The 57,671-nt window shown below is 42.0% G+C and carries 50 protein-coding genes, 2 tRNA genes and 1 pseudogene (1 of these 53 running past the window's edge); 41 read left to right on the forward strand and 12 right to left on the reverse strand.

Features of this window, described 5'->3' with window-relative positions; genetic code table 11:
- The first annotated feature begins 352 nt into the window (after positions 1 to 352).
- From Q5866_RS12495 to Q5866_RS12535, 9 genes are all read left to right on the forward strand, one after another.
- Positions 353 to 1,510 carry a FecR family protein gene (locus Q5866_RS12495; protein ID WP_186975693.1) on the forward strand — a complete coding sequence of 386 codons (1,158 nt, stop codon included), beginning with the start codon at positions 353 to 355 and terminating at the stop codon, positions 1,508 to 1,510.
- A 78-nt stretch (positions 1,511 to 1,588) separates the two neighbouring features.
- Entirely contained in the window at positions 1,589 to 5,230 is a 3,642-nt protein-coding gene (locus Q5866_RS12500; protein ID WP_303180560.1) for a SusC/RagA family TonB-linked outer membrane protein, read from the forward strand.
- 12 nt (positions 5,231 to 5,242) lie between these two features.
- The gene (locus Q5866_RS12505) at positions 5,243 to 6,793 is read left to right on the forward strand and encodes a RagB/SusD family nutrient uptake outer membrane protein (protein ID WP_186975692.1); all 1,551 of its coding nucleotides are present in this window, start codon (positions 5,243 to 5,245) and stop codon (positions 6,791 to 6,793) included.
- A gap of 21 nt (positions 6,794 to 6,814) precedes the next feature.
- Positions 6,815 to 7,957 carry a hypothetical protein gene (locus Q5866_RS12510; RefSeq protein WP_186975691.1) on the forward strand — a complete coding sequence of 381 codons (1,143 nt, stop codon included), beginning with the start codon at positions 6,815 to 6,817 and terminating at the stop codon, positions 7,955 to 7,957.
- Positions 7,958 to 8,030: 73 nt separating this feature from the next.
- Positions 8,031 to 9,137: a TlpA disulfide reductase family protein gene (locus Q5866_RS12515; RefSeq protein ID WP_303180563.1), complete on the forward strand. Its 1,107-nt coding sequence runs from the start codon at positions 8,031 to 8,033 to the stop codon at positions 9,135 to 9,137.
- A 5-nt stretch (positions 9,138 to 9,142) separates the two neighbouring features.
- Positions 9,143 to 10,258, forward strand: coding sequence for a TlpA disulfide reductase family protein (locus tag Q5866_RS12520; RefSeq protein WP_186975689.1), 1,116 nt, complete (start codon positions 9,143 to 9,145; stop codon positions 10,256 to 10,258).
- Positions 10,259 to 10,611: 353 nt separating this feature from the next.
- The gene (locus Q5866_RS12525) at positions 10,612 to 11,448 is read left to right on the forward strand and encodes a helix-turn-helix domain-containing protein (RefSeq protein WP_186975688.1); all 837 of its coding nucleotides are present in this window, start codon (positions 10,612 to 10,614) and stop codon (positions 11,446 to 11,448) included.
- Positions 11,449 to 11,539: 91 nt separating this feature from the next.
- The gene (locus tag Q5866_RS12530) at positions 11,540 to 12,127 is read left to right on the forward strand and encodes a DUF417 family protein (protein ID WP_186975687.1); all 588 of its coding nucleotides are present in this window, start codon (positions 11,540 to 11,542) and stop codon (positions 12,125 to 12,127) included.
- 6 nt (positions 12,128 to 12,133) lie between these two features.
- Entirely contained in the window at positions 12,134 to 13,504 is a 1,371-nt protein-coding gene (locus tag Q5866_RS12535) for an FAD-dependent oxidoreductase (RefSeq protein WP_186975686.1), read from the forward strand.
- Between the two features lie 44 nt (positions 13,505 to 13,548).
- Here Q5866_RS12535 and Q5866_RS12540 read toward each other — a convergent pair.
- Positions 13,549 to 13,622 (reverse strand) — tRNA-Asp (locus Q5866_RS12540).
- A 356-nt stretch (positions 13,623 to 13,978) separates the two neighbouring features.
- Here Q5866_RS12540 and Q5866_RS12545 point away from each other — a divergent pair.
- From Q5866_RS12545 to Q5866_RS12595, 11 genes are all read left to right on the forward strand, one after another.
- Positions 13,979 to 15,151: an OmpA family protein gene (locus tag Q5866_RS12545; RefSeq protein ID WP_227214931.1), complete on the forward strand. Its 1,173-nt coding sequence runs from the start codon at positions 13,979 to 13,981 to the stop codon at positions 15,149 to 15,151.
- Positions 15,152 to 15,284: 133 nt separating this feature from the next.
- Entirely contained in the window at positions 15,285 to 15,830 is a 546-nt protein-coding gene (locus Q5866_RS12550) for a peptidylprolyl isomerase (protein WP_099292802.1), read from the forward strand.
- Between the two features lie 165 nt (positions 15,831 to 15,995).
- Positions 15,996 to 17,063 (forward strand): chorismate synthase, encoded by a 1,068-nt coding sequence (aroC, locus tag Q5866_RS12555; RefSeq protein WP_099292800.1) that lies wholly within the window; start codon positions 15,996 to 15,998, stop codon positions 17,061 to 17,063.
- A 247-nt stretch (positions 17,064 to 17,310) separates the two neighbouring features.
- Positions 17,311 to 17,601, forward strand: coding sequence for a hypothetical protein (locus Q5866_RS12560; protein ID WP_099292798.1), 291 nt, complete (start codon positions 17,311 to 17,313; stop codon positions 17,599 to 17,601).
- A gap of 66 nt (positions 17,602 to 17,667) precedes the next feature.
- A complete protein-coding gene (locus Q5866_RS12565; protein ID WP_255469476.1) occupies positions 17,668 to 18,381 on the forward strand; it encodes a M48 family metallopeptidase in 714 nt (237 codons plus the stop codon).
- Positions 18,382 to 18,393: 12 nt separating this feature from the next.
- Positions 18,394 to 18,930 carry an NUDIX hydrolase gene (locus Q5866_RS12570; RefSeq protein ID WP_303180568.1) on the forward strand — a complete coding sequence of 179 codons (537 nt, stop codon included), beginning with the start codon at positions 18,394 to 18,396 and terminating at the stop codon, positions 18,928 to 18,930.
- 4 nt (positions 18,931 to 18,934) lie between these two features.
- Positions 18,935 to 19,450: an O-acetyl-ADP-ribose deacetylase gene (locus tag Q5866_RS12575; RefSeq protein ID WP_099292794.1), complete on the forward strand. Its 516-nt coding sequence runs from the start codon at positions 18,935 to 18,937 to the stop codon at positions 19,448 to 19,450.
- A 26-nt stretch (positions 19,451 to 19,476) separates the two neighbouring features.
- A complete protein-coding gene (locus Q5866_RS12580) occupies positions 19,477 to 20,559 on the forward strand; it encodes an Mrp/NBP35 family ATP-binding protein (RefSeq protein WP_303180569.1) in 1,083 nt (360 codons plus the stop codon).
- 105 nt (positions 20,560 to 20,664) lie between these two features.
- A complete protein-coding gene (locus Q5866_RS12585; protein WP_303180571.1) occupies positions 20,665 to 21,687 on the forward strand; it encodes an HPP family protein in 1,023 nt (340 codons plus the stop codon).
- 409 nt (positions 21,688 to 22,096) lie between these two features.
- Positions 22,097 to 22,738: a DUF6266 family protein gene (locus tag Q5866_RS12590; protein WP_303180573.1), complete on the forward strand. Its 642-nt coding sequence runs from the start codon at positions 22,097 to 22,099 to the stop codon at positions 22,736 to 22,738.
- Between the two features lie 12 nt (positions 22,739 to 22,750).
- Entirely contained in the window at positions 22,751 to 23,377 is a 627-nt protein-coding gene (locus Q5866_RS12595) for a DUF6266 family protein (RefSeq protein ID WP_303180575.1), read from the forward strand.
- Positions 23,378 to 23,493: 116 nt separating this feature from the next.
- On the opposite strand, the gene tpiA is transcribed toward Q5866_RS12595, so the two are convergent.
- Genes tpiA through Q5866_RS12610 form a run of 3 tightly spaced genes read right to left on the reverse strand, consistent with a single transcriptional unit; the run spans position 23,494 to position 26,102 of the window.
- Positions 23,494 to 24,264, reverse strand: coding sequence for a triose-phosphate isomerase (tpiA, locus tag Q5866_RS12600; RefSeq protein ID WP_303180577.1), 771 nt, complete (start codon positions 24,262 to 24,264; stop codon positions 23,494 to 23,496).
- Positions 24,265 to 24,293: 29 nt separating this feature from the next.
- The gene (locus tag Q5866_RS12605) at positions 24,294 to 25,541 is read right to left on the reverse strand and encodes a BT_3928 family protein (protein ID WP_303180579.1); all 1,248 of its coding nucleotides are present in this window, start codon (positions 25,539 to 25,541) and stop codon (positions 24,294 to 24,296) included.
- 24 nt (positions 25,542 to 25,565) lie between these two features.
- Complete coding sequence (locus tag Q5866_RS12610) at positions 25,566 to 26,102, reverse strand: DUF1599 domain-containing protein (protein WP_099292782.1); 537 nt, start codon at positions 26,100 to 26,102, stop codon at positions 25,566 to 25,568.
- Between the two features lie 102 nt (positions 26,103 to 26,204).
- On the opposite strand from Q5866_RS12610, the gene Q5866_RS12615 reads away from it, so the two are divergent.
- The 4 genes from Q5866_RS12615 to folP all read left to right on the forward strand — a co-directional run bounded on the left by Q5866_RS12615 (position 26,205) and on the right by folP (position 29,654).
- Positions 26,205 to 26,336 carry a hypothetical protein gene (locus Q5866_RS12615; protein ID WP_255302046.1) on the forward strand — a complete coding sequence of 44 codons (132 nt, stop codon included), beginning with the start codon at positions 26,205 to 26,207 and terminating at the stop codon, positions 26,334 to 26,336.
- Between the two features lie 246 nt (positions 26,337 to 26,582).
- Entirely contained in the window at positions 26,583 to 27,971 is a 1,389-nt protein-coding gene (locus tag Q5866_RS12620) for a hypothetical protein (RefSeq protein ID WP_303180581.1), read from the forward strand.
- 5 nt (positions 27,972 to 27,976) lie between these two features.
- Positions 27,977 to 28,621: a hypothetical protein gene (locus tag Q5866_RS12625; RefSeq protein WP_303180583.1), complete on the forward strand. Its 645-nt coding sequence runs from the start codon at positions 27,977 to 27,979 to the stop codon at positions 28,619 to 28,621.
- Between the two features lie 202 nt (positions 28,622 to 28,823).
- Positions 28,824 to 29,654, forward strand: coding sequence for a dihydropteroate synthase (gene folP, locus Q5866_RS12630; RefSeq protein WP_303180585.1), 831 nt, complete (start codon positions 28,824 to 28,826; stop codon positions 29,652 to 29,654).
- On the opposite strand, the gene Q5866_RS12635 is transcribed toward folP, so the two are convergent.
- Positions 29,597 to 30,172, reverse strand: a complete 576-nt coding sequence (locus tag Q5866_RS12635; protein WP_303180587.1) for an RNA methyltransferase — start codon at positions 30,170 to 30,172, stop codon at positions 29,597 to 29,599. The two genes, folP and Q5866_RS12635, sit on opposite strands and share 58 nt — an antisense overlap.
- A 138-nt stretch (positions 30,173 to 30,310) precedes the next feature.
- Positions 30,311 to 31,642 carry a tRNA (N6-isopentenyl adenosine(37)-C2)-methylthiotransferase MiaB gene (gene miaB / locus Q5866_RS12640; RefSeq protein WP_303180589.1) on the reverse strand — a complete coding sequence of 444 codons (1,332 nt, stop codon included), beginning with the start codon at positions 31,640 to 31,642 and terminating at the stop codon, positions 30,311 to 30,313.
- A 318-nt stretch (positions 31,643 to 31,960) separates the two neighbouring features.
- On the opposite strand from miaB, the gene htpG reads away from it, so the two are divergent.
- The 10 genes from htpG to Q5866_RS12690 all read left to right on the forward strand — a co-directional run bounded on the left by htpG (position 31,961) and on the right by Q5866_RS12690 (position 47,279).
- Complete coding sequence (htpG, locus tag Q5866_RS12645) at positions 31,961 to 34,012, forward strand: molecular chaperone HtpG (RefSeq protein ID WP_303180591.1); 2,052 nt, start codon at positions 31,961 to 31,963, stop codon at positions 34,010 to 34,012.
- Positions 34,013 to 34,109: 97 nt separating this feature from the next.
- On the forward strand, positions 34,110 to 34,724 hold the full coding sequence (locus Q5866_RS12650) for an HdeD family acid-resistance protein (RefSeq protein ID WP_292269023.1): 615 nt from the start codon (positions 34,110 to 34,112) through the stop codon (positions 34,722 to 34,724).
- A gap of 115 nt (positions 34,725 to 34,839) precedes the next feature.
- Positions 34,840 to 35,496: a uracil phosphoribosyltransferase gene (upp, locus tag Q5866_RS12655; protein WP_176555087.1), complete on the forward strand. Its 657-nt coding sequence runs from the start codon at positions 34,840 to 34,842 to the stop codon at positions 35,494 to 35,496.
- Positions 35,497 to 35,562: 66 nt separating this feature from the next.
- A complete protein-coding gene (locus tag Q5866_RS12660; RefSeq protein WP_099292754.1) occupies positions 35,563 to 35,889 on the forward strand; it encodes a hypothetical protein in 327 nt (108 codons plus the stop codon).
- Positions 35,890 to 35,987: 98 nt separating this feature from the next.
- Positions 35,988 to 39,278 carry a preprotein translocase subunit SecA gene (secA, locus tag Q5866_RS12665; RefSeq protein WP_303180594.1) on the forward strand — a complete coding sequence of 1,097 codons (3,291 nt, stop codon included), beginning with the start codon at positions 35,988 to 35,990 and terminating at the stop codon, positions 39,276 to 39,278.
- Positions 39,279 to 39,351: 73 nt separating this feature from the next.
- On the forward strand, positions 39,352 to 40,188 hold the full coding sequence (gene lgt / locus Q5866_RS12670; protein ID WP_099292750.1) for a prolipoprotein diacylglyceryl transferase: 837 nt from the start codon (positions 39,352 to 39,354) through the stop codon (positions 40,186 to 40,188).
- A 17-nt stretch (positions 40,189 to 40,205) separates the two neighbouring features.
- On the forward strand, positions 40,206 to 40,679 hold the full coding sequence (locus tag Q5866_RS12675; protein WP_303180596.1) for a nucleoside deaminase: 474 nt from the start codon (positions 40,206 to 40,208) through the stop codon (positions 40,677 to 40,679).
- A 232-nt stretch (positions 40,680 to 40,911) separates the two neighbouring features.
- Positions 40,912 to 43,011 carry a KamA family radical SAM protein gene (locus tag Q5866_RS12680; RefSeq protein WP_186975671.1) on the forward strand — a complete coding sequence of 700 codons (2,100 nt, stop codon included), beginning with the start codon at positions 40,912 to 40,914 and terminating at the stop codon, positions 43,009 to 43,011.
- A 61-nt stretch (positions 43,012 to 43,072) separates the two neighbouring features.
- Entirely contained in the window at positions 43,073 to 44,707 is a 1,635-nt protein-coding gene (locus Q5866_RS12685) for a beta-N-acetylhexosaminidase (protein WP_303180598.1), read from the forward strand.
- Positions 44,700 to 47,279 (forward strand): glycoside hydrolase family 2 protein, encoded by a 2,580-nt coding sequence (locus Q5866_RS12690; RefSeq protein WP_303180599.1) that lies wholly within the window; start codon positions 44,700 to 44,702, stop codon positions 47,277 to 47,279. Before Q5866_RS12685 ends, Q5866_RS12690 begins: the two co-directional genes overlap by 8 nt.
- Before the next feature lie 45 nt (positions 47,280 to 47,324).
- Here the strand turns inward: Q5866_RS12690 and Q5866_RS12695 are convergent, their stop codons facing one another.
- Both Q5866_RS12695 and Q5866_RS12700 read right to left on the reverse strand, forming a co-directional pair.
- The gene (locus Q5866_RS12695; RefSeq protein WP_303180601.1) at positions 47,325 to 50,156 is read right to left on the reverse strand and encodes a TonB-dependent receptor; all 2,832 of its coding nucleotides are present in this window, start codon (positions 50,154 to 50,156) and stop codon (positions 47,325 to 47,327) included.
- A gap of 114 nt (positions 50,157 to 50,270) precedes the next feature.
- Positions 50,271 to 50,780 carry a phosphatase PAP2 family protein gene (locus Q5866_RS12700; protein WP_303180603.1) on the reverse strand — a complete coding sequence of 170 codons (510 nt, stop codon included), beginning with the start codon at positions 50,778 to 50,780 and terminating at the stop codon, positions 50,271 to 50,273.
- A 180-nt stretch (positions 50,781 to 50,960) separates the two neighbouring features.
- Here Q5866_RS12700 and Q5866_RS12705 point away from each other — a divergent pair.
- From Q5866_RS12705 to Q5866_RS12725, 5 genes and pseudogenes are all read left to right on the forward strand, one after another.
- Positions 50,961 to 51,033: transfer RNA gene (locus Q5866_RS12705), tRNA-Thr, on the forward strand.
- A gap of 139 nt (positions 51,034 to 51,172) precedes the next feature.
- Positions 51,173 to 52,522 carry a phage integrase SAM-like domain-containing protein gene (locus Q5866_RS12710; protein ID WP_303180604.1) on the forward strand — a complete coding sequence of 450 codons (1,350 nt, stop codon included), beginning with the start codon at positions 51,173 to 51,175 and terminating at the stop codon, positions 52,520 to 52,522.
- 89 nt (positions 52,523 to 52,611) lie between these two features.
- Complete coding sequence (locus Q5866_RS12715) at positions 52,612 to 52,872, forward strand: type II toxin-antitoxin system HicA family toxin (RefSeq protein ID WP_270593671.1); 261 nt, start codon at positions 52,612 to 52,614, stop codon at positions 52,870 to 52,872.
- 14 nt (positions 52,873 to 52,886) lie between these two features.
- Positions 52,887 to 53,231 (forward strand): type II toxin-antitoxin system HicB family antitoxin, encoded by a 345-nt coding sequence (locus tag Q5866_RS12720; RefSeq protein ID WP_303180605.1) that lies wholly within the window; start codon positions 52,887 to 52,889, stop codon positions 53,229 to 53,231.
- Positions 53,232 to 53,244: 13 nt separating this feature from the next.
- Positions 53,245 to 53,558, forward strand: a pseudogene (locus tag Q5866_RS12725) (helix-turn-helix domain-containing protein).
- A gap of 158 nt (positions 53,559 to 53,716) precedes the next feature.
- Here Q5866_RS12725 and Q5866_RS12730 read toward each other — a convergent pair.
- From Q5866_RS12730 to Q5866_RS12745, 4 genes are all read right to left on the reverse strand, one after another.
- Positions 53,717 to 54,205 (reverse strand): hypothetical protein, encoded by a 489-nt coding sequence (locus Q5866_RS12730; RefSeq protein ID WP_303180607.1) that lies wholly within the window; start codon positions 54,203 to 54,205, stop codon positions 53,717 to 53,719.
- 2 nt (positions 54,206 to 54,207) lie between these two features.
- The gene (locus tag Q5866_RS12735; protein ID WP_303180608.1) at positions 54,208 to 55,422 is read right to left on the reverse strand and encodes an ImmA/IrrE family metallo-endopeptidase; all 1,215 of its coding nucleotides are present in this window, start codon (positions 55,420 to 55,422) and stop codon (positions 54,208 to 54,210) included.
- A 155-nt stretch (positions 55,423 to 55,577) separates the two neighbouring features.
- Complete coding sequence (locus tag Q5866_RS12740) at positions 55,578 to 56,243, reverse strand: S24 family peptidase (RefSeq protein ID WP_303180609.1); 666 nt, start codon at positions 56,241 to 56,243, stop codon at positions 55,578 to 55,580.
- A gap of 120 nt (positions 56,244 to 56,363) precedes the next feature.
- Positions 56,364 to 56,756, reverse strand: a complete 393-nt coding sequence (locus Q5866_RS12745) for a hypothetical protein (protein WP_303180611.1) — start codon at positions 56,754 to 56,756, stop codon at positions 56,364 to 56,366.
- A 614-nt stretch (positions 56,757 to 57,370) separates the two neighbouring features.
- Here Q5866_RS12745 and Q5866_RS12750 point away from each other — a divergent pair.
- Together Q5866_RS12750 and Q5866_RS12755 are read left to right on the forward strand one after the other, a co-directional pair.
- Entirely contained in the window at positions 57,371 to 57,553 is a 183-nt protein-coding gene (locus tag Q5866_RS12750; RefSeq protein WP_303180612.1) for an ArsR family transcriptional regulator, read from the forward strand.
- Between the two features lie 18 nt (positions 57,554 to 57,571).
- A protein-coding gene (locus tag Q5866_RS12755; protein WP_303180614.1) for a hypothetical protein crosses the window boundary here: on the forward strand, positions 57,572 to 57,671 show its 5' portion. The gene runs 221 nt beyond the window's last position; the window shows 100 of its 321 coding nt (coding positions 1-100); the start codon lies at positions 57,572 to 57,574; the stop codon falls past the right edge of the window.

Consider the following 57,671-nt stretch of genomic DNA (forward strand, 5'->3'; position numbering starts at 1 on the left):
ATTATCAGTTTAATCCACCTCTGAAGTGTAATATGAATAAATGTTCATTTAATAATACTCTTTTCGTGCTTGAAAATCATTAGTTGAATTTTGATATCAAGTAAATGAAAGACTTTGATTATGAAATAGATCGAAAATACATTCATACACTTGTTTAGAAATAAAAAAACACTAATTTTGAATTTTATTAAATGAACGTTTTTATATATTATCTGTATGGTTTCTAGCTTATTTTATTTTTTTAGAAATCCGATCTATTGGAGTGATGTATCGCTATAATCTATGAATTTTTTGAGTTTCTTTTACCACTTTTTATCTCTTGATGTGTTTGTATTATAAAGAGAGATAAGAAATGGATAAGAATTTTGAGATTGCAGATATAATAGTTGCTTTTATCAAGAATGAGGCGACTCCTCGACAGATAAGCGTGTTAGATGATTGGATAAATGAATCGGAGGCTAATAAACGCTTGTTTATTTCATTATTGGATGAGGTGGCATTTGAACAAAGGCTGAGTAGTCCGAGTATGTTGGAAGTGGAAGATGCGTTTGGAAAGGTGCGTGCAAGAGTAAGAAAATCCAAACGCGGCTATTGGCGATATGTTGCTGTAGCGGCTTCTGTTGCAGTGGTTGTTGCTATCGGTGGCATTATGGCATATTGGGTAGGAATACCGGAGAAACAGGGTATTGTCACTCGGCAACAATCTATATCCGTGGGGAAGAGTCGGGCATTTTTAACTTTGGGTACGGGTGAAAAAGTGGCTTTGGAAAGTCAGGATACATTGTTGAGGGGAAAAGCAATGAATATCCGGATACAGGAAAACGGGGAAGTCTTTTACGAGATGGCGGATTCCATTGCACCCGCGGAGGTTGAATACAATATAATGGAAACACCGCGGGGGGCGGAATTTCAATTGGTGTTGTCCGACGGGACAAAAGTGTGGTTAAATGCCGGGACAAAATTACGTTATCCCGTGAAATTCATTGGAAAAGAGCGAAGAGTGGAGTTAACGGGAGAGGCTTATTTTGACGTGACTCGTGACGAGGATGTGCCTTTTGTCGTGGAGACTTCCCGCTCTGCTGTGACTGTTTTGGGGACGGAGTTCTGCGTAAGGGATTACGCGGGTGAGGCAAATCTGACTACTTTGGTGCAAGGGAGCGTTTCTGTCGAAGATCAGCGGGGCAATGCTTATCTGATACGTCCGGGGCAACAAGTGAATATCGGCAAGGAGGATTCTCGGGTATTGGACGTGGAAACTATTTATTTTACTTCATGGAAAGACGGGTATTTTATATTTAACGAGGCGACATTGAGCGAAATTATGAGCGAGTTGTCTAAATGGTATGATTTCGATTGTTTCTTCCTCAACCCGGATGCCGGTAATGAAAGACTAACTGCAAGACTGAAAAAATATGATGATATAAGCGTTATTCTGGATATTTTATCCCGGACAGGTAATATACAATTTACCCAAAAGGGAAGAGCTATTACGGTAAGAAGCGCTTGGTAAGAAAAACTTCGGGGAACAGGCACCACCCAAATTCCCCGTAAGTAATTATTAATTAACGTACAATTAATACGCAAATTTATGAAAAAAACGGAGAATGCGGGTAAATGCCCGCGAGAAAAATTGAAACATCTGATGAGGCTCTTGAATGTCTTGTTGCTGATGACTTTATTATGTATGCCTTCGCGAGGATTCTCGCAAGAAAAAAGGTTCACGTTTGAATTTAAACATGTGCCGGTGAGTACGGTTTACCTTCACATCGAGAAGAATAGTGATTATTCTTTCGTGTACAATACCCAAGAACTTCAACGGATCGGGTTGAAAGATTATAAATTTGAAAATGCCACGATTCAGGAAATTCTGGATTATTGTTTGAAGGGAACCGATTTGAAATACGAGATTCGGGACAAACATATTATTATCAGTCGTACGCGTGAAATTCGGGGGCCGGAGGATATGCAGCAAATTCGGGGAAGGGTGATCGGTAAGGATAGCATTGCACTGCCGGGAGTAACGGTTATGTTGAAAGGAACGACCATGGGAATCACGACTGACCAAAGAGGGTATTACTTTTTTTATATCCCGAAGCGTGATGATGCCGTGTTGGTGTTTTCTTTCGTGGGAATGAAAACACAAGAAGTTCCTTGTAAGGGGAAAAATATTATAAACGTGGTCATGGAGGAAGACGTGGCGCAAATGGAAGAGGTGGTCGTGACCGGGTATCAGACGATGCGGAAAAGTGATGTCGTGGGTTCTGTCACTACAATAAAGGCTTCGGATATCATGATGCCAGCCTATACTTCAATCGATCAGATGTTGCAGGGGCGTGTTGCCGGAATGATGGTGATGAACACGAGTTCCCGCGTGGGGACGAGTCCGAAGATTCGGGTTCGGGGAACTTCAACTATTTTAGGTAATCAAGACCCGTTGTGGGTAGTCGATGGGATTATTCAGCCGGACCCGCTTCCCATAGACCGGAGTGACGTGATGGTGGATGATTTGAAAAATATTCTGGGGAATCAAATATCATGGTTGAATCCGGCGGATATTGAAACGATCACGGTGTTGAAGGATGCTTCTGCAACAGCGATTTATGGTTCAAAGGCGGCAAACGGGGTTATCGTGATAACGACGAAACGGGGGCAACAAGACCGTATGACCGTGAATTATAGTGGTACTTTTTCTTTTAGAGCCCGTCCGAATTACGGTTTGTTCAATTTGATGAATTCCAAGGAACGAATCCAGTTTAGCCGGGAAGCGTTTGACGAGGGTGCGATTTACTCATCGACACCTATTGGTTCTATGGCTACCTACGAGGGAATTATGCGTTTGTTCTATGACAGAAGAATAACTAAAGATGAAGCCGAAGAAGCAATATTAAAATTAGAGAAAACGAATACAAATTGGTTTGAATTGTTGACTCGAAATTCTTTCAGTCACAATCATAATTTGAGTATTTCGGGTGGAAGTACGAAAGTTACTTATAACGCTTCCTTGGGATACAGCGATCAAGCCGGAATAGAATTGAATAATGATGCAAAGAATTTAAGCGGGAGAGTGAATGTCGGGGCACAATTACATCCTAAAGTTCACGTGGATGTGAATTTGATAGGTTCAATTAATAAAACGTGGGGGTACGCGGCGGAAGTAAGCCCGATGAAATACGCGACGGAAACAAGTCGTTCGGTATTGGCTTATGATGATAATGGTGATCGTTACTACCAGCAGAAACGCGGAGGATATCGATATAACTCGGACGAACACTATTTAGGCTATAATATTTTGAATGAAATAGATCATAGTTATTCAAGAAATAAGACATCCCGTTTAGACGGTTCTTTAAATTTCTCGTGGGAAGTGTTACCGTGGTTAAAATATGAATTTGTCGGGGGGGTGAGTAATAGTACCGGAACCAGAGAGTCTTATGCCGGAGAGCAAACGTATTATGTCGCAAAGAACTATCGAGGCTATGATTATGAATCTGAAATGTACGGTTCGGATAAGTATAAAGCGGCGATGTTACCATTTGGCGGGGAATTGTTGAATGGAGTAAGTGATATATTTAGTTGGAATATTCAAAATAAGGTATCTTTCTCGAAAACAATACAGGAAGATCACCGGATAAACGTATTATTGGGTACGGAGGTGATATCAACTCGAACTCAAGAACGGTCGCAAACGATATTTGGTTATGTCGCGGAGAGAGGAGAGCAAGTTGTGCAACCGACACCAATTAAGGATATTGTGCCTCTCGGACAAGGTGGAGCCGTTTATAATTGGGGTATTTTGGACAAGCTTTTTAACGGACAAGGTTGGGCGCGTAATTCTGTGGTTTCCAATCAGTTTTCGATATTCGCTACTTTGGCTTATTCTTATAAGAATCGGTACGTTTTGAATGCCAGTATGCGTAATGACGCTTCTGACCGTTTCGGGCAAGACCAGAACAAACGTTTTGATCCGACTTATTCATTCGGTCTTTCATGGAATATTGCCCAAGAGCCTTGGTTGCAGAATTTTTCAAGTATATTGAATCAATTTAATTTGCGAGCCTCTTACGGGATTCAAGGAAACGCAGTGAATTCCATTAGTCCGGAACTTATTTTAAGAAGAGATATGATAAAGCAATATTATGGCGAATACATGTCCAAGATATCCCGTTTACCGAATCCGGATTTGAGTTGGGAGCGCACGAAATCATGGAATTTTGGCGTGGATATTCAGTTGTTGCAATGGATTACCATGAATCTGGAATATTACACGAAGTCGTCCAATAATATAGTGAATCAAGCTATCGCTCTGGAATACGGACGTGATGGAATGGAAATTAACGGTGGACGGATCACAAATTCCGGGGTGGAGTACACGTTAAGCATAACTCCTATTCGTTCTAAAGATTGGGGATGGACGATCGGGTTAAATTCTTCAAAAAACTGGAATACGGCGAAAACACAGTCTATAAGTGAAATACGATTGGATGATTATTTGAGTGGTGCCACGGATAAGGTGTTGAAAAAGGGATATGCGCTGTCCAGTTTCTGGTCTTATAGTTACAAGGGAATAAATCCCGACAATGGTTCTCCGGAATTTAATTTGATTTTCGAGGAAGATGAAAACGGTAATTTCGTGAGGTCGGAAAACGGAAACCTTGTATTGAGAGAAATCTCAGAATTAACGGATATACTCGTGTATTCGGGAAAGACAGAGCCGGATTTCACGGGAGGTTTAACGACCAGATTGAGATGGAAAGGTTTGACATTCGGGGCAAATTTCTCCTTGTTATTGGGAGCGAAGAAAAGATTGCCCAATCCATATCCGTCCAATGGTAATATACCTCTTTCGGACGTGAATTTGAGTAAAGACTTAATCAAACGTTGGAAAAAGTCCGGAGATGAGAAATACACGGATATACCCGGTGTTTACTCGGGACGGATTGCTAATTATATAAATCTTCAGGATGGGATATCTCATAATTATTATGAAATGTGGGGTAGGTCGGATTTGAGGGGGGTAAGTGCCTCTTTTTTGCGTTGTCAACAGATGTCTTTAACGTGGAATGTCAACTCCGTGTGGTGCGCAAAGGTAGGTATAAAGAGTTTGTCACTGAACACGATCATAAATAATGTATTTGTTATCGCTGATAAAAAGTTTGACGGGTTTGATCCGGAATTAGGTGATAGTGTTCAGCCTAAAACTTATTCTTTTGGTGTAAATATCGGTTTTTAAAAATGAAATCTTATGAATAGAATATTGAAATATGGTTTTTGGCTTATTGTGTCGGTTTTGACTTCTTGTCATGATTTTCTTGAGCCGAAATCACAAACGGAATATGTACCTAAACTGGTGAAGTCTTTGGACGAATTACTGTTGGGAGAAGTTTACATGGGACCCGGGATAGGAGATGGGGCATTTTATAGTGTATTAGGATTGTTTGATGATGATGTTGCCATTCGGAAAGAGTGGAACGCGAACAATGAGGAAGCGGGATTGAACAATATACGCTTGACTTACACGTGGGCAAAAGATATGAAGGATAACTTTAGTAATTATAATATTTACGGGGAAGTCTATAAAAAAATCGTGGGATGTAATTCCGTGTTGGATTATATTGATGATGTGCAAGGAACGGAGATTGAAAAAAATAGAGTGATGGGACAAGCGTTAGCATTCCGGGGGTATTTTTATTTTCATCTGGTGAACTTGTACGGTCAACCTTACTCTTTTAACAAAAATGCCTTGGGAGTGCCTTTGAAATTGAACTCGAAATTGTCAACGGGAGGGATGCCCCGGAATACGGTGGAGGAAGTGTACACGCGAATAGTGAAAGACTTGCAGGAAGCAGAACGTTTATACAAAACCCTGCCGGAGGATGAACAGAACCTTCATAATAATAGAATTAATCTGCCTTGTATACAGTTGATTTTGTCCCGTGTGTATTTATACATGGAGAATTGGGAACAGGCATTAGCTTACGGGGAGAAGGTGATTAAAGACTATAATTACGAGATAATGGATTTAAACTCTTTGCCATTGCCCGAACGGTATAACGATCCGTCCTATATGAATTATTATACTTGGGAAAATCCGGAGGTGATGTTTTTGTTTGGTAATCAGGGTGATGTGTTGGCATTGCCTATGACAACGGTTCAGTACACGGAATATAGCGAATCCGGCAGACCGACTTACTACACTTATAATCTTTCTGTTGTATCCGATAGTCTGGTTAATGCATATGAATCGATAGATTTGCGAAAAAAGCATTATTTAATATGGGAGCAAGTGGGACGAGAGGAAACTCCTCACTATTATAGACCGATAAGTAAATATGAGGTCGGATCAAATTATGGGATGAGTTGGGGATGGAGTGCCGGGAACTGGGGGATTGCCTTTAAAGTGACAGAGGCGTATTTGAATGCGGCGGAAGCAGCGGCATGTTTGTATAAAGAAACCGGAAAAGGGGAATATTTAACGAGAGCCGGGGAGCTTGTGGATCAATTAAGATTGAAGAGGATTGTTGCAGGTGCTTTTCGGGATTGTTCGATAACCGATCCGGATAAATTAATCTCTTTTGTTCGGGATGAGCGTCGCCGTGAGTTGTGTTTCGAGAATCATCGTTGGTTTGATTTACGGCGTTACGGGATGAATGAATTGAAACACGTTTGGTACGATAAAACGGGAAATTCGACGGAGTACGTGTTAGAGAAGAATGATCCCGGTTTTACTTTACAGATACCTGAAGAGGCATTTGAACATAATCCCGCTATGGTACAGAATGAACCTAGAAAATAGTGTAATTTAAATTGTATTGTTATGTTGAAAACGCAAATATATTGGATATTATTGCTATCTCTACTGGGATTGGCATCGTGCGGAGATGATGACAACATCGGATTCGTGGAGAAGTTTGATTTACAACAGTTCGATTTTCCACAGGGAGATAACCCGTGGGATAAAGAAATCGAGCAAATAGCCAAGGATTGGGGTATGTATATTATATACAAGGATGTTGATAGTACTCATCTGAACAAGATGTGGACAAGTCCTATTTATTATGATCCGATCTATGTTTGCAAGACGCCGAGTGATGAAGATGTTCAGGTTTATCTGGAACTTGTAAAAACGTGGTTGTTGGGAAGTTTGGATAAAAATAAAGATTCGGATAGAAAACAATTGCCTTTTTATTTATATCTGGTAAATGATTTAAACGATGGTAATCCGCGATCGCAAACATACGGGAAAAAGCATATCCAGTTTAAAAAAGACGGGTTAGATTATTGGAGCCTCAGTTTTACCGGCGAGGAATTGGAGGCGGGCTTAACTTCCGAGATTATTCATAATGTGGCTTGTTCTTTTAGTTACCCGGGTTTGAAAGTACGTTTTTCGAGCGGTGAGTATGAAATACCGGATGAATTTGCTGTAATGTCTGACTATGAATCGAGAATCGGTATTCGCTATTACTCTTTGGAGCAATTTAAAATAGATAATCCGTGGGCTCCTGACTCTTACTACACGGAGGATGTTATGGTGCACCCGAATGAAAAAGATCCGGAGAATGCTTTTCAAAGACGAGGGTTTGCCCCGGAAATAGGAGAAGATTTTAAACCGGTGACTGTTGTTGGTTGGTCAAAGACGTATGGGGCTCCCACGTGGATGCCATGGATCGTGAAAATAATAGAAACTCCCTATGGATCTTTCGAGGACGATCGCAATCCCGGACCTGTTGCGGAAACTGTTAAAGAAAGAGTTTTACTGGATTTCATGAATATGGTTCGTTTGGCTATGACTTACCCGGAAACACAGATACGTGAAGATTTTCCCCTTGATGCGGAAGATCCCCTTGAACAAGCAGGTAATCAAATTATCAATGATAAATATGATTTGGTTGTAAAATACATGAAAGACACTTATAATGTTGATTTGCCCAAGTACGCGGATATTTTAGACGGCGAATAGTGTTAAGAAGAATGGGGCTGTCGGAAGTGAATCTGACAGCCTCATGTAAATTTAATAAATAAACAAAACAGGTATGCGACGAATTTTATTTTTAATAATTCTTATCGGAGGGATTTTGCATGGATGCAGAGCCTCTGGAGGATACACGATTAACGGTACGGTAGAGGGAATCGAGGTCGGGAAAGTGTTTATACTGAAACAAAAATTCACGAAAGAGAATTGGGATACTTTGGCGATAGGAACGGTAAAGGACGGAAAATTTGTGATAAAGGGAAAAGTACAAGAACCGACAGCCGGATACGTGGTTATGGAGGGAATGATGGGGGCTATCGTTTTTCTTGAAAATGATGCCAAGTATGATATTCATATGGCATCGAGAGAAGTGCCGGTTGTTACCGGGGGCGGACAAGAACAGAAAATATACCAAGGATACGTAGATATAAGTACCCGAATGACAGAAGAATATCATAAATTCTCTCCAGACATGATCAAAGCACTTCAAGAGAATAATGAAGAGAAAAAGCGTGAATTTGAAGAGAGAATGGGCAAGATGCGGGATGCGTTTGAAAAAGAACAGGTCGCTTATTTGAAACAGCATGGTAATTCTTTTTTCGCGTTGTTCAAATTGGCGACGAGAGCCTTGGGGATGGATGTTGCGAGCGTAAAGAAAGATTTTGATTTATGTAGCGAGGAATTGAAAAAGACGGAACCGGGACAATATATCAGTTCACTATTACCACGTTTAGCCAAAATTGCTATAGGTGCGACTGCACCTGATTTTACGGCGAAGACGCCGGATGGGGATGACGTGTCACTATATGGGACAAAGGGAAAAGTGAAATTGTTGGATTTCTGGTCATCTAACTGTGGAAAATGTCGGGAAGAGATTCGAAAATTTATTTCGATTTATAACGAATACAAGTTGCAAGGATTTGAAATTCTGGCTCTTTCCCTTGATAAAGACAGGGAAGCATGGGTGAAAGCTATAAAGGAGGATGGAGCACCTTGGGTGCAGGTGTCTGATTTGAAAGGTTCGAAGTCCCCGTTGAACGAGATTTACGGGATTTGGACGTTGCCGTCGAATCTACTCTTGGACGAAAATAATAAAGTCCTTGCCCGAAATATTAGTAGTGAACAGTTGAAAGAAATGCTCCCTGAATATTTGAATTTGAAACAATAGAAATTATGAGAAAATTATTGGTAATGATAACATTTATCGGAATATGTTTTGTTGCGAAAGCTACAACGGATGGATATAAAATAACAGGTAAAGCTTCCGGGACGAAGAAAGCGACAGCTTATTTGATCACTTTTTCGAATTATGTTGCGGATACGATTGGTCGGGCAGAAGTTACGGATGGGGTTTTCGAGTTCAAGGGAAAGGTTCACGAGATTTTACCTGCCTTGTTGTTTTTATCCAATCAGTCAATGGGAGGTGTTCCCGTTTATTTGGAGAATGAAGATTATCAAATTGAGATCGATCCTGATTATATATATTTCAGTGCTATAAAAGGTGGTGGTGAAGCGCAAAGACTATCCAACGAGTATCGGGATATAGAGATAAAAGGTCGTGAACAAACAGAAAAATATCGGGATGAATTTGTATCATTGAAACCGGGAGATGCTCGTTTTCAGGAGTTGTCGTTAAAATTTGATTCTATAAACCAGAAAATAAGATCAGACCGGGAAACTTTTATGAAAAAGCACGCGGATAGTTATCTGGCACTTGATTTCTTGGCAGCGGGAGCACAAAAAAAGGAGTTGGAAGAATTGAAAGATGAATACAGTAAATTCAGCCCGGAATTGCAAAAGAGTTTTGCCGGTAGAAATATATCCGATTGGATTGCCAAACAGGAAAAAGCGGGAATCGGGAAGAAAGCGCCGGATTTCACTGTATTTGACCCGAAGGGAGAGAAGTTTAATTTTTATTCGGTAAAAGCTAAAGTCAAATTGATTGACTTCTGGGCATCATGGTGTAGTCCTTGTCGGGCTATGGTTCCGGAGTTAAAGGAAATTTACAAGGAGTTTCATGATAAAGGATTAGAGATAGTGAGTATATCTATGGATAAAAAGAGAGATTATTGGCTGAAAGCCCTTGAAGAAGAAGCCATGCCATGGGTACATGGATGTGATTTTAAAGGTAATGAAACGATGGATATTCCTCTCATGAAAGCCTATGCTTTTTGGGGTGTTCCTTACATGGTATTGGTGGACGAACATAATCGAATTATTTCGCGTGCCAGCGGTGCAAATCAACTACCGGAAATAAGGAGCGCTCTTTTGGATATTTTGGGTAAATGATACTTTTGCCATTTTCAATTTGCAATTATTTTGATAATAAGAATAATCGTAGTATTTTTTTATAAAACGGCTGTAATAGCCTTTTTTGAGTGTTTTGAAAGCGGTTGGTTGCGTTTATCAGTGCACACATTTTATTCCATAGACATACACCTCGCCAACTGCTTTCTTTCTTTTCCTTGAAAATGTAGTTCATATCCATGTAATTCTCGTGGGAGTATTCGTGTCGGTTGTATCTAGTATCGCGTGGTAATCCTTGATTTACGCTTTTTCTCCGGTTGATTTCCCCGGAATGTGGTGGGGTATGTACAAATAAATGATTTTATTCTGTATTTTTGTTTCAAAATAGGATCGGGATGGAATATTGTCTTAATACACGATTGAACGGGAATGTCGCTATGACTTCCAATTTTCACGAGAATGAATCTTTAAAGCGAAACAAGAGCCTGTACAAGTTGATATGGGTGCAGAAAGGGTCGTTGGTGATAGAAATAGATCATGTTGCGGTGCGAATCGACGAGAATGAACTCATATCGCTGACGCCTTTGCATCATATCGAGGTGAAGGAGGTGGACGGGGAATACTTGAGTTTACTCTTTAACAGCAATTTTTATTGCATATTCGGGCATGATAGTGAAGTGTCGTGTAACGGGTTCTTGTTTAACGGTTCTTCCAATGTCTTGAAATTGAAGTTGACACCGAAGCAAGTTATCATGCTGAAGGATATTTCGGGTATATTCATGAATGAATGTGGCGTGCAGGATGACTTACAGGAGGAGATGTTACGGATTATATTGAAACGTTTCATTATCACTTGTACGCGTATCGCCAGAGAGAAGTTTTTCGTGGATCGGAAAAAGGAAAAGAGATTCGATATCGTGCGACAGTATTACGTGTTGGTGGATAAACACTTTAAAGAGAAAAAGCAAGTACAGGATTATGCCGATATGCTGTGCCGAACCCCGAAGACATTGTCCAATTTGTTTTCGGAATACGGGTTCCCGCCTCCTTTGCGGGTAATCCATGAACGTGTGGAGGCGGAGGCAAAACGGCTATTGCTCTACACGAGTAAAAGCGCGAAAGAGATCGGTAATATTCTGGGATTTGAAGATTTGGCTGCTTTCAGTCGCTTTTTCAAGAAAATGACTCAAGAAAGCATATCCGAGTACCGGAAAAGGAAAAAACAGGAATAATCGCCAACTAATACGGAAAAATCGCCATTTTTTGAAAGGGAAAAACGAACGAATTTTGTGTCATACGTATAACCCTTAAATTTAGATTAAAATGATGGCGAAATTATCTTCTTTGTTTGTTACGTTTTCGCGTGTTGCTGCTTCAAGTCAGAAATTAGGTATTAACCTGATACGGGTAGCTATTCTTGTGATTTTCATGTGGATTGGCGGACTGAAATTCTGGAATTATGAGGCGGAGGGAATAGTGCCTTTCGTGGCTAATAGTCCTTTTATGAGTTTCTTTTACACGAAGAGCACCCCGGAATATAAAGATTATAAGTTGAAAGAGGGAGAGTACAACGAGGTAAAACATCAATGGCACGTGGCAAACAACACGTACGGTTTTTCTCGCGGGTTGGGAATTTTGATTATGGCTATCGGCATCTTGACCTTCTTGGGTATTTTCTCTTCCAAGATTGGTTTGATAGGTGCCGTGCTGGCTATTATCATGACGTTAGGTACTCTCTCGTTTCTCGTGACTACTCCCGAAGTATGGGTTCCCGATTTGGGAAGCGGTGAACACGGTTTCCCGTTGTTGACGGGGGCGGGACGACTGGTTATAAAAGATACGGCTATTTTGGCGGGAGCGCTTGTCGTGCTCTCTGATAGCGCGAAAAGAGTTTTGAATCAATTAAAATAGAAGGTTATGAAAGAATTTGATGCGATTATTATCGGCTTCGGCAAAGGCGGAAAGACGCTTGCCGCTGATCTGGCAAAACGAGGATGGACTGTTGCCATGATCGAACGTTCGGATAAAATGTATGGAGGTACATGTATCAATATCGGATGCATTCCCACGAAGGCATTAGTATATCAAGCGAAATTCGCTACCCGGTTAAAGGACTCGTCTTTCGAGGAAAAAGCAGAATTTTATCGACAAGCAATCGCGATAAAGGAAGATGTTACCGGTACTCTTAGAAATAAAAATTTCCATAACTTGGCGGATGATCCGAATATCACCGTGTATACCGGAACGGGATCATTTGTATCACCCGAGGTTGTTGCCGTGCAGATGAAAAATGAAAGAATGGAATTGAAATCAAAGCATATATTTATCAATACCGGGGCGGAAACAGTTATTCCGGCGATAGAAGGAATCGAGAACAACCCGTTCGTGTATACCAGTACCTCGATAATGGAAGTTACCGGGCTCCCCCGCGAGTTGGTTATCGTCGGTGGCGGGTACGTCGGGTTGGAATTTGCATCGATCTACGCGTCCTTCGGTTCACGGGTAACTGTGCTGGAAGGCTTTCCCGAACTTATACCTCGTGAAGACAGGGATATCGCGGAAGAAGTGAAAAAAGCCTTGGAGAAGAAAGGGATTGTATTCCGCGTGGGTGCGAAGGTGCAGTCTATCGTGAACACGGGGAATAAAGCATCGGTTAAATTCATGGATACGCGAGCGAATGTGGCGTTTAGTCTGGAGGCTGATGCGGTATTATTGGCCACGGGGCGCAGACCTTACACGACAGGGCTTAATTTAGAGGCAGCCGGGGTAAAGATTGATGATCGGGGCGCTATTATTGTAGATGAACATTTACGGACTACACAACCTGCTATCCGTGCCATTGGTGACGTGAAAGGCGGATTACAATTCACGTACATATCATTGGATGACTATCGAATTATCCGAGAGGATCTATTCGGTAACAAGGAGCGTGACCAAAATGACCGTTTGCCAGTGAGCTATTCCGTGTTCATTGATCCGCCCTTGGCTCGTATCGGGATAAATGAAGACGATGCCCGTAAACAAAACCTTGACATTATCATTAAGAAATTACCCGTGGCAGCTATCCCGAGAGTGAAAATATTAGGAGAAACCAACGGTTTATTCAAAGTCATTATTGACAAGAAAACCAATAAAATTCTTGGGTGTACTTTATTCGGTCCGGAAGCAAGCGAAGTGATTAATCTGGTCGCTTTGGCGATGAAAGCGGATTTGGATTACACGTTTTTGCGGGATTTCATTTACACTCACCCCAGTATGAGCGAGTCGATGAATCAGTTACTTTCGTGAAAAGGCATAAAAAAACTTCGGAATTAATTTCCGAAGTTTTTTTGCGGTCTGGACGGGACTCGAACCCGCGACCCCATGCGTGACAGGCATGTATTCTAACCAGCTGAACTACCAGACCTAATTTTGAATGCGTGAAAACAACCTCTGTTATTTTCTTTTGCGGTTGCAAATATAATGCATGTTTTTGATTCTGCAATGGTGAGTAGAAAAAAAATGAAGATCGTGTGACTCGTGAAGTTTTCAGGATTCGTGTGGGAATATCATGTGTTATTATATGATTAATAAGTTGTTGGATTGTTTATTTTTGTTTTTGGCTTTAGGAGGTAAAGGGCATGAATATGTTAAAATATACTTTAACACAATTTTTATTTGTGTTTTGTGTAACGTTTTTACAGGAGTTACCGTATTTTGAGGTATGATAAACAAGCTATATATTAGCAAATAATCGACAAAATTATAAATAATGTAGAGAGTATGAAAAAGACATTTTTTATGCTGCTGGTAGTGGTTTTGCCTTTAATCGCTTCAGCACAACAAGTGAAAGAGACTGTTATAGTAGAAGAAGAAGCCGGTTCATGGCGAGGATTCGTTACTAATCGCTTCTGGGATAATTGGTTTATTTCGGCAGGTGCCGGGGGACAGGTTTACTTTGGGGAACGTGATCACCATAGCCGTTTTGGAAGACGTATCACTCCGGCGTTTAATATAGCCGTGGGGAAATGGTTCATGCCAACTTTCGGTGTGAGATTGCAAGCCGGGGGATTTACTTTAAAGGGATTAACGGATGATCCCAATAATATTTATGCCAAAGGTGCGCCGGATAATCGCGGGTTGTACAAACAGGAATGGGATCAATTTAACATACATGTTGACGGTATGGTGAATTTAGCCAACTGGATAGGCGGTTATCGTACGGATCGTTTTTATGAAACTGTATTTTTGGCCGGTTTTGGTATGGCGCACGCTTACACGGGAGGCGGTAGTACCAAATTTATGTTCGTGAGTGGCATTAATAATAAATTCCGTATTTCGGATGCTTTCGATTTTAACTTGGATATCAACGGGCATCTGGTGCCGCAGGAGTTTGATGGTCAGGTGGATAATCATCGGGCTGAGGGATTCGTGAGTGTGACCGTCGGGTTTACTTATAAATTCAAGGATCGTTTCTTCAGAAAAGAAAGAAAGGAAATCGTTAACACGGGTGTTTCTCCCGCGATGTTGACTGCGGCTGAATCTCGTTTGGCTGATGCTATCAGTAGAATAGGACAATTGGAGGATGAATTGGCACAAGCTCGCCGGAAAGAACAGACCCCCGTGGTAAAACAAGAGGTGGAAGCCCCCGCTTTGTATGTATTCTTTGCTATCAATAAAGCAAATATCGACAAACGTCAAATGGAGAATTTGAAATCTTACGCCGAGATCATCAAGAAATCTCCGGACAAGAAATACAAAGTATTTGGTTACGCGGATAAAGCCACGGGTTCGGCTGCATTCAATCAGGCATTGAGTGAAAAACGGGCTCGTAACGTTGCCGATATTCTCGTCAAGAAATTTGGAGTGAATGCAAACCAACTTCAGGTTGTCGGCAAAGGCGGAGTCAGCGATTTCTCGGACAAAGCAATGAACCGAGTTGTAATAGTGGATTAGTAGGGTATCGGGTAAAAACGGGCAAAAATATCGGGGTGTCTTGACATCCCGATATTTTTTTACCTGTTTTTTAACTTTCCGCTTTCGGCTTTTAATTGTATCTTTGCAACTTGAATAATTAAATAACTGAGAAATGATAACAAAAAATAAGCATGTGACCGTGAGCTATGAGTTGAGAACGGCAGCGGATGCAGAACCAATCGAGATCGCGGATGCAAGTACTCCGTTGGAATTTATTTGCGGACAAGGACAGACTCTCGAATATTTCGAGATGAACCTGTTGAACTTGAATACCGGAAATTCTTTTGATTTCAAGATTCCGGCGGCTAACGGGTACGGGGAGGTAAACGAGGACATGATTGTAGAATTGCCTAAAGATATATTTGCCGAGGTAGAGGCTGACGAATTGCAACCCGGTAACACGTTACCGATGCAGGATAGTCTGGGACGTCACTTGAACGGTACGATTGCCGAGGTGGGCGATGATTTCGTGAAAATGGACTTCAACCACCCGATGGCAGGTAAAGATTTATATTTCAAGGGTAAAGTATTAGCGGTAAGAGATGCGACCGACGAGGAACTGGAAGCCTTGCATTCACACAAATGCGGCGGGTGTCACGGTTGTGGCTCTGACGACGGCGGATGCGGTTCAGGTTGCAGTGACGGTTGCTGCCACTGATACAATTGAAAATGGAAAATTGAAAATGGAAAATTAAGATTCACGTGATCTTGATTTTCCATTTTTTTTCATACATTTGATTCCCTTATTAACCCTTGGAGATTGTATTATTGACAGTGATTCGTTCATTTTCAATTTTCAATTTTCAATTTTCAATTGCATTCAATGAACACGATCGGGAAGTTATACACGCTGACATCATTCGGGGAATCGCACGGGGAGGCGATGGGAGGTATCGTTGACGGTTGTCCGGCAGGGTATATCCTGTCGCCGGAGGAAGTGCAGCGAGAACTGGACAGGCGCAGACCCGGACAATCGGATTTGACAACGGCACGGGCGGAGCAGGACCGTGTAGAGTTTCTCTCCGGCATATTCGAGGGCAAGAGCACGGGGATGCCGATAGGGTTTATCGTGCGCAATCAAGACCAAAGAAGCCGGGATTACGAGGCGCTGAAAGAGGTGTATCGCCCTTCTCACGCGGACTATACCGTGGAGGCAAAATACGGGATTCGGGATTACCGGGGAGGAGGACGTTCTTCTGCCCGTGAACACGTGGCTCGTGTCGTGGCTGGTGCCATAGCGAAACAGGTACTGCGGACTCGCGGTATTTCGATTCAGGCTTACACCTCTCGAATCGGTAGCGTGGAAGTGAATAAACCGTACACGGAATTGGAACTGAACCGGATAGACGAGAGCGTGGTACGTTGCCCCGACGAGCGGATTGCCCGGGAGATGGAAACTTTAATACGGGAAGTGAAGGCGGACGGGGATAGCGTCGGGGGCGTGGTGAGTTGCGTGATCCGGGGACTTCCGGCGGGAGTCGGTGAACCCGTGTTTGATCGTTTTCAAGCTCGTCTGGGGTATTACATGATGGGAATAAATGCCGCTAAAGGATTCGAGTACGGGGAAGGTTTTCATGCCGCCGCGATGCGGGGAAGCGAGCATAATGACGTGTTCGTGACCGAGAACGGGCAGATTAAACCGCTGACCAATCATGCCGGGGGAATATTAGGCGGTATCACCAGCGGGGCGGACGTCTATTTCCGGGTAGCTTTCAAACCGGTAGCGACAATCGGGAAGGAACAGCAAACCGTGAACCGTTCGGGCGAGGAAATCCGGTTTTCCGCTCACGGGCGGCATGATCCTTGCGTTGTGCCTCGTGCGGTTCCGGTGGTCGAATCCATGGCGGCTATGGTGGTGCTGGATATGTTGCTGGAGGCGGGGCGGTTTTAGTTAGTTTATAAGGTTCATAAAGTTTATAAAGTTCATAAGGTTTATAGACCCTGCGGGCGCTTGGTCTACGGCAGCAAAGCTGCCGATAAATATTGTCCGAAGGACACTCGTTACTTTATGAACTTTATAAACCTTATGAACCGTGGCAAAAGCATTTTGACACTTTTGCCACGTAATTTTTAGTCGTCCGTTTGTTTGATTTGGATATAATCTTTATTACTTTTGTAGAAATTAAATATCATTTGTTATGGCAAGTATAAGAAGATTGAAGAAAGATGTTGATTACTTGACTTTCGCGGTAATCGCTGATTGTATGAACTACAATTCTACCACGGAGAAGAATGACCCTGAGGTTGTCAATATCGTGAAGGACATGGTTGAATATAGAAATGAAGTGAGAAGCAAGATTTCCGGTCGTAAGTCTTTTAACGACAAGAAAGAAGCGAAAGCATACTATAAAGGGATTTCTATCGATTTGTTGAAAACGATAGATGGCGAATTTACTCGTTTGAGCGAGCTTATCAAGAAGAATGCTTAACTAATCGGGAAGACCTTATAGACTTTAAGGACTGAAAAGAGGCTTTTAAACGGCCTCTTTTTTTAAATGATGCAGGACGAGATTATTTTACCGGGAATAGCGAAAGTGAAAGTGAGGCGGGGTATGAATATCCGTTTCCTCTCGGTGCGTATGGCACCGGGCAGAGGCGTGTGGGTGAATGTTCCTTACGGGGTGAGTGGGCGGAAAGTGGAAGAATTTGTCTTTTCGCAACAGGAATGGATCAAGACCAATCTCGCGAAGATCAAAACTTACGAGAAAGACACGGGGGTGGGACTGGGAATGGATTCCGAGGTGAAGACTAAATTCCACGTTTTGAAGGTACTCGCTTGTGACGAGCCGCATCCCCGCTATAAGATAGAAGGCACGGAAATTCGGTTGTATATTCCCCGCGATACCGATTACGCGAAAATAGCCCCTTACGTGGAGAGTTTCCTCGTGGAGGTATACCGCATGGAAAGCAAACGATATTTGCCGGGTAGGGTGAAGGAATTGGCGGAGCGCTTCGGTTTCCGGTACAGGGATTTATCTTTCCGGAACAATATATCGAACTGGGGAAGCTGTTCCGCCGAGGATAACATCAGTCTGAACGTGAAACTCATGAAGTTACCCGACGAGATTATCGATTATGTCATCCTGCACGAGCTTTGCCACACGGTGGAGAAGAATCATTCCGCCGACTTTTGGGCGTTAATGAAGAAAGTTTGTCCCGATTGCATGAAACTTCGCGGGCGGTTGAGGGAGTATAATACACGGGTATAAATGAATTTGATTATGGAAGAAAAATATTGTTATCAATATCCTCGTCCGGCGGTGACCACCGATTGCGTTATTTTCGGTTTTGACGGGCAAAAGTTGCAGGTGTTGCTTATCGAACGGGGAGGCGAACCGTTCAAGGGAAGGTGGGCTTTCCCGGGAGGCTTCCTGAACATGGACGAAACGGTTGAAGAGTGTGCTGCCCGCGAACTGGAAGAGGAAACCGGGATGAAAGATGTTTTCGCGGAACAGTTCCATGCTTTTTCGGCGATAGACAGGGATCCCCGGGGAAGAACGATCACGGTCGCTTTTTACGCTTTGGTGGATCCCCGCGGTATGAAAGTTTTGGGACAGGATGACGCGGCGGATGCCCGCTGGTATGATATCCTCGAGATGCCTTCTTTGGCTTTTGACCACGAGGATATGTTCCGGAAAGCGCTGCAACAATTGAAAGTGAAAGTTTATTTGCAATTAAGTGGTTTTGAACAACCGGACAAGCGTTTCGCCGCGTTCGATTTGAAACGGGTACAAACGTTGATTCCTGATAAAATATAATCCTATGGAGAGATTGAAAATTATAGAAGCGGATATTACCGTGTTAGACACGGACGCTATCGTGAACGCTGCCAATTCTTCGTTGTTAGGCGGTGGAGGTGTCGATGGAGCCATTCATCGGGCGGCGGGAAAAGAGTTGCTGGCTGAATGCCGGACTTTAGGCGGGTGCAAGACCGGGGAGGCGAAAATCACGAAAGGGTATAATTTGAAAGCCCGGCACGTGATTCATACCGTGGGACCGGTTTATTCGGACGGGCAACACGGGGAACCGCAACTTCTGGCTGCTTGTTATCGCAACAGTCTTGAGTTGGCGGCGAAGAACGGGTTGAAAACGATAGCATTCCCCTTGATTAGCACGGGTGTTTACGGTTACCCGATGGAGGATGCCGCCCGGATAGCACTTCGGGAAATAATGACTTTCCTGATAGCACATCCCGATTTTGAACAGGTCGTCGTGGCTTGTTACAATCATCGGGCACGTGAAATCGTGGAAAGCGCGAAAATGAACATGCAAATTTAAAATCTTACAATAACATACTGGATATTATGCAAGAACTTGTAAAAGAGATACGTGACGTGTTGGCGGAGGTGAAATACCCCGGAACGTCGAAAAGTATCGTGGCACTGGATATGGTGCAGAATATTAAGGTAGAAGACGGGCAAGTGAGCTTCCGTCTGGTATTCCAGAAAGCGAACGACCCGTTCGTGGGTGCGGTAAGCAAGAAATGCGAGGCTTTGCTGAAGGAAAAATTGAATTACACGGGGGTACGGGTTGAAACGGTTTTCGTGCATGACTTGGAGAAACCTTTAGCGTTGGAAAAAGTGAAACATATCTTGGCCGTTTCTTCCGGCAAAGGGGGAGTCGGTAAATCTACCGTCGCTTCCAATCTGGCGGTTGCTCTGGCTAAATTGGGTTATAAAGTGGGACTGGTGGACGCGGATATCTTCGGTCCTTCCATCCCGAAGATGTTCGATTGTGAAGATGCCAGTCCTTATATGGTTGAAGTCGGCGGGAAAGAGTTGATTGATCCCGTGGTTAAATACGGGGTGAAATTACTTTCTATCGGTTTCTTCGTTGACCCTAATTCCGCTACCGTGTGGAGAGGTCCGATGGCTTCCAATGCCTTGAAACAGATGGTTGAGGGTGGTTTTTGGGATGAATTGGACTTCATGTTGATAGACCTTCCCCCGGGAACGAGCGATATTCACTTGACGCTGGTACAGACGGTAGCCTTGAGCGGGGCGATCGTGGTAAGTACCCCGCAGCAAGTGGCACTGGCGGATGCCGTAAAAGGTATTAATATGTTCGAATCCCCCGGGATACAAGTTCCCGTGTTGGGAGTGGTTGAAAATATGTCGTGGTTTACTCCTGCCGAATTGCCGGATAATAAATACTATATCTTCGGTAAAGAGGGCGCGAAGAAACTGGCTGACGAGAAAGGATTGCGTCTGTTGGGACAAATTCCTATCGTGCAGAGTATCATGGAAGGGGGAGAGGCAGGTACGCCCGTCGCCTTGGACGAGAACACGGTTACCGGCGAGGCATTCCGGGATTTAGCCCGCAATGTCATGGCGGCGGTAGAGGAAACCGGGGAAACCGCTCACCGGGTTAGAGTAACTAAAGGATAAAGAATAAGAGGAATAAGGTTTATAAAGTCCCGATACCTGTATTCAGGATGTTTGGTAACTTTATAAACCTTATAAACTTTATGAACTTTATAAACTATTTCATTCATGGTAATTAGAAGTGCTGCCGGAAAACCTTTGTTTGGAGATGTTATACAGCGTAAGCGTTATTTTTATGCTATGTTGATGATATTGCTGATGATCGGTGTGGCAGAATGGTTGGGAGAGAAGGAAATTATATTTCCGGAAATGGCGGCACTGACAATCGGTATGTGGATCGTGGATAAGCGGGTATGGCAGGTGCGTCGTTTGCTTGTTGTCGTGTTAATGACGCTTGGTGCCGCGGCCGGAGTTTGTATCGTGCGTTATTCGCCGTTGCCGTTGATCGGAAACCTTGCTTTAGCGTTTTCTTGCGCGGCAATCGGGTTGACTTTGACCCGTTCCACGCTTGTCCCTTTGGTGTCTGCCTGTATGTTGCCCGTGTTGTTGGGAACGGAGAGTTGGGTGTATCCATTGGCGGTACTCGTGATGTCTTTGATCGTGATTTGCGGGCAATGGTGGATGGAAAGAAAAGAATTGAGGACAATGGTAGAGTTTGTTCCCGCGGAGAGGGGGCGGGGGGAGCGGTTGCAACGTTGGTCGCTTTTGCTTGTCAGCATGCTCGCCGTTGCTTGGTTAGCGATTTACACGACGAATCTTTACTTTATTCTTCCACCGTTGATTGTTACCTACGTGGAATTTGCCAATTCTAAAGCGGGGTTTCGCGACAGACCGGTGCAAGTGTTATTAGTTCTGTTTGTGGCGGCAATACTCGGCGTGACATTCCAGTTTATCGGGCATTATTATTTCGGTATCCCGGAATTTATAGTTGCTTTTATGATATTTGTTTGCCTGTTCACGCTTTTCGAGTTCCTTGGAAAGTTCTTTGCTCCTGCCGGAGCGGTGGCTCTGATTCCGATGATTATTCCCCGGGAGGGGCTGTTGTGGTTGCCTTTGCAGGTAATTGTAGGGGCTGCAATGTTTATCGGGTTGGCGATGATATGTTTCCAAAGATGTTTGGCTTGGCCTAGGGCACAGTTGATAGTCTGTCTGATTCCCCCGTTTATTCGGGATCTTCGGAAAAGAATATGATGATTTTATAGGTTTTATGGACTTTTGTACCGGAGAGTTTCATTGCAAACACGGGTGATATCTTTGTTTTCCCGTGCAAATTTTTAAGATGCAAAACTTTTTTTTGAAACACAACAAAGAGAAATTTTACGCTCGATTCCTAAATAGTTTCTGTTAAAATAAGCTATATGATATAAATTATATATTATTCATATTTATAGTTTCTTTATAGCATCTCCTATTCAACTCCCATTCAACTCCCATTCATCTCCTATTACAATTATAAAAATATAGTATTTTATTAGGAATTGAATAAAATTTGTTATATATTTGTTACCTGTTATTTTAAACTAGGATAATAGTATAATTGCCGTGTATCGCAGGAATACTTGAGGTGTATGGCAGCATGTTTAACGAAATAAAAGAAAGAATGGCGACATTGGATGGCTCTATTTTAGATGGTGCTTCAGGTAAACTTGATGGTTACGTGATTTACAAGGTCGGGAAGAAAACGCACGCGCGCAAGGCACCCAAGACCATAGCGAATCCCCGGACAGAGGGGCAGACGGCGCAACGCTCCAAGTTACCGGGAGCGCAGACGATGCACCGGGCGGCGAGGGGAAGCGTGTTGGAACGGGTGTACACGATCGTGGCACGGGAAGAGGAACGGCGTTCGGGCTACCATTGGTTCCTACACGCGAACATGAAAGTGTTCGGGGTGAATGATTACGTCGATTACCCCCGTCTGGTTCTGGCGGACGGTAGTTTACAATTGCCGTTCGGGCTGCGAATGGTGAAAGGGGACGCGGGGAAGGTGGAGATGGAGTGGCTGGATAATACCTCGACTGTCACGGCACAATCGACAGACCGGTTGATGGTGGCAGCCATTTTTGACAACGAGCCGTACCAACCGGTGGTGCTGGAGGACGTGACGGGATGTCGCGCTGACGGGCGGGGTGTTGCGAGTATCCCGGGAGGGGAATGGAACGAGGTTCACCTGTACTGTTTCTTCGGGGCGGCTGACGGACGGCGTTATTCCCCGTGCATGTATTTCTCTGTTTGTAAATCTTAAATCATCACGGTTATGGCTACATTCAATCCTACTATATTTCAAGATATCTCGGGTTCCGTGGGGAACGTGACGACGTACAAGTTGGGCGACAAGCACGTGGCGCGGGCGAAGGCGTTCGAGGTGAAGGACGCGAAGACGTCGGCGCAGTTGAAACAGCGTACCCGGGTGAGCGTGATCACGAAACTGCGGCGTAGTTTTAACGCCGCTTTGGAGACAGGGTATTGTTCTTCCTCGAAGAAGGTTTGCCTGAATTGTTTCATGAAGGATAATGTCGGGAAAGTCGAGGTGGACGATGATATGAACGTGACCTTGGATTTGTTGTCGCTTTCCCTGTCGGGTGGAGAACTCAACATTCCCCGGGTAGGGGCAGAAATAGAAGCGAACGAACGGCAAGTGCGGTTCCGGTGGGAACGGCAACCATTGATGCCTCGTGCTGCGAAAGACGATCGTTTGTTCGGCGTGGTGTACGAGCGGGTGTTGCAACGAAGTCGGCTCGTGGAGTTGGGAACGAGGGGAGAGAGTGGCGAATTGGCATGGATGCTGCCCGAGGAGTGGGACGCGGGGCAACTGGTCGTTTACGGGTTTGCCGCCAGCGCCAACGGGCGAAAGGCATCGGGGACGCTGGGAATATTGGGGTAATATATAAATAAGGCTTTATCAGTTGAATTTCAGTGATAAAGCCTTATTTTGGGATATCCTTATCAGGGGTTGTCAATTACTTTTTTGACAACCCTTGATTGTTTATTTAGAGGTTATTAGTGTCTTGCCCGTGCTTTGATGATTTCGAAGAAATCGGCTGCTTTCAGGGAAGCACCCCCGATTAATCCGCCGTCCACGTCAGGGTTGGAGAATATTGCGTCGGCATTGCCGGGATTGCAGCTCCCCCCGTAAAGGATAGAGGTATCGTCGGCAACGGTTTGCCCGTATTTCTCGGCTACCACGGAGCGGATGAAAGCGTGCATTTCTTGAGCTTGGTCGGGAGTTGCGGTTTTGCCGGTTCCGATAGCCCAAACGGGTTCATAAGCGATAACCACGTGAGCGAATTGTTCCGGGGTTAAGTTGAAAAGACCGTCAACGAGTTGTTGTTTTACCACTTCAAAATGTTTACCCGCTTCTCTCTCTTCCAGTACTTCACCCACGCAGAAGATGATTTCCAGTTTGCTGTCCAATGCTTGTGCTACTTTCTTCACGAGAATAGGGCTTGTTTCCCCGTAATAACTTCTTCTCTCGGAGTGTCCTAGAATCACGCATTTTGCCCCGGTGGAAGCAACCATTTCGGCTGATACTTCACCCGTGTAAGCCCCGGATTTTTCGGTTGCGCAATTTTGCGAGGAAACCATGATCGAGGGTTCCGTGATATTGTGAGCCACCTTTGCCAAATGGATGAAAGGGGTTCCAAGAACAACCAACACGCCTTCTGCACCTTCCTTGTATCTCACGTAGTCGTTCACTTCTCTTGCCAATTCGACACCTTCAGCGAAGGTTTTGTTCATTTTCCAGTTACCTGCTACAATCTTTTTTCTCATGTCTATAGATTTAAATCGTTGTGTTTTATTTAGTTTCTTCTTTTCTTTATACGGGGAAAAAGTAAATATGCTACAAAGAAAAGAAGGATAAAGGAGTAAACCAAATAATTCCGTTGCATTTCTTGTTGACTCTGCAAGCAATAGGCTGCCAAGTCCGTGTCTTTTAAATCTTTGATATCCGGGATATCTTTCCCCGTGCGTTTGTCCAGAATGGTTCCCTGACGTAAAATAATCACGCCGGGATTGGAACGGAGCATGGTTTTCAACTGTATCTCGTCTGCCGCGCAGAACTCGTACGGCACGTGATGGCGGGTTCGGTAGGCTTGGATATCCTTTCGCGAGGAAGAAGTTAAACCGTAGAACCTGTATCCTTTTTCCCGCGCCAGATTTGCCAATCGGTTCAAAGCGGGTTGTGCATCGGCGTCGCTTTTGTTGATATTATAGGCAACTGCAAGTATCGTGTAATTGTCATCTTCAAGTATTTCTTCCGTGATGTTGCCCAATTCCGGGTGTTCGATCACGAGATCGTGTATCGGGGTGATGTATCCTTTCTTTACCAAGCGTTCCGAACTACTCTCGTATTCCCAGTTCACGGTATCCTGCCAAGGGTAGTTCTCCTCGGTGAATGATTGTATTTCTCCGGTCTGCCTATTCTTGTATTTTAGAGTCACCTCGTACTGGTCGGGTTCGGCTCCCTCCGGTAGCCGCATACCCTCGGCAATATTTTTACCGATCGCGTAGGGGCGGAAGTCTATCACGGGTAAATGACGGTAACAATAGACGGACAGACACAACATTCCAGCTCCCGCGAGCACGAGCATCGAGAATTGCCCCAGCGGGGTAAGTTGGGGTTTGTACTTTTCGCGATAAACAAAGACCACGATGGCAAATAATAACAAGACGATATTCTTCCAGAACGTTTGCCAATTGGTCAGTACGAGGGCATCCCCGAAGCACCCGCAATCACTGACAGGATTCGTCAAGGCGAGCGCTAATGTCAACGGCGTGAAAAATGTCATGAATAGTAAAGCTCCCCAAGCGAGGCGGGATACCCACAGGTTGAACAGTAACGCTATCCCGATCAGGAATTCTGCCAACGAGAGGGCAAAGGAGAAAAATAGTGTCGTGGCATTCATCCAACTCATGCCGAACGCGTTGAAGTAGTCGGTGAATTTATAATCCGACCCTAGCGGATCTATCCCTTTCACGAAGCCGGAGTAGATAAATACGATACCGACCACGATCCTGCAAAGATTTTGAATGAATTTGCTTATCATGTTTACTTTTCTAGTTTTCAGTCTTTAATTCTCCACGACCAGGCGAATTAACCCGAACACGGCGTAATTCACCATGTCGAAGTAGTTCGCGTCAATACCTTCCGATATGATTGTCGCTCCTTGATGATCTTCGATCTGTTTGGTCCGGTTGATTTTCATCAGGATTAAGTCCGTGTACGAGCTGACACGCATTTCCCGCCACGCCTCGTCGTAATCGTGGTTTTTGGCGAGCATGAGTTCTTTCGCTTGCAGGAAATAGTTCTGGTAGAGATGCAATATTTCTTCTCGCGGGGTGTCGTTGCCCGGACCGAGTTGCAATTGAATCAATCCCATGATGGAGTAGTTGATGATGCCGATAAATTCGGGAACGATACCTTCTCCTACTTTCGTGACTCCTTTCTCTTCGATACTCCGGATTCGGTTCGCTTTGATATATATCTGGTCAGTGATCGACGTCGGGCGGAGTATTCTCCACGCTGTCCCGTAATCCTGCATTTTTTTCACGAAAATATCCTGACATATATCTATCACTTTATCATATTCTTGCGCTGTGTTTGGCATAATTCTATCGTTTTTTAGTAACAGAATTTGAAAAATAAGTTGTTTCTTTGAAGTGTAAAATTAGTCAAATAATTCAAAACCGGAAATTGAAATTGGAAAATTATGATGGAGATCGTTTTAAAATTACTGTCTGGGTCCGGTTATCGAGAATGTATTTCTGGAGGAACGATGGATGCGTTGGATGTTCGGAACGATTACCGAGATGGGAATACTTTGTATTTTGAAGCATATTAATATATTTGAGTTCGGCACAATTCTTTCTTTTTGAACTTTAGAAAATATGGTGGAATAGAATATTTTCTAAAAAATTGTAGGGCATTTTCCGTTTTTTTTGTTTTAATTTTATTAACTTGCAAGAATTAGATTGATTTTGGAATAATAGAAATTGATGATTATGGAATATCTATCATTTCGTTTTGACCATATTGTGGTTACGTGATATGTTGTGTTGTATGTAATATTATTATAAATCAGTGGTTTATGAGGATGCGATTGATTTTTATTTGTTCAATTTTATGTATTGTGTGTGTATTGAGTTCTTGTTATAAAGATACAGGTACGAACGTTATTTCAGGGAATTCTTCAAAATTAGTGTGGAATGAGGAACTTTGGCATACATTGCAGAATGATTCAAACTTTATAAAAATCGGAGAACTTATACTGAAAGATCGTATTGCATTTAATAAAATAAAGGGGCAGGCTGATTCGGAAATTGAAGTACGGAAACAAATGGATTCTTATATAGTAGCAAATTCTACTATAAATAAAGCTATTAGTAAACAATTGGTTATATTGCACGATAGATATTCTGAGTTTTCAAATAAATACTATTATTATTTTTTAGATTCTATTAATATAAATCTATCTACGCTATCTAGCCGTTCGCAGGAATGGGAGGTAATTGGTGATTGTACTAATATGAGAATGTACTGTGGTATTATAGCCCAAAACATGACAGAATTATATGAAGCTTATTGTTCTTTATGTAGTACTTGCCAATATAATGCTTTCACACCTGAGCATGCAGTATCTGTTGCGATTCAAAGAATTAATTTTTTTACGAATAATGAGCATAGAATTTTATTAAATAATTATTATTCCCTTGTTTTTATCGTTGGGCGTAATAGTCCTTCATGTGAATACGCTGGTCAACTAGCCTCACAATTTTATGAAATGGGTTCTTCAATTAGGTTTGTTGCTGAAAAAATGAATCAGTTAAAGTATTATAGACAGTATCCTGATGTTCTGTTTGGACTACCTTCTTGTAAAAAGTGTGGTGATTATATTATAGGAGGAGGGGATTCTTCAAGTGGCGGAGATGCCGGTGTTATGCCGGGAACCGTCGTGACTGAAGTACAATGGTGGCCGTCAACACATGAAAGAATTATTTATGATGCGCTTGAAAATGAATGTTTAACACAGGAACAGCTTGATTCAATTAATCTGGGAAGTTTATTAGCAGATAAAGAGGTTGGGGCACAAGATACGGCAAATGCACATAAACATGCGATGCGACAACTGAATGAAAGTATCGAAGATTGTATAGTTAAGATGCGTGATTATTTTGTGGACGAGATGTTGATTTTTTTTAATGATGGCAATTATATAGCTTTAGGTAAAGGTTTGCATCTAATCTCAGATGCGTATAGTCCGGCTCACCGTTTAAAAGTTTGGAGAGGTAATTTCTGGGCATATTTACCGCATATTGCGGAAATAGGTGCTGCAAACCAAAGTGGAGTAGATAAGTCTATTGTCGCTGTAAAATGGATTTATAATGAAGTTGTTAATAACGGTAGAAATCCCGGGACTGTATTTGACGAATGGATAGATGAGAGAAATCCCATTGCACCTAAAAGAGCAAAAAAATAGAACATATGCAAAAAAACAAGATTCAAATATTATGCCATTTGGTATTTGTAACTTTAATCGGAATGATATGTAATGCTTGCTTTGTCGTTAATGGCAAGTATTGGGATGTACGTGAACCTTACGAGGCGATGAATCCCACGGAATACGTGTTTGATTTTCCAATTCAAACGGTACGAGGGATGATTGATAGTTGTTTTGATTTGTCTGTTAGTGAACGTTTTAAGGGTATATATGTTAGGAAATTAAGATCTGATTTATTCAAGTTAATACATGCCGAAGAGTTTCAATCTTATGTATTCAGGGACAAAAAGGGAAACTATTTACCTATGATTGTTTATCCAGTCTTGATGATTGATTCGTTAGGAGAAAATCAGACTATGATTCAAGTGAAATCAGAGGAGCATACGATTGTAGCTGGTAAACGATTTGTTTTTTTTAATCCAGAAAGATTCTCTATGTGGGCTATGCGTTATAAAAGGGAAAAATCATCCACAATTGAAGAATATGAAATATTGCGTTATCTTGGCAAAAGATTAGGACAGATGAATATGCCTCCAATTCATTATCCCAAAGCAATGACATTAGAGGAAGTGAAGTCTAGGTTTTCGTATTTTCCATTCTCTGAAAGTGATTTGGAGTTTGGAAAATGAAAGATATATTTCAAATAGTCAAAGTCATAATTAGAAATAAATACTATATTTGAATTATAGAAATATGGTTTAATTTGTGATTTATATAAAATTTATTTTATTTATTTGATGATAGAATATATATATAACGAAATCTCTTGTATTTCTGTAGTGTAAAAATTCAGTCAAATAATTCAAAACCGGAAATTGAAATTGGAAAATTATGATGGAGATCGTTTTAGGAGATAAAAAAATTAGTTTGGAGCGACCTGTTGTGATGGGTATTTTGAACGTGACACTCGACTCTTTTTATGACGGGGGAAAGTACTTGAGTGAAATCGGGGTAATCAAGCGTATCGACGAGATCGTGGAGCAAGGGGCGGGGATTATTGACGTGGGAGCTTATTCCACTCGTCCCGGGGCTGCTTTCGTGAGCGAGGAAGAGGAACTTTCACGGTTGAGTTTTGCCGTCGAGCTAGTGCGTAAATACCATCCCGAGGTTCCGGTTTCGATAGATACGTTCCGGTCGGGAGTGGCAAAGGAGATTAATCACTGTCTGGGACCGGTTATCGTGAATGATATTTCCGGCGGCACGATGGATGACAGGATGTTCGAAACGGTTGCCGGGATGGGGGTACCCTATATATTGATGCACATTCAAGGTACGCCGCAAGATATGCAAGTAAACCCACGCTATGATGACGTGGTACGTGAGGTTGGGGAGTTCTTCACGGAGCGTATAGCCCGTCTGAATGCCTTGGGATTTAATAATATTATACTGGATCAAGGTTTCGGTTTCGGGAAGACTGTGGCACATAATTATCAATTGATGGATAAAATGGAGTCTTTTCTCGATTTTGGATATCCTTTACTCGTGGGTATTTCTCGCAAAACGATGATATGGCGTTTATTGGATATTACCCCGAAAGAGGCACTGAATGGTACTACCGTGCTCAACACGATATCGCTAATTAAAGGTGCTCACATCCTTAGGGTTCACGATGTTCGTGAAGCCGTGGAGGCCGTGAAGATCGTGGAGGCGATGAGAGGGTGAATCACTTGCCATAGCACGATTCCGGCAGAGACGGAGATATTGAAGGAGTGTTTTGTCCCGAATTGCGGTATTTCAATGCAGTTGTCCGAGAGGTCGATGACTTCTTGTTGCACGCCTTTCACTTCGTTGCCGAACACGAAGGCGTATTTTTGTCCGGGAGTGATGGTAAAGGTTTCGAGAGAGATGCTGTTCTCTGCTTGCTCCACGGATAGAATGGTGTACCCCTCGTTTTTCAATTCTTTCACGGCATCGGTAGTTTCCTCGAAATATGCCCAGTCTACGCTTTCTTCCGCGCCGAGGGCTGTTTTGTGTATTTCCCGGTGGGGTGGGGTGGCGGTGATACCGCAAAGGTATATTTTCGATAACCGGAAGGCGTCCGACGTACGGAATACCGAACCGATGTTGTTCAGGCTGCGCACGTTGTCAAGAACTACTACAAGCGGGAGTTTTTCAGCCTCTTTATATTCTTCAGCAGAGAGGCGGTTCAGTTCTTCGTTGAGGAGTTTGCGATGGGACATGAAATTGAAAATTGAAAATTGAAAATTGAAAATGAGGGTGAGTCATTTCGATTTCCAATTCGGGGTTATTAATGATAGTTTTTAGTTTATTTGAAGATTGAATATGTTTTTTGAGTTTTAATTTTCAATTTTGCATTTTCAATTTTCAATTGCTTTGCCGAGTAAGGTGGCTGCCGTGCATTCGGTTACTCTAACTTGAACGAGGTCGCCGACTTTAGCGCCATTATCCGGGAACACGATTACTTTATTTTGGCTACTACGCCCGAAAAGTTCGTCCGATTTCTTTTTGGAAACACCTTCGACCATAACTTCGAAGACTTTACCCACGTCTTTCAAGTTACTTTGATGAGATATTTCTACTTGCATGTCAATCAGTTCTTGCAGGCGTCTGCCCTTGACTTCCTCGTCCACGTTATCCGGTAAGTTACGGGATGCCATGGTGCCGGGGCGTTCGGAGTACTTGAACATGAAAGCGGAATCGAACATCACTTCTTTCATCAAATCGAGAGTTTGCCGGTAATCTTCCTCGCTCTCGTTGTGGAAGCCCACGAACACGTCGGTAGATATTCCGCAATCCGGGACAATCTCACGGATGGCACGGATACGGTCCAGATACCATTCACGGGTGTATTTCCGGTTCATGTCTTTCAACACGGAGTTACTGCCGGATTGGAAAGGCAGGTGGATGTGTTTACAGATATTGGGATAAGTGGCGATTGCCCGAAGTATGTCGTCATTCATGTCTTTCGGGTGTGACGTGGCGAAACGGATACGCATGTCCGGTACCGTTTTTGCAACCATGGCAAGCAACGCCGGGAAATTCATTTCCGTGTTATCTCCCCGCCACAAGTACGAGTTCACGTTTTGCCCGAGTAGGGTAACTTCTTTATATCCTTTTGAATGGAGGTCAAGTACTTCGTTGATGATGCTTTTCGGGCTGCGGCTGCGTTCGCGTCCCCGCGTGTAGGGCACGATGCAGTAGGTACAGAAGTTGTTGCATCCCCGCATGATAGACACGAATCCGGAGATGGCCGTTTCGTCTATGCGGGAAGGGCAAATGTCTTTATAGGTTTCGGTTGTCGATAATTCGATATTGATGGCTTTTTCTCCTTTTGCCGCTTTTTCTATCAACAAGGGAAGGTCCATGTAGGCATCCGGTCCCACGACGATATTTACGTTTTTTTCCTGTTCGAAGAGAGCGTCGCCCAATCGTTCCGCCATACATCCCATGATAGCGACCAACACGCGCGGGTTTTTCTTTTTCACCTCGGTGAAGCCTTGTACTCGCCCACGTACCCGTTGTTCGGCGTTTTCACGGACAGAACAAGTGTTGACCAGAATTAAATCCGCCTCGTTTTTGTCTTCGGTTCGTTTGTATCCTTTATCTTCTAGTATGGCTGCCACCACTTCGCTATCCGCCACGTTCATCTGGCAACCATAAGTTTCTATGTAAAAATTCCGTATCTCCATTCTCAAATTTTATTTCCGAGGTGCAAAGGTAGTGAATTTCATTCAAAATCCTACCGTATTCCCAAGGTAATCCTAGGGTAATAATATCTCTCCTTGCTTGCAACCCAAGTGTGTGGCACTTCTAGCATCGTGGGGAAACGGTGGGGTAAGCGTGTTGCGAGTGGTCGGTAAGGGGTGTGAGGTAGTAATACGGTGGTATTACCGGGGGATTAGTCAAAAATGAAACTGTCAAATCGGCAGAGAATATTTTTTGGCATAACTATTGTCATTTAGTTGTCGTAAAAATTTGAAGTACAATTAAATTAAAAATATAGAGTTATGTCAACAGGAAAGATTGGAGTTTCAACAGGGAATTTATTCCCGATTATCAAGAAGTTTTTATACTCGGATCATGATATCTTTTTGAGAGAAATTGTATCGAATGCCGTGGATGCTTCACAAAAGATGAAGGTGCTGGCTTCGAACGGGGAGTTTAAGGGTGAACTTGGTGAGTTGAAGGTAAGAGTGAAGGCTGACAAAGCGGCAGGGACGTTGACGGTATCGGATAACGGTATCGGAATGACGCAGGAAGAAGTGGAGAAATATATCAATCAGATCGCTTTTTCCGGAGCGGAAGAGTTCATGAACAAGTACAAAGATAATGCGGCGGCTATTATCGGTCATTTCGGGTTAGGTTTTTATTCTTCGTTCATGGTGAGTGACAAGGTGGAAATTGTGACGAAATCTTATAAAGAGGGGGCGAAAGCGGTGAAATGGTCGTGCGAGGGGAATCCGGAGTACACGTTGGAAGAAACGGAGAAAGCCGAGAGAGGTACGGACATTATCATGTATATCAACGAGGAAGAGAAGGATTTCTTGGAGGATTCGAAGGTAAACGAGTTGCTGACGAAATATTGTAAGTTCCTGCCTATCGAGATTATTTCCGGGAAGAAGAAAGAGTGGAAAGACGGTGAGTACAGGGATACGGACGAGGATAACGTGATAAATGACACGAATCCGGCGTGGACGCGTAAGCCTGCGGACTTGAATGAGGAGGATTACGAGAAGTTCTATCGCGAGTTGTACCCGATGGCTCAGGAGCCGTTGTTCCATATTCATTTGAACGTGGATTACCCGTTCAACCTGACCGGTATTTTGTATTTCCCGAAGATTGATAATAAGTTCGAGATTCAGAAGAATAAGATACAGTTATACAGCAATCAAGTGTACGTGACGGATTCGGTGGAAGGAATCGTACCGGAATATCTGACATTACTGCACGGGGTGATTGATTCTCCGGATATTCCTTTGAACGTGTCGCGTTCTTATTTACAAAGTGACCGTAACGTGAAAAAGATTTCCAGTCATATCACGAAGAAGGTTGCCGATAGTTTGACCGATATATTCACGAACAAGCGTGAGGATTACGAGAAGAAGTGGGATGATTTGAAGATATTTATCCAATACGGTATGCTGACGGACGAGAAATTTGACGAGAGGGCAAAGAGTATTTTCTTGTTCAAAAATACCGAAGGGAAGTATTTCACGTACGAGGAGTACGAGAATTTGATTAAAGCTAACCAGACGGATAAGGATAATAAAGTGGTATTCTTGTACGCCACGGACGAAAAAGAGCAATACACGTATATTGAAGCCGCGAAGGGGAAAGGTTACGATGTGTTGTTGATGGACGGTCAGTTGGATACGCACTTTATCAATCATTTGGAGCAGAAGAATGCGGAACATCGTTTCGTGCGGGTAGACTCGGATGTTATTGATAAGCTGATACCGAAGGAGGACGCTAAGGAAGTGGCTTTGAGTCACGAGGAGCAGGAGGAATTGCGTGCCGTGTTCTCGTCCCAATTGCCTAAAGACGGGGGGATGTTCATGGTGAATTTCGAGGCGATGGGTGAGAATGGTGATCCGGTGATCGTTACGCGTTCCGAGTTTATGCGTCGTATGAAAGACATGGCGGCAATGAATCCGGGTATGGGATTCTATGGAGCTATGGGAGATCAGTATACTTTGGTCGTGAACACGGATCACAAGTTGGTGAATGATATTCTGGAGAACGAGAAGAACGAGATGCAAGCCAAGTTGGAACCGATTTACTTCGAGATTAAGGAAACCGAGAAGAAGCAGGCGGAGTTGGATGAATTGAACAAGGGCAAGAAAGACGAGGAAATTCCGCAGGTAGATAAAGATAGAAAGACTGAGTACAATAAAACTGTTTCTGATTTACAGAAGCAGAAGAACGAGCTGTTGGAAGAATATGGGAAAGGTAATAAGGTTGTAGGTCAGTTGATTGACTTGGCTTTGTTGGCAAACGGGTTGTTGAAAGGAGAGGCTTTAAACAGGTTTGTCAAGCGAAGCGTGGAGTTGATAAAATAAAAAAGTTAAGCCGGACGTTTGTCCGGCTTATTTATTTCAGAAAAAATCATTACTTTCGTTGGATGAATTTGATTGAAGTTACTTAAAATATAAAATTATGCAGGTTATTTTTTCTTCCGGGACATATAAGAGAACGATGGTAAGGTCTATCGTGGCAATCGTGACAGGTATCGTTTTGGTGCTTTGGCCGACAGAGGTGTTGAATTACACGGTTAAGATTATCGGGGCGGTGTTCTGTCTTGCCGGAATCGTGTCTTTCCTCGTGTCTTTGCGGGATCAGGATGGGAACTCGCCGAGAGGTTTGACTTCTTTTAACGGGATCGGAAGTATTATTCTGGGTATTCTGTTGTGGGTGATGGCGGATACTTTTACCAATATATTGATGTACCTGCTTGGTTTTATTTTGGTTGTTGCGGGTATCGGTCAATTGGTTGTTCTTATTTCTGCGAGGAGATTCGGGCAGATTAGCGGGATGAGTTATTTGTTCCCGATAATCGTACTTTTGGCGGGTATTGTTATTTTCGCGAATCCGTTTTCCGCGAAAGAAGGAATAATCACTTTTTTCGGGGCGATTTCTATATTTTACGGGATTACCGATTTGATTAATCAACGCCGGATTAATCAGTTGAGAAAAGAGGCGCATGAGGCGGAACAACAACAGAAGTTGGGTGGGGGTGAGATTGAGGACACGGAGTATGAGGAAGTTGAATAACCTTTTTAATTTCGGATTTACGATTTCAGATTTACGATTTCAGATTTATGATTTCAGATTTATGATTGAAGAGGAGTTTGTAGGCTTAGGATAGTATTATTTAAGAATAGATATAATGGTGTATATTATTAATAAGGAGGATTCGGTTTATAATCGTTTTTTAGCAGAGCTTAGAGATAAAGAAATACAAAAGGATCCTTTGCGCTTTCGACGGAATTTGGAGAGAGTCGGTGAGATTATGGCTTACGAGATCAGCAAGACTTTTCACTATTCGTCGCGAAAGGTGCAAACCCCGATAGATGTGGCGGACGTGAGGTTGGCAGATGATGAAGTGGTGGTGGCTTCTGTTTTGCGTGCGGGGCTTCCTTTTCATCAAGGGTTTCTAAATTACTTTGACCGTTCGGGGAGTGCTTTTATTTCCGCAAGAAGAAAATATAAAGAGAATCATATAGATTTTGAGATTCGTTTCGATTCAATTTACACGCCTAGTCTGGAAGGAAAGCAATTGTTGCTGGTAGATCCTATGCTGGCAACCGGAGCGTCTATCGTGGTTGCTTATCATGAGTTGTTGAAGCAAGGTGGAAGACCGCTGCACACGCATATTGCAGCTATCGTGTCCAGTCGTCAAGGTGTGGATAAAATTACCGAGGCGTTGAAAGATGAGCCGGTTACGATATGGACAGGTGCTGTGGACGAGAGATTGACGGAGAGTTGTTATATTGATCCGGGAATCGGTGATGCCGGTGATTTGGCATTTGGAGAGAAATTGTGAAAACTTAAAGATAAAAACTAAAAGCTAAAAGTTGAAGGTTCAGATTAAAACATTATCTTTGGCGTCATGGAAATGAACAAATATTTAATAGCTGCCTTATATGTGTTTGCCGGTTGTGTGGCAACACTCCCGATTGGGGTGCGTGCCGGAAATGTTCCTGTTGCCAATGACAGCTATCGTTTGTTGATTTCTTCTCCCACTGAAAAAATTATAACCGTTTGCACGGATAAGAGGACTGCGGATGATTTGGACTATGGTGTTTTTAGTCATCAGAATTATTTAGCCTCTATTGATAGTGTAAAGGTTTATTATACTTACTCACCTTTAGTGCTTCCGGGTTGGAAAGTACCCGAAGTAACAGCTAATCCCATACGAGCGCCGGGGAGATGCTAATAATTTTAAATTTATGATTTTAGATTTACGATTGAAGGGGTAAACTATGTTTTATCATTTTCAATTTTCATTTTTCAATTTTTCAATTATAAAAAAGTATGGGATTTAATGATATATTAAAAAGTATGTTCGGTAACAAGGCAGATCGGGATATGAAGGAGTTGTTACCGGTAGTTAAGAAGGTGAACGCGGAGTGGGAGAAGATTAAAGGATTGAGCCATGATGATTTGAGAAAGGTGTCTGCTGATCTGAAGGCGAAGATACACGCTCATGTAAAATCAGAGGAGGATGAGATCGCCGCGTTGAAAGCAAAAGTGGAAAACGAGAAACCCTCTATCGAGGAGAGGGAGGAAATATATAACCGGATTGATAAGCTGGAAGAGCAGATTGACAAGAAACTGGAGGATATTTTGAATGAAATATTGCCAGTAGCTTTCGCGGTGATTAAGGATACTGCACGACGATTTACCGAGAACAAGGAAATCGTGGTAAAGGCCACGGATTTTGATAGGGATTTGGCCGTGACGAAAGATTTCGTGGAAATAGAGGGGGAGGATGCCGTTTATTTTAACTCGTGGCTTGCGGGAGGAAATGAGGTTACTTGGGATATGGTACATTACGATGTGCAGTTGATCGGAGGTTCCGTGTTACATCAAGGGAAGATTGCCGAGATGGCTACCGGTGAAGGTAAAACGTTGGTGGCAACTTTGCCTGTTTTCCTGAATGCTTTGACAGGGCGAGGCGTACATGTGGTAACGGTCAATGATTACCTTGCCAAACGTGACTCCGAATGGATGGGACCGTTATATATGTTCCACGGTTTGTCAGTAGATTGTATTGATAAAACGGAGCCTAATTCTCCCGAGAGAAGAAAGGCTTATCAAGCGGATATCACTTTCGGTACGAATAACGAGTTCGGTTTCGACTATTTGAGAGATAATATGGCGATACACCCGGAAGACCTTGTTCAACGGAAGCATAATTATGCTATCGTGGATGAGGTGGATTCCGTGTTGATCGATGATGCCCGTACTCCGTTGATTATTTCCGGTCCTGTACCCAAGGGGGATATCCAGATGTTTGACAAGTATAAACCCCGTGTGGAAAAGTTGGTTCGTATGCAGCGTGAGTTGGTTTCACGGATTTTTAACGAGGCGAAGACTTTGCTTGCCAGCGGTGACCGGAAACAGGAGGAACAGGGTGCTATTCTGTTATTGAGAGCGTTTAAGGGGTTGCCCAAGTACAAGCCATTAATCAAGTTCTTGAGTGAACAGGGAAATAAGGCGACTTTGGTAAAGACCGAGAATATATATATGCAGGAAAACAACCGTCGTATGCCTGAGATCACGGACGAATTGTATTTCGTGATCGACGAGAAGTTGAATTCAATAGATTTGACGGATAAAGGGCATGATACGATTACGGCGGCGGGAGAGGATCCGAACTTCTTTATATTGCCGGATATCGGTTCCGAATTAGCTGAAATAGACAAGATGAATTTGTCTGACGAGGAAAAGGTCGAGAAAAAAGACCAGTTGGTACAGAATTATGCTACCAAATCGGAGCGGGTACACACGGTGAACCAGTTGTTGAAAGCGTATACTTTGTTCGAGTTGGATGTGGAATACGTGGTGATGGATAATAAAGTGAAAATCGTGGACGAGCAGACCGGACGTATCATGGAAGGTCGCCGTTATTCCGACGGTTTGCACCAAGCTATCGAGGCGAAGGAGAACGTGAAGGTGGAGGCTGCCACGCAGACATTTGCTACAATTACTTTACAGAATTATTTCCGTATGTACCACAAGCTGGCGGGTATGACCGGTACGGCGGAAACGGAAGCGGGAGAGTTCTGGGATATTTATAAATTGGATGTCGTGGTTATCCCGACGAATAAACCGATTATTCGGAAAGATGCGAACGACTACGTGTACAAGACAAAACGCGAGAAGTATAACGCGGTAATAGAGGAGATTAGCCGATTAGTGGAATTGGGACGTCCCGTTCTGGTGGGTACGACTTCGGTTGAGGTATCCGAGTTACTGAGCCGTATGTTGAAAATGCGCGGTATTAAGCATAACGTGTTGAACGCTAAGTTACATCAGCGGGAAGCTGATATCGTGGCTGAAGCCGGTAAATCGCAAGTTGTTACTATCGCTACCAACATGGCCGGTCGTGGAACGGATATCAAGTTGAGTCCGGAGGTTCGTGCCGCAGGTGGTTTGGCAATTATCGGTACGGAGCGTCATGATTCCCGTCGTGTTGACCGTCAGTTAAGAGGTCGTGCCGGACGTCAAGGGGATCCGGGTTCATCACAATTCTTCGTGTCATTGGAGGATGATTTGATGCGTCTTTTCAGTTCCGAAAGAATTATTCGTGTTATGGACCGTTTGGGACACGAGGAGGGGGATGTGATCCAACACTCGATGATCACGAAATCTATCGAGCGTGCGCAACGTAAGGTGGAAGAGAATAACTTCGGTATTCGTAAGCGTTTGCTGGAATATGACGACGTGATGAATTCGCAACGTGAGGTTATTTACAAGAAAAGACGCCATGCATTACTCGGGGAGAGAATCGGGGTGGATATTGCTAATAACATGTACGATGTTTGTGAAACGTTGGTAGAAGTACATAAAGATAGCAACGAAGTAGAGGATTTCCGACTGGATGTATTGAAATATCTGTCCGTGAATTTTGATATAAAGGAAGAAGAATTCCAAAAGACTTCCGCTTCGGAATTGACCGAGAGATTGTATAAAGAGGTGAGAGAAACCTTTACCCGCAAAGTAGAAGGAATTTCGAAACAGGCATTCCCGGTGATTAAGAATGTGTTCGAGCAAAGGGGTGAAATGTTTAAGAATATCGTGGTTCCTTTCACGGATGGCAAGAAAATGTATAACGTGGTCACGAATTTGGAAAAAGCATATAAGACAGAGGGGGAAGAATTAGTACGTGCCTACGAGAAATCGATTATGCTTGCTCATATTGATGATGCATGGAAAGAGCATTTGCGGGAAATGGACGATTTGAAACAATCAGTTCAGAATGCCACGTACGAGCAAAAAGACCCGTTATTGATCTATAAATTCGAATCGTTCAATTTGTTCAAGACGATGGTGGATAAGATCAACAAGAGTGTGGTTTCTACTTTGATGAAAGGACAAATTCCGTTCGAGGCTCCGGAGGAAGTAAGACAAGCCGAGGAAAGACGTACGGATATGAGCAAAATGCGCACGGGACGTACGGATGCTCCCGCGGCACAGACAAATCAAGGACCTCGTAAAGTGGAGCCGGTGAAAGTCGGTCCTAAGGTGGGACGTAATGATCCTTGTCCTTGCGGAAGTGGTAAGAAATACAAGAATTGCCACGGTAGAGAAGAAAATTAATTTTAGATTTATGATTGATGATTTCAGATTCTTGCTGTAATCGTCAATCATAAATTTTAAATCGGAAATAATTATGGTTTCATTATTTATCAACTGGGATGTCAGTCCCGAGATTTTTAATTTAGGAGGCTTCTCTATCCGGTATTACGGTTTGTTGTTTGCGTTGGCGTTCGTTTGCGGATACAAGGTAGAAGAGAAGATGTTCAAATCAGAGGGATTAAGTCAGCAATGGTTGGACAAATTATGGATATATGTTGCCGTGGCAACCGTGATCGGTGCTCGATTGGGACATTGTTTCTTTTACGGGTGGGAATACTATCAGAACCATTTATTGGAAATTGTTTTGCCATTTCAACTCAGTCCGTTTAAATTCACGGGTTTCCAAGGGTTGGCGAGTCATGGTGCTGCGATAGGTATTATCGCGGGATTGTGGTATTATTCCAAGAAAGTGAGTAAAAAATCAATCTTTTGGATATTGGATCGTGCCGTGATTCCTATTGCTCTTGCAGGTTTTTTTATCCGGATGGGGAATTTGATGAATTCGGAAATAGTCGGACTTCCGACCACTTTGCCGTGGGGTTTTATTTTTATCCACGGGCATGGGATTGAGAATCCGGAATTACCTCGTCATCCGGCTCAGTTGTACGAGGCAATTTGTTATTTAATCAGTTTTGCCGTGTTAATGCATTTGTATTGGAGAACGAACGCGAAAGATAAACAGGGTTTTCTATTCGGCATGTTTTTGATCTTGATTTTCGCAGCACGTTTCTTTATCGAGTTTGTGAAAGAGGATCAAGAGGCTTTCGAGGCTTCGATGACATTGAATATGGGGCAATGGCTGAGTATTCCTTTTGTCCTTGTGGGTATCTATATGGTATGGAGAAATAAAACGCCGTTGAAAGCGAAGTAATTTATGACTAAGTGAATATGGGTTACGATAAAAGATTCATGAAAGAGGCAATTCGAATTGCCGTGGAGAATGTGAAGAATGGGACGGGAGGTCCTTTCGGGGCTGTTGTTGTGAAAGGCGGGGAGATTATTGCATCTTCTGGGAATACGGTAGTACCGGATAATGATCCGACAGCTCATGCCGAAGTGAATGCTATTCGTAAGGCATGTAGAAATTTGGATTCCTTTCAACTGGAAGGGTGTGAGATCTATTCCAGTTGTGAGCCTTGTCCGATGTGTTTGGGGGCAATTTATTGGGCTCGTCCGAAAGCTGTTTATTATGCTTGTACGAAAGAGGATGCGGCTGAAGGCGGATTTGATGATTCTTTTATCTATAAGGAAATCATGTTGGATGGTTTGCGACGTTTTATCCCGTTCGTGAACGAGAAAGAAGAGGGTGCCGGGGAGGAATTTGAGCTTTGGCGTGAGGAAAAGAACAAAATCAAGTATTAGAATCTGTGTTCTATAAAGTTATGAATAGGGCGTGTTTTGAGAAGGATACGCCCTATTTTTATGTCCTATTTCCAAATATTTCTTGCTGTTTTTCTCTTTTTTTATTAAATTTGTAAACCTCAGGTATTTGCTTTCTGTATAAATACATGTCACTTCTCGGCATTCGAGGGCGTTTTCGGACGCTACAACATTTTATGTTGTGTTTTTGTTTAACTTTTGAAATAGGAGGAACGTGGAGCTGAAAAATGTACTGAAATATTCGTATACCGAATTAATAGATTTATTTGAAAAGGACTTCCCGAGTATATTGCATAACGCAAGGATAAGCGATGATTGGAGAGTCTTCGAGCAATTTTTGAAAGAATATATTCGAGCGACTCTAATCAGACGTCCTTCGCCTCTTTCTATACGGCGTTTTTTTCGCATGTTCGTGAATCGTTCCCGTTATATCCATGATTTCTCGACGGGTGAGAAAATCCGGTACGAGCCGATAAAATGGTTATGGGAGGCTTTGCGGGGGGAAGATAATGATGTGCATCAGGACTTTTTGATCGACAGGTATTTTTTGTTTAAACAGTTTCAAAATAGCTTTGATGTTTTGTCAGATCAAGAGCAATGCAAGAATTGGAGAGAACGTTGGGAAGTGGGTACAGATGAAGATGTTGCCGAGGAACGCCGGGAGAATAGAAAGCGAATATCTTATTTGTTAATTCGTAAAATAGAGCGACGGGATAAAATGAATTCCCGTTATCGTTTTGCCGCGGAAACGAGTGAAGAGGACAAAATGAGGCTGATAGACGAATGGTGGAAAGACTATAAATTTCATTTGACGATGGCAATACGGGAACCGGATGAATTGAATCTGTTTTTGAATCATACGTTATCTGACAAAACGATGCAAATCCTGCATGATGCAAAGCGGAAAGGAATACCTTTTTTCGTGACGCCTTATTATTTATCCCTGTTGAGCGTGAAAGAGAACGGGTATGATGATTCCACGATTCGGAGTTACGTGATTTATTCTCGGGAACTGGTAGAGAATTTCGGACATATTCAGGCTTGGGAGAAAGAGGATGTCGTGGAAGCCGGTAAGCCCAACGCGGCAGGTTGGTTATTGCCAAATTCGACAAATATTCACCGTCGTTACCCGGAAGTGGCTATTTTTATTCCGGATTCGATGGGGCGTGCTTGTGGAGGATTGTGCGCTCTTTGCCAACGGATGTATGATTTTCAAAAAGGGCATCTGAATTTTAACTTGGATCGCTTGAAGCCGATAGAAGGATGGGAGAGAAAGATGGAGCGGTTGATGACTTATTACGAGTATGATTCTCAATTACGGGATATTTTGATCACGGGAGGTGATGCATTGATGAGTCAGAATTCGACGTTGGAGAAAATTCTGGATGCCGTTTACCGGATGGCGGTTCATAAACGGGAGGCTAACAGGGAGCGGACTAAAGGAGAGAAATATGCCGAAATCCGGCGGGTGAGATTGGGTTCTCGTTTATTGGCGTATTTGCCGAGTCGGATTGATGACGGATTGATTGATGTCTTGAAACGTTTTCGGGAGAAAGCCACTCGTGCGGGGATACAACAATTTTTTGTGCAAACGCATTTTGAATCGCCGTTGGAGATCACGGAAGATGTGGTACGTGCGGTACGACGCTTGCTGGATGCCGGATGGATTATAACGAATCAACTCGTATTTACCGTGGCGGCATCCCGCCGGGGACACACGGCAAGGTTGAGGGAGGAATTGAACAAAATAGGAATTTTGACTTATTATACTTTTTCCGTGAAAGGCTTTGGTGAGAACTATGCTCTGTTTGCCCCGAACAGTCGCTCCATGCAAGAGGTAAAGGAAGAAAAAATATACGGTCGTTTGTCCCCGGAATTGGAGAAAGAGGTGTTGGATATATTGAAGCGTCCGGAATTGCTGAATCCCGGTTTGGTTCGTTTATTAGAGAAATATGGTCAACCCTTCTTGGCTACCGACCGGAACGTGATGAATCTGCCGGGGATAGGAAAAAGTATGACTTTTGTGACAGCCGGTTTGACTAAACAAGGGAAGCGAATTTTACGTTTTTCCTTGGACGCGAATCGTCGACATAGTCCCGGTGTGGATAATATCGGGGATATTTATATCGTGGAGAATAAATCTATTGCGGCATATTTACGCCAGTTGGAGGAATTAGGAGAGGAGGTAGAAGACTATTTTTCTATATGGCATTACTCGGAAGGGCACACGGAATCCCGCTTCGCTTTGTTCGAGTATCCGGAGCAATACACGGGTATCACGGATGATTTTACAAATTTGATCATAGAGTCTTAAAAAGAATTGCGTATTTGTAAATTTTAGGCTATCTTGGCTGTTGTGTTTAAAAAATACGTTTATGAAAAAGATCGATTTAGTTTCAATCGTAGTATTGTGTATTATTTTGCTTGCCGGATGTGCCGGAGAACCTAATCAAGAGGTGAATATTATTCCTCAACCCCAGAGTGTGGCTGTTGAGGATGGTGGTTTCAAACTGTCCCCGAAAACGGTGATTAACGTTGTGCAAGGAGCGGAGGATTTGACTCCCGCTTGTACTTTCCTTAGTACATTGACCGAAAAATCTTTCGGGACACCTTTAAAGATCGAGAAAGGTGGTACCAAGAGTAATGCAGTGAACATTACTGTTGATCCTTCCATGAAAGCTGATGCTTATGAGTTGACCGTGAGTGAGAATGCTATTCATATTCAAGGTGGAAGCTCAAAGGCCGTGTTTTACGCCATGCAGAGTTTGCGGCAGATGATGCCTGTCGGGATGGAGAAAGGGGAAAAAATGAACAAGATAAGAATCCAGAATGTACGGATTCAAGATGAACCTCGCTTGGGATACCGGGGTACGATGTTGGATGTTTGTAGACATTTTTTCACGGTGGATGAAGTGAAGACTTTTATCGATATGCTGGCGTTACATAAATTGAGCGTGTTCCATTGGCATTTGACGGATGACCAAGGGTGGCGTATCGAGATTAAAAAATACCCGGAATTAACTCGGATAGGCAGTCAACGTAAACAAACCGTGATAGGTAAAAATACCGGAAAATATGACGGGAAGCCTTACGGGCCGTATTTCTTCACGCAAGAGGAGATAAAAGATGTCATTCAATACGCGGCTGACCGCTATATTACAATTATCCCGGAAATCGAACTTCCCGGGCATGCTTTGGCTGCGTTAGCAACCTATCCGGAATTGGGATGCACGGGTGGTCCTTACGAGGTTTGCCAGATGTGGGGTGTTTTCCCAGAAGTTTTTTGTCCCGGAAACGAGAAGACATTTGAGTTTTGGGAAGGGGTGTTGACCGAGGTTGCCGAGTTATTCCCGTCTGATATCATTCATATCGGGGGTGACGAATGCCCGCGGGACGAGTGGAAAAAATGTAAGAAATGTCAGGCTCGAATGAAAAAGGAGAATATGAAGGAGGAGTACGAGTTGCAGAATTACGTGGTTCACCGGATTGAATCTTTTTTGAAGACGAAAGGGAAGAGGATTATCGGTTGGGATGAAATTTTGGAAGGCGATGTTTCCAAGACTGCTATCGTTATGTCGTGGAGAGGTAAGAGCGGTGGTATAGCCGGAGCGAAGAGGGGTAATGAGGTGATTATGGTACCGAATGATTACGCTTATTTTGATTATTATCAAGCGAAACCGGTGGAGAATGAGCCTTTCGGTATCGGTGGCTACGTACCCGTGGAGAAGGTGTATAGCTTGGATCCCACGGAAGGGTTGACTCCCGAGGAGACAGCAAAAATCATCGGTGTGCAGGCTAATTTGTGGGCAGAGTATATCACGACTTTCAGTCACGCTCAATACATGTTGTTGCCTCGTATGGCGGCGTTGTCAGAGGTGGCTTGGACTCCGCAAGCGCGAAGAGATTATTCGGGTTTCTTGAATAGAGCCAAGTTGTTAACGCAACGTTATGACGCCTTGGGATATAATTTTGCCAAACATATTTTGCAGGAGCCGAAAACGAATGAATAAGATATTATGGTTTGCCTTTTTCTGTTGTAGCATCGGGGGGATTCTCGGATGCTCTTCGGAAAAAGAGATAAGAACGGAGGTTTCTTCCGGTTGGCAATTCCGTCAAAAGGATAGTGGCGACTGGCTTCCGGCAACTGTTCCGGGGACAGTGCATACGGATTTGCTGGCAAACGGGAGAATAGAAGATCCTTTTTATCGGATGAATGAACTCGGATTGCAGTGGATTGATAAGAAGGATTGGGAATATAGAACCGAGTTTTCGGTTGATGATGAGCTGATAAACAAGAAAAACCAATATCTTGTTTTTAAAGGATTGGATACATACGCTGATATTTACTTGAACGGTGAGTGTATCGGTTCCGCGGATAATATGTTCCGTACGTGGAAATTTGATGTTTCCGGTAAATTGAAAGCCGGGGATAATGAATTGCGTGTTGTACTCGCTTCTCCCACTGCGAGAGGATTGGAAGAGATGAAGCGTTACGGTTTGAGATTGCCGGCAGATAATGATCAAAGTGAAAGAGGGGGAATGGGACAGGATCGGGTAAGCGTGTACACCCGTAAGGCTCCTTATCATTATGGTTGGGATTGGGGACCTCGTTTGGTGGCTTCGGGGATATGGCGTCCGGTTATCATCGAGGCGTGGAGTGGTATGAAAGTGGAGGACGTGTATATAAAACAAACGGAAGTCACGAGGGAGTTGGCAACTTTAAGTGCGGATATTTGCGTGAAGGCGGATGTCGGACAAGAGGTCGAAATTGAGATTACGAGTGACGGGAGAGTCTTGGCTTCCGGTAAGAAGAGCTTGGAACGGGGAGAAAACAACGTTTCCGTGCCTTTTGAGGTGGAGAGTCCCCGGTTGTGGTGGAGTAACGGTTTGGGGGAGCAAAACTTGTATTCTTTTAAAGTGCGGGTGACGGGTGTCGAAGGTATTGTTGCCGAGAAAGAGGTGACGACCGGATTGCGATCATTGAAATTGGTACGGAAGAAGGATCAATGGGGCGAATCGTTCGGTTTTGAATTGAATGGTGTACCCGTTTTTGCCAAAGGGGCGAATATTATACCGAATGATGTTTTTCTGCCTCGCGCAAATCGAGAGGTGTACGAGAAAATGGTTTCCGATGCCGCGAATGCTAACATGAATATGTTGCGGATATGGGGTGGCGGAATATACGAGGATGATGTTTTCTTTGAATTGTGTGACAAGTATGGGATTATGGTGTGGCATGATTTTATGTTTGCTTGCGCGATGTATCCGGGGAACAAGGAGTTTTTGGATAATGTTCGGGAAGAAGCTATTGATAACGTGGTGCGGATGCGTAATCACCCGTGTATAGCCCTGTGGTGTGGTAATAATGAAAATGCATTGGCATGGCGTCACGGTTCTCCCGGCGGGTGGGGATGGAAACAGCAGTTCACGAAAGAACAACAGGATACCGTGTTTAAGGCTTATTATGACGTGTTTCACGATTTATTACCGCGCGTGGTGAGTGAATATATGCCCGGGTGCGATTACTGGCCTTCTTCCCCTATGGCGGGACCGGAACCGACTCAGCACGGGTTGGATGGAACGACTTCCGGCGACCAGCATTATTGGGGTGTTTGGCACGGTTTCCGTCCATTGGAGAGTTATGACGAGGTGACTACTCGTTTTTGTAGTGAATACGGGTTCCAGTCTTTCCCGGAAATGAGTACTATACGTACCTATGCTTTACCGGAGGATTATGATATTAACTCGGACGTGATGAAATCACATCAGCGGAGTTATATCGGTAACGGGCGTATTTCGGATTACATGAAAATGTATTACCGGGTTCCGACTGATTTCGAACAGTTTATTTATATGACGCACGTCTTGCAAGGGCTTTCGACGAAAATGGCTATCGAGGCGCATCGCCGGAATATGCCTTACTGCATGGGTTCGCTTGTTTGGCAATTGAATGATTGTTGGCCTGTCGCCAGTTGGTCGACCACGGATTATTACCACAAGTGGAAAGCGGCGCATTACGTGATGCGTGATTGTTTTAAAGAGATCATTGTTGCCCCGAAGTGGCGGAATGACAGTATGCTCGTGTATGTTGTCAGCGACCGTTTGCAACCCGTGGAAGCTGAATTGAGTGTTGATGTGATGGATTTCTCGGGGAAAATTATTTATTCGGAGAAGTCCAATGTTGAAATTCCGGCTAATACATCAACTGTTTTAACGGGTATGAAGCGTTCTTTTTTACTTCGGGGGGCTAGTGGAAAGGATGTCTTTGCCGTGGTTCGTTTGACAGGGGGAGGAAAGAACGTGGATGAGAAAAACGTGTATTTCGAGTATCATAAAGATTTGAATTTGCCCCAAGAATCGGAATTGTCGATTCTGGCTCGGGAAGAGGGGAAGCAAAAGTATATTTTGGTAACGGCAGATAAATTGGCATGTAACGTGATGTTTGTTTTGCCGGATAGTACGGCTTTCTTTTCGGATAATTATATCGATATACTGCCGGGACGGACGTATAAAATAAACGTGAAGACAGATATTCCTCTTGCGGAGATTGAAAGACGGATACAGTACCGTTATCTACGATAAAAAATAAGAGCCGTGTATATTTTTGAACATGGCTCTTGTTTTTTATTAAAATTCTCCGAAATATCCCGGGGGAGAGTTTTCTCCTGCTCTTTTTCTATCGGCTTTTTTACTTCCCATCGTGTTAAAGCGGTAAGATATCGTCAGCATGTAATAATTCTGGGTATTTGTACTGTATCTGGTTTGCGTGTAAAGGTCTTGGATGCTGTAATTCAATAAATTCCTTTGGCGCAATAAATCCATTGCTTTGAATCTTACTTGAAGTTGTTTCCGTTTTAAGAATTTCTTCCCGATCTCCATGTTTAACATGCTATTAGATTGGTTGATATTCCCGCCTTTTTTACTTAGCGTGTAGCTATAAGAATAATCTCCGGCGAGAATGAATTCTTTCCAGAATACCCATTTGACGTTAGCGTTGACGGATTGACTGAAAGAACTGGACCCTTCCGTTGTCGTGCTTGTTGAAGAAGTGTAAGAGGTCGAAGATCGAATATTGTAATCCAAGTTTTCTGAAACATTACTCGTGATCCCTAGATTGAATGAGGCCCTGTGTGAATTGGTAATATTCTTGATATTATCGTAGATCGACGGGCTTCTGGAATAACTGTAAGATAAGGAGGGGCTTAATCTTAATTTGAGAGCGTTGATCCCGAACGAGTAACTGGAATTCATGGAGATACTCCATTGACCATTTAAGTTTATAGGCGTGGAAAGCCGGGCTCTGCGCAATATCTCGTAACCATTGATAATCGTATCGTTTTCGATAAATTGGGTAGCGGTGGCTATATTATTGAACGAGTTATTGAAATTAAGCCCTACATTTAGAAAGTTGAATTTTTCTTCTGAAATTTTTGAACTGCTGAAACTGAGAGAGGCTGATTGTGAAAATGTTTTTTTCAAATCGGGATTACCTTTGGATACACTTAACTGATCACTGACGTCCAATACATCTTGCAGTTGACTTGCACTGGGTGAACTTGTATTTCCATTATAGCTAAAGTTTAAATTGCTTCTTTCTGTCAGAGAATAGTTGAAATTGAATTGAGGAGAAAGATTCAAGTAATTATTTTTCACGAGTGAATCCGGGGCGTTTAAATACTCGTATTTGTTTTCTTCACTGGATAAATTAATGGAACCACCCCCGTTGAACGAGAATTTTTCTTTGTAATAGTTGTAATTGACCCCGATATTGTTATTTATTCTGGTATTACTGATTTTGTTCGTGAGAGAGGTGTCAATACCTATGATTTCGGTAAAAAGAGCGTCTTTATAAGATATACTCTCTTTATCCGATTCGTCCTGACTGTAGCTTAACGAGTAATTGAAAGATAAACGGGCGTGTTCGGTCAAAGGTTCGGAATAGGATACGGAACCCGTTAATGAATTTGAAAAGCTTTTTGTACTGTTGAGCAGGTTACGCAAAGTATCTCTTTTGTTGATAATACTACTGTCTTGTTGTATCCCGTCGCTTTTCGTGTCACTGACATTTATATTTCCGTTTATCGTTAATGTCCGTCCTCTTTTGGCAAACCCATGCATCCACGAGAAATTTCCACCGAAAGAATAAGAATCGTTATGGTTTTGGCTTTTGGCATTTGTGATATTTAATGTATCACCGTCTTGAATACTATTTCCCAATCTGATGGAGCGGCTATCCGATTTGCGTAACGAGAATGACGGGGAGAAGCTGATCCTGTCTTTTTCACTGATTTCATAACTGAAGCGGGTATTGACGCTATGGCTGGAACTCTCGGACCAAGAGTGATTCTCGTTCTCGTAAATTTTACTTTGGTAACTTTCTGATGGGAAATAATCCTGTCGGGTAGAACTGGCAGAGTAGGATTCGTTATCGCTACCACTATAACCGCCGGTTAGTTCCAGACCTTTTTTGAAAGTATTGAAAAAGTCCATGCCGAAGTTTTTACCCCTGTTGTGTCCCCCTTTTCCCTTGTAAGAGGCGTTAGGTAAATCCGAACCTTGATTCGTGTTACGCAAACTTCCCCGGATAGAGAATCTGCGTTTACGATTGAACGCGTTCGCGTTCGCATCCAGATTGTAGTTGTTGTTTTTGAAAGAATCTTCGACATCATCCGATATGCCGTAACCTAATCCGGCTTTACCGAATATTTTTAATTGATCCGGATTCTTGGTTTCAATATTCAAAGAGCGGAATTTCTTACCGTCATTGTAACCGGAGAAATTCGCTTCCTCACTTTTTCCGTCAAACATCTTGATTTTAGAAACGATATTTGCCGGTAAGGTTTGTAGGGCTGCCATCGGGTTATCAAGGAAATATTCCGTGCCGTCAATATAGATGCGTTTGACTTCTTCCCCGTTTGCCATGAGTTTGCCGTCCACGAGTTCAAACCCCGGTAATTTTTTTAATAAATCTTCCAGTTCCGCGTCTTCCGGGACTTTCACGGCTGCCGCGTTAAATTCGGTTGTATCGCCTCTTTGGATGATAAGAGGCGGTTTTGCCGTGATAACAACTTCATCCAGTTCTTCCGGTAAAAGTTTAATAATTCCCACGTTTGTATCCGCTTGTACCAGATATTTTTTGGTCGTGGGTCTGAATCCGACATAAGAGGCGGTAACGATTACTTCCCCTGCCGGTATATCCTTTAGCGTGAATTCGCCCATGGCGTCCGTTACCGTGGTAGGTTTCTTTTCGGCTCCCAAGTATATATGGGCTCCCGGTAATGTATCGTCATCCGAATCCCCGACGATAACACCTTTAATCGTGTGTACGACGGTTTTCTTTTCCTGTTGTTTGACAGTATCTTTTCTTACCGTATCCCTTACCTGCGTTTGAGCCAGTAGTGACACGGGACTAACGGTCATCAGTAAAATAAAGGCTATTTTGAAAATATGGTGTAACATGATTTTTCTTTTCTATTTTAAACAAAAATAGATATAATATTATGGAACAGCCATAATAAAAGGCGGGTTTATGATTTCTTTAAATACTGTTTTAACAAATAATTTAGAAGTTTGTTAGAAAGTGATACAAGCGTGTATTCCCGGTCGTTTTTCGATAATCGTGGGAGAGAGGGAGATGCTGCTCCTTCCGTATGGCTTCGTGAATATATAGCTACTTCCGACACCGATGGCAGCCCCGCATAGAATGTCCCACCAGTCATGTCGGTCACAATGAGTTCTGGTCCAAGCCACGTATCCCGAAAGGAGATAGGCGGGGATTCCGAATTTCCAGCCGTAACGCCGTTGTATAAATGAGGCTCCTTGAAAAGTAACTGTCGCGTGTCCTGACGGAAAAGCGTGATGATTGCTACCGTCAGGGCGTTTTTTCCGAATGGTATGTTTTAGAATATAACTTACTCCCACGGCGGTCACGGCGGAAAAGACGAATTGTTTAGTGCCTTGGTAGTCTTTTTTCAATAATGTTGTTGCTAGGCAAGCGACAGGAGTCGCGTAGTAAATGATATCACCGGAAGTTTCTATCGCTTTCTTTTGGGCTGCTAGACGGGGGATGAATATTATATTCAAGAGAAAAAATAGGCTGCAAAATAGACAGAGTGATTTTTTTTTTGCGAAAGGCTGTTGTTTCATCTTGTTGATTATTAAAAGGTCGCCGCAAATGTATAAAAAATGTGCAACAAGAAGTCGAAAAAAAATGATTTATCATTTCCAAATTTCAAAAATAGTCGTACATTTGCAGCCGTTATCGCCAATTTAGCTCAGCTGGTAGAGCAACGCATTCGTAATGCGTAGGTCTGGGGTTCGAGTCCCCAAATTGGCTCAACTGAAAATCAAACAGTTAGGCATGAAAATAGGCTAAATCAAGAAGGTTTAGCCTATTTTTTTACACAAAAAAGCGGCGTTATTTGTAGTTTTACGGAGCAATGTTTTACGATTGTTTTACGAAAAATAGAGATAAAATGCCTACTTATTCCATAAGCGTACTAAAGCATCAACGAAGAGTTGATGATAAATTTCCGGTTTCAATTCGGGTGACGCATAATCGTCGATCTGCATATTTAAAGACAGATTTTTACGTGGTAACCCAACAGTTGAATAAATCTTTTGAAGTAAAGGATAAAATTCTCTTGAAATTATTATTGGAGAAAATAGAGGATTGCGAGGATATCGTTCTTCGGGGTTTGGGAAACGACGTGAGCAATTACACGGTGAAAGATATCGTGGAGTTCATTAAAAAGAAACAAACTGAAGTTAGTTGTATCGATTTTATTTCTTTCGCGAAGAGGCATATTGCTAGGTTGTTTGAAGTTGGTCGAGAAAAACGGGCGAAACATATTCAGACGACGATAAATGCTCTTGTTGATTTCGCGGGGCAAGAATTGAATATAGTAAAGATCACATCTAAATTTTTAGAGAGATTCGAGGAATTCTTGAGATCGGAAAGAACGATCGTGAGGATAAATCAATTTGGACGAGAGGTAGCAACTAAAAGAAAGCCATTGACAGATACGGGGGTGCATGATTATATGGCGGATGTGCGTGCGGTGTTTAACGAGGCAATCGATTTTTACAATGATGATGAACTTGGTGATCCCGTGATAAAGCATTACCCATTCCGGAAGTTTGAAATAGTGAAACCGAATCCTCCAAAGAAGAAGAATATTTACTTGGAGAATATTCGTAAAATCATGAATCTTGAAAATGGTTTGAAACGTCATGATCTTGCCCGAGATGTTTTCATGCTCTCTTTTTTTCTTGTAGGTATGAACACTGTTGATATGTTCAAGATTCCTTATTCAAGTCGCAGGAATGGGAGAATAACTTATCAAAGGAGCAAGACGAAAGATAGGAGGGAGGATTATGCCGAAATTTCGATAAAAATTGAGCCGGAAGTGGAAAGGTTGATGAGAAAATATGCTGATCCGGCTAAAGTTCATTTATTTTCGTTCTATAAATTGTATAAAGATAGTTCAACGTTCAATAATGCCGTGAATAAAGGTTTTAAGCAAGTTATACGAGAGATTAACGAAAGTATCGAGAAGGAGATAAAAGAGGCTAAAATTAAGCGAGAAAAGGAAGAATTGCGAAATTTTCTAGTACCGGAAGACACGAGGGCTTATTCGGTTCGTCATTCATGGGCTACAATAGCAAGAAATGTGTTGAATATCTCCAAGGATGATATTGATCTTTGTTTAAATCACGTGAATGAGGCGCATAAAATGGCTGATGTTTATATTGATAAGGATTTTACAAGGATTGATTTGGCGAATAGAAGAATGATCGATTTGTTGTTTCAGACAGAAGATTAAATAAGTATTTTACGGTTGCATGAAAATATTGATGATATTATTTTGTGTTGCAACTAAATTTAGTTACATTTGTAATAAGAATAAAGAATATGGGAACTAAAGAAAAGTTGGTTGAACGTTTTAAAAAGCTACCTAAAGATTTCACTTACGAGGAAACTCTAAAATTACTATCTATTTTTGGGTATTATGAGCATAATAAAGGAGCGACTTCGGGGTCTCGGGTTCGATTTAAAAATGAACAAACAGGGCAGTATATTGATATTCATAAACCCCATCCGGGTAGTATAATGAAGGAATGGATGATGAAAACGGTATATCAACATTTGAAAAGTAATGGTTTAATAAAATAGAAACGGGAAAAATTATGGATTACTTGGAATACAAAGGTTATAAAGGATCCGTCGAGTATAGTAAGGCTGATAATTGTCTTTTTGGGAAAGTGCTCGGGATGAGTAAAGATTTGATTCTTTACGAGGGGAATACTATTGATGAATTACGTGCAGATTTTGAGGCTGGTATTGATAATTACATTGCAGGTTGTGTGGCTGACGGGATGGAACCTCGTAAGCCTTATAGTGGGACTTTGAATATTCGAATTTCACCAGAAATTCATAGTAAGATTGCCATGCTTGCGCAGGAAGCTGGGACTACTATAAACGGGTATATCAAACAAGCTTTAGAAGAGCAACTTAAATTAGCACATCAATAAGAATCGGGCTATTATGAGTTTGAAAGAAATTAGTAAAGATATTTACAATGTGGATGCATGGATGGATGAACAATACGGTAAGGTAGGAAGTCCTGAACGGGAAGAGTTTCGTAAAGAGGCTTGTGCTTATTGTGTGGGACAGATTATTCATGATGCAAGGAAGCAAGAAAAAAATGATACAAACAGAACTTGCTTAAAAAAATAGGAATGAATAAATCTCATATATCTAAGATAGAAAATGAAATTATAGAACCGGGTGTCGGGTTGTTTCTTCGAATCCTTGATGCTCCCGGTTTGAGATTTGATATTGTAAAACCGATGATGTAAAGGTATCTAAGTCGAGAAAGTCATGGACACTCCCTAACAAAAGAAACCCCGTTACAGTTATTCTGTTTCGGGGTTTTATTTACTTGGAGTAAAAGTGGTGAGTTATTAAAATTTCTGTTTTTTCCTCGCTTCTGTTGTATTATTTTGCGAAATAGGTACTATATATAATCAGATATTTCTCTATCTTCCGGAATATAGCCAAGTTCTTTATTTTTAACTAGGAATAAGTGGGCTAATTTTAAATATTCGTTGGGTGTTTGACTCCATTGAGTTAAAATATCAATGACATCTTCCATTCTTTCCATATAACTCATTCGTGAATCTGCCCCTCTTTTCCCGTATTTGATATTTTCTTTTTCTTTACCTGATAAGAATATTGATTTCAATTCAAGTATTGGTTTCCTGATTTTTGTATCTTGGGGAAGTATCTTTAATAGAAAAGCTTGTATTCCGTTATAAAATAAATCGTATGACTTGTCTGGGTCTTCGATAGTTTGTGCGTCAATAAGTTTTGTGAGTTCTTTTATTTCTGCATCATCTTCTTGAGTTATTTCAAATAATAATTTTTCTTGATCGTGTTGTTGTGATTCAACAATTTGTCTTGCGGCGTTAATGAAATCCTCTAGTTTTTCTTTGCGTACTGCCATGGTTATGATATTTTGTGGTTATAAAATTCTTGTAATATGGATGTTGCTTCTTGAATTGTTCTAAAGTCTTCTGGTTTGTAAATAATATTCTTTAGTGCAATATCGGATTTTAATAAATATTTTGAGTATTTGGCAAAGCCTTCTTTTTGCTTGTATTGAGGTAATTTGTCAAGGTATTGCCCATATATAATGCTATTGTGGATTCCTCTTTTTTGGGCAATAACATCAATTTTGTAAGGTATTTGAATTACTTTTTCTGCAATTGCAAATGTTTTTGGACCGAGTAATACATCTGAAGCAAATTGATCTGCATCCTCTTCAGAAACAAATATATCTTTATTTTCAGCGTCTGATATATGAATATTAGTTTTTTCGATGTATTCGTAATCGTTTATGATGTGATAGAGTTCATGGAGTAGTGTGTGCCATAGTTTATCATATCTTTTACCAAGATCTGTTACGATTATACAAGGTTTGTTGTTTACAAGCATACTTACGCCATAAGCCGTGGTTTGAGTTAGATATGATTGTACTAGCACCGTGATTCCAAGACGATATAAAACGCAAAGAACGAGCGTGAAGCCGTTTTTGGTGTCTGTCGTATATTTTTTTGCTTGCTTGAGAAATTCAATAAGAAATTCGCGATTGTATTGATATGGATTTTTTATTCTTGAAAATGTTTCTTGGGCGCATGTTAGCCAGAAGTTTAACATTTTCTCTTGTTTGGAGATATTTTTTCCGTGATTGGATTTACTATATAATGGAGAAAGTGAGTTTATTCCACCATAATCGAAAATGGACCTTAAGCCTAAAAATTCACATAATCTTTTTTCGATATCTTCGTATTGGTTTATAGAATGTATAATCTTACACTTTTTTAGCCCCTCTAGATCAAAATTGTTCAAGAGGAATGCTATTTTTTTGGTTTTATTTACTTGCTCTAATTCTTCTTTGGACATATTGGATGTACATAATAGCATGAAATCTTTTGAGTCCAGATTGAAAAGATTCATTATTTTTAATACATGATTGATTTTATAATCTGTCACAGAACCATTCATTATTCCTTTTATTGTTTTTCTATCAATATCAAGAATTTTTGAAAGTGCAAGTATGGATAAATTGTGCTCTACAGAATAATCATATAATAAATCTCGAATTGATTTTTGTTGATCAATGTCTCTATTTTCCAAATTTCTAATTACCCGTAATTTCATAGTATTGTCCTTTTGTGGACAAAAATACGAAAAAATATAACATATACTGCTATTTTATTGTCCTTTTGTGGTCAATAAAATGGTTGTTGTTGTGTAGAGATTTATATTGGTATTAAAAGTTTTGTTTATTTGTTGATTATCAGTTGGTTTTGTATTTACGCCCATCTACTGATACTTGCCACTGCCACGACTAACGCCATGTCGTGAATATCTATAACAGGATAGTAAAACGGTTTGAAGCCTTCTTCCTTGTTGAAAGATTCTAATAGTAAATAGCCTTCTCTGTCTGATTCCTGTACGATTTTAACCATAACACCCTCGGAAGTAGCTAAAGCGTAAACTTCGCCATACCGAACAACACCGGAACGGCATTTAACACACCCGATGTAATCACCTTCTTTGACGCTACGATCCGGGTATTCACGATTTATCATGCTTCGTCCTTTGGCTCGAATCGTGAAGTCTGCTCCTTCCATTCCCGGGATATTGTAAACGGGACATTCTTTTCTCATTACGGAAACATCAAAGCCTTGACTGGGACCGCAATATGCTTCTACGGACTCAATATGGGGAATGCCGATACTTGCTTCTTCCACGTGTGGAATTTCTGTGTCTTCTTTTAACATATTACCCTCGCCAGTAAGAAGCCAAGCTGTATTTAATTGAGGATAGATAGCCGTTATTTTTTCAAGGGATGATTTTCTGATACTATCTCCGACATTATTCACAAAACCTGTCGATAAAGTAACTTTTTTTTCAAAAGCACCTTGGCTGATTTTTAGATATTGAAGAAATGAAATTAGTCGTTCTTTTGTTGTCATGCTGAAATATTTTCTGTATTTTTACTTGATGTACCATTACAAATGGTTTTATGGATGTTTTATTGTTGAAATATGTTTTATGATAATCTATATATGATTGTCGGGATGTAATAAGGTGTTTTATTCGTTTCTATTTCTTATTTTTTTATACATATCTTTGGATTTTTTCCTTGAATTTGAGTATAAGATTAGAAATATTACTCCAATAATTAAAGAAATCGCAATAGAAGCAATAAAAAAACCTTTTATTATTGCAGATTTAAATTCGCACGTTGCTATTGATGTGAGTAGGGTTATGCATATAGAAAATAAAGCAATAGATACATTTAAGTATATACCTCCATTGTCGCCTTCTTCTAAAATAGTTAGTTCTGCATCTGTTACTTCATATACAATAATTTGTCCGATTCTATTGACACAAATTGTAGAAGATTTATATCCAGTATCTCCCGAAACGAGATTTGGATTGTTTTCTAATTGTTGTTGTGTGGCGTTTTTTTTGACATCTTCCATGATACCTATATATTCGTTTTCAACCAGCTATCAATATTTATGGGTAGGTTCCATGATGCATCAATACTTGATTTTATAATGAAAATTTGGCAATTGTTTGAAAAACGTTGTAGTATATAATTTTTTAGAGATGTACTTGTTTCGGATTGAGAACGTTTTATGGCATAAATGTTTGGTAATATTTTTTGGTAATTACCTAAAAAACGTAGCATGTTTTCAAATGTAGTGATGGAATGGAGGCTATTAAGTTCAACGCATATAATAAAAACTTTATCATTCATATGTTTAATTTTTAGTAGGTTATGATGCAAATTGATGAATATGATTTAAAAGAATTAAAAGTGTTATTAATTCTTTGTTTAGTATTACTGTGTTTTATTATAGGTATTCTTGTTTTTTTCATTTGTTTAATTATACTTTAGTGTATATTCTCAAGTACATTTTGTTTTGTTAAATAATACAAATACAGAATTATTTTCTGTATTTGTATTTGATTACTGAATTAAATTCAGTAATATTGCATCATCAAACTTAACAATCAAGTTACTATTCAACTTGAAAATGTTTGAACTGATTTGCAAACATAATAATTAATACTTAAAAAACATAACGAAATGAACGAAATTCTAGTTAGGTACGGGGATGTAACAAAATTATCCAAAATGTGTGGATGTACAATTCAATCTGTTCGTCTTGCATTAAAAGGTTATGTCGAGAGTGATTTGGCAACAAAGGTTCGTAAGGAAGCCATCTCTCTTGGTGGAGTTGAAATAAAAAGAAGGAGGCGAGTAATTTAACGTGAGGATTATTTAATTATGACTCAAGCTGAATATACTGCCCAGCAGTTAAAAGAAATTAAAGCAGCTCTAGACAAGAGGGTTGCAGACGTGAAGCTTACCGTCCATGAAACTCTCG

The sequence above is a fragment of the uncultured Butyricimonas sp. genome (assembly GCF_959596855.1).
Lineage (GTDB): Bacteria > Bacteroidota > Bacteroidia > Bacteroidales > Marinifilaceae > Butyricimonas > Butyricimonas muris.

Coding starts and splice junctions, on each gene's coding strand:
- Q5866_RS12605 (WP_303180579.1), bottom strand. CDS start 25,541: ATGATAAGCAAATTCATTCAAAATCTTTGCAGGATCGTGGTCGGTATC.
- Q5866_RS12530 (WP_186975687.1), top strand. CDS start 11,540: ATGATGGCGAAATTATCTTCTTTGTTTGTTACGTTTTCGCGTGTTGCT.
- Q5866_RS12685 (WP_303180598.1), top strand. CDS start 43,073: ATGAAAAAGATCGATTTAGTTTCAATCGTAGTATTGTGTATTATTTTG.
- Q5866_RS12660 (WP_099292754.1), top strand. CDS start 35,563: ATGGAAATGAACAAATATTTAATAGCTGCCTTATATGTGTTTGCCGGT.
- miaB (WP_303180589.1), bottom strand. CDS start 31,642: ATGGAGATACGGAATTTTTACATAGAAACTTATGGTTGCCAGATGAAC.
- htpG (WP_303180591.1), top strand. CDS start 31,961: ATGTCAACAGGAAAGATTGGAGTTTCAACAGGGAATTTATTCCCGATT.
- lgt (WP_099292750.1), top strand. CDS start 39,352: ATGGTTTCATTATTTATCAACTGGGATGTCAGTCCCGAGATTTTTAAT.
- Q5866_RS12510 (WP_186975691.1), top strand. CDS start 6,815: ATGTTGAAAACGCAAATATATTGGATATTATTGCTATCTCTACTGGGA.
- Q5866_RS12545 (WP_227214931.1), top strand. CDS start 13,979: ATGAAAAAGACATTTTTTATGCTGCTGGTAGTGGTTTTGCCTTTAATC.
- Q5866_RS12515 (WP_303180563.1), top strand. CDS start 8,031: ATGCGACGAATTTTATTTTTAATAATTCTTATCGGAGGGATTTTGCAT.
- Q5866_RS12740 (WP_303180609.1), bottom strand. CDS start 56,243: ATGACAACAAAAGAACGACTAATTTCATTTCTTCAATATCTAAAAATC.
- Q5866_RS12610 (WP_099292782.1), bottom strand. CDS start 26,102: ATGCCAAACACAGCGCAAGAATATGATAAAGTGATAGATATATGTCAG.
- Q5866_RS12625 (WP_303180583.1), top strand. CDS start 27,977: ATGCAAAAAAACAAGATTCAAATATTATGCCATTTGGTATTTGTAACT.
- secA (WP_303180594.1), top strand. CDS start 35,988: ATGGGATTTAATGATATATTAAAAAGTATGTTCGGTAACAAGGCAGAT.
- Q5866_RS12715 (WP_270593671.1), top strand. CDS start 52,612: ATGGGAACTAAAGAAAAGTTGGTTGAACGTTTTAAAAAGCTACCTAAA.
- Q5866_RS12565 (WP_255469476.1), top strand. CDS start 17,668: ATGATGCAGGACGAGATTATTTTACCGGGAATAGCGAAAGTGAAAGTG.
- Q5866_RS12525 (WP_186975688.1), top strand. CDS start 10,612: ATGGAATATTGTCTTAATACACGATTGAACGGGAATGTCGCTATGACT.
- Q5866_RS12730 (WP_303180607.1), bottom strand. CDS start 54,205: ATGGCAGTACGCAAAGAAAAACTAGAGGATTTCATTAACGCCGCAAGA.
- Q5866_RS12500 (WP_303180560.1), top strand. CDS start 1,589: ATGAAAAAAACGGAGAATGCGGGTAAATGCCCGCGAGAAAAATTGAAA.
- Q5866_RS12495 (WP_186975693.1), top strand. CDS start 353: ATGGATAAGAATTTTGAGATTGCAGATATAATAGTTGCTTTTATCAAG.
- Q5866_RS12620 (WP_303180581.1), top strand. CDS start 26,583: ATGAGGATGCGATTGATTTTTATTTGTTCAATTTTATGTATTGTGTGT.
- upp (WP_176555087.1), top strand. CDS start 34,840: ATGGTGTATATTATTAATAAGGAGGATTCGGTTTATAATCGTTTTTTA.
- Q5866_RS12590 (WP_303180573.1), top strand. CDS start 22,097: ATGGCGACATTGGATGGCTCTATTTTAGATGGTGCTTCAGGTAAACTT.
- Q5866_RS12690 (WP_303180599.1), top strand. CDS start 44,700: ATGAATAAGATATTATGGTTTGCCTTTTTCTGTTGTAGCATCGGGGGG.
- Q5866_RS12570 (WP_303180568.1), top strand. CDS start 18,394: ATGGAAGAAAAATATTGTTATCAATATCCTCGTCCGGCGGTGACCACC.
- Q5866_RS12585 (WP_303180571.1), top strand. CDS start 20,665: ATGGTAATTAGAAGTGCTGCCGGAAAACCTTTGTTTGGAGATGTTATA.
- Q5866_RS12550 (WP_099292802.1), top strand. CDS start 15,285: ATGATAACAAAAAATAAGCATGTGACCGTGAGCTATGAGTTGAGAACG.
- Q5866_RS12695 (WP_303180601.1), bottom strand. CDS start 50,156: ATGTTACACCATATTTTCAAAATAGCCTTTATTTTACTGATGACCGTT.
- Q5866_RS12615 (WP_255302046.1), top strand. CDS start 26,205: ATGATGGAGATCGTTTTAAAATTACTGTCTGGGTCCGGTTATCGAGAA.
- Q5866_RS12675 (WP_303180596.1), top strand. CDS start 40,206: ATGGGTTACGATAAAAGATTCATGAAAGAGGCAATTCGAATTGCCGTG.
- tpiA (WP_303180577.1), bottom strand. CDS start 24,264: ATGAGAAAAAAGATTGTAGCAGGTAACTGGAAAATGAACAAAACCTTC.
- Q5866_RS12575 (WP_099292794.1), top strand. CDS start 18,935: ATGGAGAGATTGAAAATTATAGAAGCGGATATTACCGTGTTAGACACG.
- Q5866_RS12560 (WP_099292798.1), top strand. CDS start 17,311: ATGGCAAGTATAAGAAGATTGAAGAAAGATGTTGATTACTTGACTTTC.
- aroC (WP_099292800.1), top strand. CDS start 15,996: ATGAACACGATCGGGAAGTTATACACGCTGACATCATTCGGGGAATCG.
- Q5866_RS12520 (WP_186975689.1), top strand. CDS start 9,143: ATGAGAAAATTATTGGTAATGATAACATTTATCGGAATATGTTTTGTT.
- Q5866_RS12710 (WP_303180604.1), top strand. CDS start 51,173: ATGCCTACTTATTCCATAAGCGTACTAAAGCATCAACGAAGAGTTGAT.
- Q5866_RS12635 (WP_303180587.1), bottom strand. CDS start 30,172: ATGTCCCATCGCAAACTCCTCAACGAAGAACTGAACCGCCTCTCTGCT.
- Q5866_RS12735 (WP_303180608.1), bottom strand. CDS start 55,422: ATGAAATTACGGGTAATTAGAAATTTGGAAAATAGAGACATTGATCAA.
- Q5866_RS12745 (WP_303180611.1), bottom strand. CDS start 56,756: ATGGAAGATGTCAAAAAAAACGCCACACAACAACAATTAGAAAACAAT.
- folP (WP_303180585.1), top strand. CDS start 28,824: ATGATGGAGATCGTTTTAGGAGATAAAAAAATTAGTTTGGAGCGACCT.
- Q5866_RS12580 (WP_303180569.1), top strand. CDS start 19,477: ATGCAAGAACTTGTAAAAGAGATACGTGACGTGTTGGCGGAGGTGAAA.
- Q5866_RS12720 (WP_303180605.1), top strand. CDS start 52,887: ATGGATTACTTGGAATACAAAGGTTATAAAGGATCCGTCGAGTATAGT.
- Q5866_RS12505 (WP_186975692.1), top strand. CDS start 5,243: ATGAATAGAATATTGAAATATGGTTTTTGGCTTATTGTGTCGGTTTTG.
- Q5866_RS12750 (WP_303180612.1), top strand. CDS start 57,371: ATGAACGAAATTCTAGTTAGGTACGGGGATGTAACAAAATTATCCAAA.
- Q5866_RS12595 (WP_303180575.1), top strand. CDS start 22,751: ATGGCTACATTCAATCCTACTATATTTCAAGATATCTCGGGTTCCGTG.
- Q5866_RS12650 (WP_292269023.1), top strand. CDS start 34,110: ATGCAGGTTATTTTTTCTTCCGGGACATATAAGAGAACGATGGTAAGG.
- Q5866_RS12535 (WP_186975686.1), top strand. CDS start 12,134: ATGAAAGAATTTGATGCGATTATTATCGGCTTCGGCAAAGGCGGAAAG.